The organism is Curvibacter sp. CHRR-16, from assembly GCF_018474005.1.
GTDB lineage: Bacteria > Pseudomonadota > Gammaproteobacteria > Burkholderiales > Burkholderiaceae_C > Allorhodoferax.
The window spans coordinates 287,102-336,211 of the sequence record NZ_JAHCSH010000005.1 but is presented as its reverse complement, the minus strand read 5'-3'; the positions used below and the strand labels follow the sequence as shown (position 1 = coordinate 336,211).

General features: G+C 59.5%; 42 protein-coding genes and 2 pseudogenes (1 of these 44 running past the window's edge). 18 read left to right on the top strand and 26 right to left on the bottom strand.

The genetic code is table 11. The features are described from left to right. Positions 1 to 170: pseudogene (locus tag KIK84_RS13330) on the top strand (integrase core domain-containing protein); the annotation flags it as partial. 12 nt (positions 171 to 182) lie between these two features. Here KIK84_RS13330 and KIK84_RS13325 read toward each other — a convergent pair. Then, complete coding sequence (locus KIK84_RS13325) at positions 183 to 392, bottom strand: hypothetical protein (RefSeq protein WP_214123583.1); 210 nt, start codon at positions 390 to 392, stop codon at positions 183 to 185. A gap of 284 nt (positions 393 to 676) precedes the next feature. Here KIK84_RS13325 and KIK84_RS13320 point away from each other — a divergent pair, with 284 nt between their 5' ends. Together KIK84_RS13320 and purL are read left to right on the top strand one after the other, a co-directional pair. After that, positions 677 to 2,515, top strand: a complete 1,839-nt coding sequence (locus KIK84_RS13320) for an ABC transporter ATP-binding protein (RefSeq protein ID WP_214123582.1) — start codon at positions 677 to 679, stop codon at positions 2,513 to 2,515. Positions 2,516 to 2,544: 29 nt separating this feature from the next. Further along, positions 2,545 to 6,585: a phosphoribosylformylglycinamidine synthase gene (gene purL, locus KIK84_RS13315; protein WP_214123581.1), complete on the top strand. Its 4,041-nt coding sequence runs from the start codon at positions 2,545 to 2,547 to the stop codon at positions 6,583 to 6,585. A gap of 71 nt (positions 6,586 to 6,656) precedes the next feature. Here the strand turns inward: purL and KIK84_RS17005 are convergent, their stop codons facing one another. The 6 genes and pseudogenes from KIK84_RS17005 to KIK84_RS13290 form a co-directional block, all read right to left on the bottom strand. Continuing rightward, entirely contained in the window at positions 6,657 to 7,712 is a 1,056-nt protein-coding gene (locus KIK84_RS17005) for a substrate-binding periplasmic protein (protein WP_502757561.1), read from the bottom strand. After that, a pseudogene (locus tag KIK84_RS17000) lies at positions 7,689 to 8,126 on the bottom strand (methyl-accepting chemotaxis protein); the annotation flags it as partial. The pseudogene KIK84_RS17000 and the gene KIK84_RS17005, both read right to left, overlap by 24 nt. Before the next feature lie 617 nt (positions 8,127 to 8,743). Continuing rightward, the gene (locus KIK84_RS13305) at positions 8,744 to 9,484 is read right to left on the bottom strand and encodes an amino acid ABC transporter ATP-binding protein (RefSeq protein WP_349815931.1); all 741 of its coding nucleotides are present in this window, start codon (positions 9,482 to 9,484) and stop codon (positions 8,744 to 8,746) included. Then, complete coding sequence (locus tag KIK84_RS13300) at positions 9,474 to 10,124, bottom strand: amino acid ABC transporter permease (RefSeq protein ID WP_214123579.1); 651 nt, start codon at positions 10,122 to 10,124, stop codon at positions 9,474 to 9,476. Before KIK84_RS13300 ends, KIK84_RS13305 begins: the two co-directional genes overlap by 11 nt. A gap of 2 nt (positions 10,125 to 10,126) precedes the next feature. Then, on the bottom strand, positions 10,127 to 10,807 hold the full coding sequence (locus tag KIK84_RS13295) for an amino acid ABC transporter permease (protein ID WP_214123578.1): 681 nt from the start codon (positions 10,805 to 10,807) through the stop codon (positions 10,127 to 10,129). 3 nt (positions 10,808 to 10,810) lie between these two features. Next, positions 10,811 to 11,599 carry a transporter substrate-binding domain-containing protein gene (locus KIK84_RS13290; protein ID WP_214123577.1) on the bottom strand — a complete coding sequence of 263 codons (789 nt, stop codon included), beginning with the start codon at positions 11,597 to 11,599 and terminating at the stop codon, positions 10,811 to 10,813. 334 nt (positions 11,600 to 11,933) lie between these two features. Here KIK84_RS13290 and katG point away from each other — a divergent pair, with 334 nt between their 5' ends. Beyond that, entirely contained in the window at positions 11,934 to 14,105 is a 2,172-nt protein-coding gene (gene katG / locus KIK84_RS13285) for a catalase/peroxidase HPI (RefSeq protein ID WP_214123576.1), read from the top strand. Between the two features lie 77 nt (positions 14,106 to 14,182). Here katG and KIK84_RS13280 read toward each other — a convergent pair whose 3' ends face one another. Next, positions 14,183 to 15,697 (bottom strand): Fic family protein, encoded by a 1,515-nt coding sequence (locus KIK84_RS13280; protein ID WP_214123575.1) that lies wholly within the window; start codon positions 15,695 to 15,697, stop codon positions 14,183 to 14,185. 219 nt (positions 15,698 to 15,916) lie between these two features. Here KIK84_RS13280 and KIK84_RS13275 point away from each other — a divergent pair, with 219 nt between their 5' ends. The 4 genes from KIK84_RS13275 to KIK84_RS13260 are packed head-to-tail and all read left to right on the top strand — an operon-like array spanning position 15,917 to position 21,248. Beyond that, positions 15,917 to 18,328, top strand: coding sequence for a Tex family protein (locus KIK84_RS13275; protein ID WP_214123574.1), 2,412 nt, complete (start codon positions 15,917 to 15,919; stop codon positions 18,326 to 18,328). Between the two features lie 30 nt (positions 18,329 to 18,358). Next, positions 18,359 to 19,165: an HDOD domain-containing protein gene (locus KIK84_RS13270; RefSeq protein WP_214123573.1), complete on the top strand. Its 807-nt coding sequence runs from the start codon at positions 18,359 to 18,361 to the stop codon at positions 19,163 to 19,165. A gap of 14 nt (positions 19,166 to 19,179) precedes the next feature. Beyond that, entirely contained in the window at positions 19,180 to 20,256 is a 1,077-nt protein-coding gene (locus KIK84_RS13265) for a patatin-like phospholipase domain-containing protein (RefSeq protein WP_214123572.1), read from the top strand. Between the two features lie 17 nt (positions 20,257 to 20,273). After that, on the top strand, positions 20,274 to 21,248 hold the full coding sequence (locus KIK84_RS13260) for an alpha/beta hydrolase (RefSeq protein WP_214123571.1): 975 nt from the start codon (positions 20,274 to 20,276) through the stop codon (positions 21,246 to 21,248). A gap of 19 nt (positions 21,249 to 21,267) precedes the next feature. Here KIK84_RS13260 and amaB read toward each other — a convergent pair whose 3' ends face one another. The 7 genes from amaB to KIK84_RS13225 all read right to left on the bottom strand — a co-directional run bounded on the left by amaB (position 21,268) and on the right by KIK84_RS13225 (position 28,016). Then, positions 21,268 to 22,788 (bottom strand): L-piperidine-6-carboxylate dehydrogenase, encoded by a 1,521-nt coding sequence (gene amaB, locus KIK84_RS13255; RefSeq protein WP_214123570.1) that lies wholly within the window; start codon positions 22,786 to 22,788, stop codon positions 21,268 to 21,270. A gap of 15 nt (positions 22,789 to 22,803) precedes the next feature. Beyond that, positions 22,804 to 23,898 carry a saccharopine dehydrogenase family protein gene (locus KIK84_RS13250; protein WP_214123569.1) on the bottom strand — a complete coding sequence of 365 codons (1,095 nt, stop codon included), beginning with the start codon at positions 23,896 to 23,898 and terminating at the stop codon, positions 22,804 to 22,806. A gap of 261 nt (positions 23,899 to 24,159) precedes the next feature. Beyond that, positions 24,160 to 24,924 carry a hypothetical protein gene (locus KIK84_RS13245; protein WP_214123568.1) on the bottom strand — a complete coding sequence of 255 codons (765 nt, stop codon included), beginning with the start codon at positions 24,922 to 24,924 and terminating at the stop codon, positions 24,160 to 24,162. Between the two features lie 10 nt (positions 24,925 to 24,934). After that, positions 24,935 to 26,167, bottom strand: a complete 1,233-nt coding sequence (locus tag KIK84_RS13240; RefSeq protein ID WP_214123567.1) for a hypothetical protein — start codon at positions 26,165 to 26,167, stop codon at positions 24,935 to 24,937. Next, positions 26,127 to 27,083, bottom strand: a complete 957-nt coding sequence (locus KIK84_RS13235) for a site-specific integrase (RefSeq protein ID WP_214123566.1) — start codon at positions 27,081 to 27,083, stop codon at positions 26,127 to 26,129. Before KIK84_RS13235 ends, KIK84_RS13240 begins: the two co-directional genes overlap by 41 nt. 54 nt (positions 27,084 to 27,137) lie before the next feature. After that, complete coding sequence (locus KIK84_RS13230; RefSeq protein WP_214123565.1) at positions 27,138 to 27,632, bottom strand: HAD domain-containing protein; 495 nt, start codon at positions 27,630 to 27,632, stop codon at positions 27,138 to 27,140. Positions 27,633 to 27,722: 90 nt separating this feature from the next. Continuing rightward, complete coding sequence (locus tag KIK84_RS13225; protein WP_214123564.1) at positions 27,723 to 28,016, bottom strand: helix-turn-helix domain-containing protein; 294 nt, start codon at positions 28,014 to 28,016, stop codon at positions 27,723 to 27,725. Between the two features lie 65 nt (positions 28,017 to 28,081). Between KIK84_RS13225 and KIK84_RS13220 the strand changes: the two genes are divergently transcribed. Continuing rightward, positions 28,082 to 28,537 (top strand): hypothetical protein, encoded by a 456-nt coding sequence (locus KIK84_RS13220; protein WP_214123563.1) that lies wholly within the window; start codon positions 28,082 to 28,084, stop codon positions 28,535 to 28,537. 67 nt (positions 28,538 to 28,604) lie between these two features. Then, positions 28,605 to 29,411, top strand: a complete 807-nt coding sequence (locus tag KIK84_RS13215) for a metallophosphoesterase (RefSeq protein WP_214123562.1) — start codon at positions 28,605 to 28,607, stop codon at positions 29,409 to 29,411. Here KIK84_RS13215 and KIK84_RS13210 read toward each other — a convergent pair. The 10 genes from KIK84_RS13210 to KIK84_RS13165 form a co-directional block, all read right to left on the bottom strand. Then, positions 29,408 to 32,542, bottom strand: coding sequence for an efflux RND transporter permease subunit (locus tag KIK84_RS13210; RefSeq protein ID WP_214123561.1), 3,135 nt, complete (start codon positions 32,540 to 32,542; stop codon positions 29,408 to 29,410). The genes KIK84_RS13215 and KIK84_RS13210 overlap by 4 nt on opposite strands. After that, positions 32,539 to 34,035 carry an efflux RND transporter periplasmic adaptor subunit gene (locus KIK84_RS13205; RefSeq protein WP_250207958.1) on the bottom strand — a complete coding sequence of 499 codons (1,497 nt, stop codon included), beginning with the start codon at positions 34,033 to 34,035 and terminating at the stop codon, positions 32,539 to 32,541. Before KIK84_RS13205 ends, KIK84_RS13210 begins: the two co-directional genes overlap by 4 nt. After that, the gene (locus tag KIK84_RS13200) at positions 34,032 to 35,024 is read right to left on the bottom strand and encodes a TolC family protein (protein WP_502757559.1); all 993 of its coding nucleotides are present in this window, start codon (positions 35,022 to 35,024) and stop codon (positions 34,032 to 34,034) included. The genes KIK84_RS13205 and KIK84_RS13200 overlap by 4 nt, the downstream gene beginning before the upstream one ends. 370 nt (positions 35,025 to 35,394) lie before the next feature. Beyond that, positions 35,395 to 35,763: a hypothetical protein gene (locus KIK84_RS13195; RefSeq protein WP_214123559.1), complete on the bottom strand. Its 369-nt coding sequence runs from the start codon at positions 35,761 to 35,763 to the stop codon at positions 35,395 to 35,397. A gap of 49 nt (positions 35,764 to 35,812) precedes the next feature. Then, entirely contained in the window at positions 35,813 to 38,155 is a 2,343-nt protein-coding gene (locus KIK84_RS13190; RefSeq protein ID WP_214123558.1) for a heavy metal translocating P-type ATPase, read from the bottom strand. A gap of 54 nt (positions 38,156 to 38,209) precedes the next feature. Beyond that, positions 38,210 to 38,683, bottom strand: a complete 474-nt coding sequence (locus KIK84_RS13185) for a DUF411 domain-containing protein (protein ID WP_214123557.1) — start codon at positions 38,681 to 38,683, stop codon at positions 38,210 to 38,212. A gap of 123 nt (positions 38,684 to 38,806) precedes the next feature. Further along, a complete protein-coding gene (locus KIK84_RS13180; protein WP_214123556.1) occupies positions 38,807 to 39,148 on the bottom strand; it encodes a copper-binding protein in 342 nt (113 codons plus the stop codon). A 53-nt stretch (positions 39,149 to 39,201) separates the two neighbouring features. Further along, entirely contained in the window at positions 39,202 to 39,687 is a 486-nt protein-coding gene (locus KIK84_RS13175) for a cupredoxin domain-containing protein (protein ID WP_214123555.1), read from the bottom strand. A gap of 38 nt (positions 39,688 to 39,725) precedes the next feature. Beyond that, positions 39,726 to 41,138, bottom strand: a complete 1,413-nt coding sequence (locus KIK84_RS13170) for a multicopper oxidase family protein (RefSeq protein WP_214123554.1) — start codon at positions 41,136 to 41,138, stop codon at positions 39,726 to 39,728. Between the two features lie 12 nt (positions 41,139 to 41,150). After that, the gene (locus tag KIK84_RS13165) at positions 41,151 to 42,257 is read right to left on the bottom strand and encodes a TolC family protein (RefSeq protein ID WP_214123553.1); all 1,107 of its coding nucleotides are present in this window, start codon (positions 42,255 to 42,257) and stop codon (positions 41,151 to 41,153) included. A gap of 140 nt (positions 42,258 to 42,397) precedes the next feature. Here KIK84_RS13165 and KIK84_RS13160 point away from each other — a divergent pair, with 140 nt between their 5' ends. The 3 genes from KIK84_RS13160 (at position 42,398) to KIK84_RS13150 (ending at position 44,951) form a co-directional block, all read left to right on the top strand. Continuing rightward, on the top strand, positions 42,398 to 43,084 hold the full coding sequence (locus KIK84_RS13160; protein ID WP_138517129.1) for a heavy metal response regulator transcription factor: 687 nt from the start codon (positions 42,398 to 42,400) through the stop codon (positions 43,082 to 43,084). Continuing rightward, positions 43,081 to 44,493 (top strand): heavy metal sensor histidine kinase, encoded by a 1,413-nt coding sequence (locus tag KIK84_RS13155; RefSeq protein ID WP_214123552.1) that lies wholly within the window; start codon positions 43,081 to 43,083, stop codon positions 44,491 to 44,493. The genes KIK84_RS13160 and KIK84_RS13155 overlap by 4 nt, the downstream gene beginning before the upstream one ends. 170 nt (positions 44,494 to 44,663) lie before the next feature. Beyond that, a complete protein-coding gene (locus KIK84_RS13150) occupies positions 44,664 to 44,951 on the top strand; it encodes a CopK family periplasmic copper-binding protein (RefSeq protein WP_214123551.1) in 288 nt (95 codons plus the stop codon). A 139-nt stretch (positions 44,952 to 45,090) separates the two neighbouring features. On the opposite strand, the gene KIK84_RS13145 is transcribed toward KIK84_RS13150, so the two are convergent. Further along, the gene (locus tag KIK84_RS13145; RefSeq protein WP_214123550.1) at positions 45,091 to 45,330 is read right to left on the bottom strand and encodes a hypothetical protein; all 240 of its coding nucleotides are present in this window, start codon (positions 45,328 to 45,330) and stop codon (positions 45,091 to 45,093) included. Positions 45,331 to 45,667: 337 nt separating this feature from the next. On the opposite strand from KIK84_RS13145, the gene lspA reads away from it, so the two are divergent. The 5 genes from lspA to KIK84_RS13120 all read left to right on the top strand — a co-directional run. Further along, positions 45,668 to 46,192 (top strand): signal peptidase II, encoded by a 525-nt coding sequence (lspA, locus tag KIK84_RS13140; protein ID WP_214123549.1) that lies wholly within the window; start codon positions 45,668 to 45,670, stop codon positions 46,190 to 46,192. Continuing rightward, positions 46,189 to 46,605, top strand: a complete 417-nt coding sequence (locus tag KIK84_RS13135) for a disulfide bond formation protein B (RefSeq protein WP_214123548.1) — start codon at positions 46,189 to 46,191, stop codon at positions 46,603 to 46,605. The genes lspA and KIK84_RS13135 overlap by 4 nt, the downstream gene beginning before the upstream one ends. Continuing rightward, the gene (locus KIK84_RS13130) at positions 46,602 to 47,258 is read left to right on the top strand and encodes a DsbA family protein (RefSeq protein WP_214123547.1); all 657 of its coding nucleotides are present in this window, start codon (positions 46,602 to 46,604) and stop codon (positions 47,256 to 47,258) included. The genes KIK84_RS13135 and KIK84_RS13130 overlap by 4 nt, the downstream gene beginning before the upstream one ends. A gap of 15 nt (positions 47,259 to 47,273) precedes the next feature. Then, entirely contained in the window at positions 47,274 to 47,900 is a 627-nt protein-coding gene (locus KIK84_RS13125; RefSeq protein ID WP_214123546.1) for an SCO family protein, read from the top strand. 71 nt (positions 47,901 to 47,971) lie between these two features. Next, positions 47,972 to 49,110, top strand: partial view of a L,D-transpeptidase family protein gene (locus KIK84_RS13120; RefSeq protein ID WP_349815930.1) — the 5' portion only. The gene runs 82 nt beyond the window's last position; only the first 1,139 of its 1,221 coding nucleotides appear in the window; its start codon is at positions 47,972 to 47,974; the stop codon falls past the right edge of the window.

Sequence of the window (49,110 nt, the reverse complement as noted above, 5' to 3'; positions counted from 1 at the left end):
CGAATGCCTGAACGAGCACTGGTTCACCAGCTTGCAGCATGCCCGAGTGGTCGTTGAATCCTGGCGCAGGGAATACAACGAAGAAAGGCCTAAGAGATCCCTTGGCGGTTTGACGCCGTCAGCCTACGCCAAGACGTTGATGCAAAACCAGTTAAATTAACCCCGGACTCCAAAGCCCAGTGCTACTGAAAACGGGGGGACGTCGGTGCCTCCTGGGGAAAGAAACCGCTTTCCAAAAACGATGTAGCTATCTCGTCCAGCGTCCAGCCTTGCATCACCTCAAGAATCTTGTCCTGCTTGAGAGTCTTGGAGGCGACCTTTCGCCCGAGCCGCGGGTTTGTCGGATCGAGGTACAACTCGTCTACTGACGCGTATTCAATTTTTGTGGCCATATGAGTTCTCTAAAAATACCTACCATCTCGCACGTCTAAGGAGTGGTCTTATTGTCGCGCCACATTTCGTGGCCCCAAGCTTATCAGTGCATTTGATTCACAAGATGCTAATCGCTACCACCACTTACCGCATAGCGCCCGCTTGGCGGCTGGATTCGTCAGCACAATGCAGCCCCCTAAGCCTCAAGAACGAAAAATTGGAAGACGTGCTTGACCTGTCCCAATTGCATTTCCCTCCGCATCGGCTAAGCCAATGCACCCATGCGCCATGCTAGATTGCCGGGATGTTCAAATTCTTCCAACGCCTCGTTAATCCATTCCCCGACGAACTACCAGCCAAGCCACCCACCCGGTTTTGGCCGTTTATGTGGGCTGCCACCCAAGGAGTGCGGCCCTATCTGCTGGGCATGACGCTCATGACCGCGCTCATTGGCATGTTTGAGGCATGGTTGTTTGCCATGCTGGGCAGTTTGGTCGATTGGCTGGCGCGTGTACCTGCCGATCAGTGGTGGGCGCAAGAGGGGCCGCGTTTGCTCGGCATTGCAGTACTGTTGCTGAGCAGTGTGGGGGCGGTGGCTTTGCAGACCCTGTTCAAGCACCAAAGTCTGGCGGGCAACTTTCCCATGCGCATGCGCTGGAATTTCCACCGCCTCATGCTGGGGCAAAGCCTGTCGTTTTACCAAGACGAGTTTGCTGGCCGCGTGGCCGCCAAGGTGATGCAAACTGCCTTGGCAGTGCGCGATGTGTGGATGACGCTGAGTGACATTTTGGTCTTTGTCATCATCTATTTCATCACTTTACTGGCGGTGCTGGGCAGCTTTGACCACTGGATGTTGCTGCCTTTGCTGGGGTGGTTGGGCCTGTATGTGCTGGGCATGCGTTTTTTTGTACCACGGCTGGCGCAGGTGGCCAAAAACCAGGCCGATGCGCGTTCCCTCATGACGGGGCGTATCACCGATGCGTACACCAATATCACCACCGTCAAGCTGTTTGCGCACGATGCCCGCGAAGCCGCCCACGCCAAGGGCGCTATGCACGAGTTTTTGGGCACAGTACATGCCCAAATGCGCTTGGTCAGTTGGTTTGAAATCACCATCCACGCCCTGTCTATGCTGCTGGTCATTGGCATCACTGGCGTGGCGCTGTGGCGCTGGTCGCTCAGTTTGGTGGGTGTGGGGGCCGTAGCAGCGGCCACGGCCATGGCGTTGCGGCTCAATGGGCTGTCGCACTGGATCATGTGGGAGATGGCCATGCTCTTTGAGCACGTTGGCACAGTGCAAGACGGTATGGCCACGCTGTCGCGTGAGCGCAAGGTGCTTGACGCCCCCCATGCCAAACCGCTGCAGGTGCAACGCGGCGAACTGCGGCTGGAGCAGGTGTGCTTTCGCTACGGGCCAGAGGCGCGGCGCGTGGTGGATGGGCTGGATTTGACCATTCACCCCGGTGAAAAGATCGGTTTGGTGGGGCGCTCCGGCGCGGGCAAGAGCACGGTGCTGAACCTGTTGCTGCGCTTTTATGACTTGGAGTCCGGCCGTATCCTGATTGACGGGCAAGACATTGCCACCGCCACGCAGGACAGTTTGCGCGCCCAAATTGGCATGGTGACGCAAGATACCTCGCTCTTGCACCGCTCGGTGCGTGAGAATATTTTGTATGGCCGCCCCGACGCAGGCGACGACGCCTTGCGTGCTGCAGCCGCTCGGGCCGAGGCCGATGGTTTTATCGCCCAGCTAACCGATCCGCAGGGGCGCAGTGGCTACGACGCGCAAGTGGGCGAGCGGGGTGTCAAGCTCTCTGGCGGGCAGCGCCAGCGCATTGCCATTGCCCGCGTCATGCTCAAGGACGCGCCTATTTTGCTGCTGGACGAAGCCACCAGCGCCTTGGACAGCGAGGTGGAGGTGGCCATCCAAGACAGCCTGTACAAACTGATGGAGGGCAAGACCGTGGTGGCTATTGCGCACCGTTTGTCCACCATCATGGCCATGGACAGGTTGATCGTCATGGACGAAGGCCGCATTGTGGAGCAGGGTACGCACGAACAGTTGCTGCAGGCAGGCGGTATTTACGCTCGGCTGTGGGCTCACCAAAGTGGTGGCTTTCTGGCGGATAAAATCGAGGGCTAACCCCCTTTATCCCCAACTAGGCCACCACCGTGACCCTGCACATCTCTACCCTGGAGGGCGGCAATGCCCTTAGCGCGTTCCGTAGCCAGCAACTTCTGCCCGCACTGCAAGCCATCCACCCCAAGATAGAGGCCATCAGCGCCCGTTTTGTGCACTTGGTGGCGTCTGAAACAGCCATCAGCGCCGCCCAACATGAGCAGCTGCAAGCGCTGCTGACCTATGGTGATCCGTACACCGCCAGCGTGCAAACTACCGACGCAGTGCTGGTGGTCAGCCCCCGTTTTGGCACGGTCAGTCCTTGGGCCTCTAAGGCGACCGACATTGCCCACAACTGCGGCTTGGCCGTGCGCCGTATCGAGCGTTTGGTGGAATACCGCTTGCACTTTGACAGCAGCTTTGTCGCGGGTGTGGCCAGTGCAGTACTGGGTAAGCCTGTGGGCAAACCCAGCCTGAGCCCTGAGCAACTGCAGCAAGCCGCCGCACTCTTGCACGACCGCATGACCGAGAGCGTAGTGACCGCCCGCAGCCAAGCGCTGGAGTTGTTTACCCCTCTGTCGCCAGTGCCCATGGAGCATGTGGACGTTTTGGGTGGTGGTCGCGCCGCGCTGGAAACGGCCAACACGCAGTTTGGTTTGGCGCTGGCCGATGACGAAATCGACTACTTGGTGGCCGCCTTCACCAAGCTGGGCCGCAACCCCACCGATGTGGAGTTGATGATGTTTGCGCAGGCCAACAGCGAGCACTGCCGCCACAAAATCTTCAACGCCCAGTTCACCATCGACGGCCAAGCGCAGGACAAGAGCCTGTTTGGCATGATCCGCCACACCCACCAGACCAGCCCGCAGCACACGGTGGTGGCGTACTCGGACAACGCTTCCATCATGGAAGGCCACCAGGTGCAGCGCTTCATGGCCAAGGCCGGGCTAACACCCGAAGCCTCCCCGCAGTACCAGGCTGAGAGCGCGCTGCAACACGTGCTCATGAAGGTGGAAACGCACAACCACCCCACGGCCATCAGTCCATTCCCAGGGGCGTCCACCGGTGCGGGGGGGGAGATCCGCGACGAAGGCGCGACAGGCCGTGGTTCCAAGCCCAAGGCGGGCTTGAGCGGCTTTACCGTCTCCAAGCTGTGGGGTAGCACCGTGGGCAAGCCCGAGCACATTGCCAGCCCGCTGCAAATCATGATCGAGGGCCCCTTGGGCGGCGCGGCGTTCAACAACGAGTTTGGCCGCCCCAACTTGGCGGGCTACTTCCGCGAGTACGAGCAAACCGCTGCGTCCAATGTGGACACCATCGAGCGCGGTTACCACAAGCCCATCATGATCGCGGGCGGCGTGGGCACCATCGACGCCAAGCTGACGCACAAGATTGAATTTCCCGCCGGTACGCTGCTCATTCAACTGGGCGGCCCCGGTATGCGCATCGGCATGGGCGGCGGCGCGGCCAGCTCCATGGCCACGGGTGCCAACGCCGCTGAGCTGGACTTTGACTCTGTGCAGCGCGGCAACCCCGAGATAGAGCGCCGTGCGCAAGAGGTCATCAACCACTGCTGGGCGCTGGGCGATAAAAACCCCATTTTGGCCATCCACGACGTGGGCGCTGGCGGTTTGTCCAACGCCTTCCCCGAGTTGACCAACGACGCAGGCCGTGGCGCCCGCTTTGACCTGCGCGCCGTACCGCTGGAAGAGTCCGGCTTGGCCCCCAAAGAAATCTGGTGCAACGAGAGCCAAGAGCGCTACGTCATGGCCATCGCGCCCGAGTCGCTGGAGCAGTTCAAAGCCTTCTGCGAACGCGAGCGCTGCCCCTTTGCGGTGGTGGGGGTTGCCACCGAAGAGCGTGAATTGGTGCTGGAAGACAAAGGGAACGAATCCCCCGTCCACATGCCCATGGACGTGCTGCTGGGCAAACCACCCAAAATGCACCGCAACGTGCAAACGGTGGAGCGCCAGTTCGCGCCGCTCAATCTGGAAGGCGTAGCGCTGCAGCAAGCCGTGATCGACGTGCTGGCCCACCCCACGGTGGCGAGCAAGCGTTTCCTCATCACCATCGGTGACCGTACCGTGGGTGGCCTGACCCACCGCGACCAGATGGTCGGCCCTTGGCAAGTGCCCGTGGCCGACGTGGCCGTGACCTTGGCCGACTACAGCGGCTTTGCTGGCGAAGCCATGAGCATGGGCGAGCGCACTCCGCTGGCCACCCTGGACGCACCCGCATCGGGCCGCATGGCGGTGGCCGAAGCCATTACCAACCTGTTGGCAGCGCCTATCGAGCTGCCACGGGTCAAGCTGTCGGCCAACTGGATGGCCGCTTGCGGCGAACCCGGTGAAGACGCGGCGCTGTACGCCACCGTCAAGGCCGTGGGCATGGAACTGTGCCCGGCGTTGGGCGTGTCCATCCCTGTGGGCAAGGACAGCCTGTCCATGCGCACCCAGTGGAAGGCCGAGGACGGCAGCGCGCGCAAGGTCACATCGCCCGTGTCGCTCATCGTCAGCGCCTTTGCCAGCGTGACCGACGTGCGTGGCACGCTCACGCCGCAGCTGGACGCCGCACAAGACAGCACGCTCATCCTCATCGACCTGGGCCAAGGCCAAAACCGCATGGGCGGCAGCATCTTGGCGCAGGTGCTCAGCCAAGTGGGCGACCAAGCGCCTGACTTGGACGATCCGCAACTGCTGGTCAAACTGGTCAATGCCATCAACGCGCTGCGCCGCCAAAACCTGCTGCTGGCTTACCACGACCGCGCCGACGGCGGCCTGCTGGCCTCGGTGGCTGAAATGGCCTTTGCCGGCCATGTGGGCGTGGCGCTGAATGTGGACATGCTGGTCACCGAAGGCGACGGCATCAGCGACAGCCGCATGGACACGGGCGACAGCAAAAACTGGGCAAGCCAAGTGGCCGCCCGCCGTGACGAACTGACGCTCAAGGCCTTGTTCAACGAAGAGTTGGGTGCGGTCATCCAAGTGCGTGCGGACCAGCGCGACGCCGTGCTGGCCGTGCTGCGCGAGCATGGCCTGTCTCGCCACAGCCACGTGATTGGCAAAACCCGTCCCGACCACGACACCGTGGATGCGGGCAAGGGCGAGCTGCAGGTGTGGCGCGATGCCAAGAGCATTTTCAAAGCCAGCCTGAGCGACTTGCACCAAGTGTGGGATGCCGTGAGCTGGAAGATTTGCCAGCAGCGCGACAACCCTGCCTGTGCCGATGCCGAGCACAGCGCCGCTGGTGCGCCAGCCGACCCTGGTATGCATGTTTACCTGCCTGAGAGCGTGACCGCTTTACTGCAACAAGCCCCTGCTGTGCTGAGCAGCCGCCCCAAAGTGGCGGTGCTGCGTGAGCAGGGCGTGAACTCCCACGTGGAAATGGCCTACGCCTTCACCGAAGCAGGTTTTGACGCTTACGACGTGCACATGACCGACCTGCAAACTGGCCGCGCCCAACTGCGCGACTTTGCGGGGGTGGTGGCCTGCGGTGGCTTTAGCTACGGCGACACCTTGGGCGCTGGCATTGGCTGGGCGCGTTCCATCACTTTCCACGCCGGGCTGCGCGAGCAGTTCGAGGCTTTCTTTGCCCGCCAAGATACTTTTGGTCTGGGCGTGTGCAACGGCTGCCAGATGTTTGCCGAGTTGGCCGACATCATCCCCGGCGCGCAAGACTGGCCGCGCTTTACCACCAACCAAAGCGAGCGCTTTGAGGCGCGCCTGAGCTTGGTGGAAGTGCTGGAGTCTCCCAGCATCTTCTTCAGCGGCTTGGCCGGTATGCGCTTGCCCATTGCCGTGGCGCACGGCGAGGGCTATGCCAACTTCAAGTACCGTGGCAACGCGGACAAGGCGATTGCCGCCATGCGCTACGTGGACAACAGCGGCGCGCCGACCGAGGTCTACCCGTTCAACCCCAACGGCAGCGCGGGCGGTTTGACGGCGGTGACCACGGCCAATGGCCGCTTCACCGCCATGATGCCGCACCCCGAGCGCGTGTTCCGCAACGTGCAAATGAGCTGGACTAGCCTCGATAAGAGCGAGTTCAGCCCCTGGATGCAGTTGTGGCGCAACGCCCGCAAATGGGTGGCTTAAGCCTGCCGGTGCCAGCAAAAAGAAAGGGGCCGCAAGGCCCCTTTTTCATGTGTGTCGCGAAGAGACGCTGATTACCCCGCCTGAATCGCCCCGTTGCGTACCACCCAGTTGGTTTTCCAGTGCTTGGCCCATTTTTCGGCCAGTTGGGCAAAGGTGCCGTCTTGCTTCATGGCGTCCAGCGCATCTTGCCAGCTGCGCACCACCGCAGGATCGGTGGCTTTGGACATGCCGATGAACAAGCGGGTGACGAACAGGTCGCACGCGGGTTCAAAGTCCTCCGCGCTTAAGCCCGCTTCACGGGCCATCACGGGCAAGTCAGTATCCGTCATGGTAATGGCGGTGACTTTGCCATCGAGGAGCTTACGGAAGATGGTCGGCCAGTCGTTGGAGTAGTCGAGGTTGGTGAAGTCTTTGCTGACCAAGAACTGCTCTTTGGAGTCACCACCCAATACGCCGATGCTCGGCAGTTTGCGGGCGTCGTACAGGCTCTTGATGGTGATGCCGCTGCCTTTTTTCACATACAGGATGGAGTTGCTGTTGACCAAGGGGCCGACCCACGCGAACACGTTTTCCCGTGTGGGCGTGCGGGCCATGGAGTAGAGCGCCACATTGGGGTCTTTTTTCATGGACTCGACCGTGCGCTCCCACGAGGTGATTTCCAATTCCGCCTTGTGGCCAGTGCGCTTGAGGATTTCACGCACCACATCGGGCGAGAAGCCTTTGACATCGTTGCCGCTGGCTTCGTTTTTGTTGGCCGAGTCGGTGAAGTTGAACGGCGGCTCGTGCGCGGTAACCACTTTGATCTGCACGCCAGCAGTGGAGGCTGCACTGCGGCTGCTGTGGTCGGCAATGGCGGCATGCACAATGGGTTTGGCCACCAAGGGGCGGGTGGCGCGGGCCACTGGCAGGGCAGGGAGCTGATCGGGGGAGGGCAAGCCCGCCACCTGCATGTGGGCTGCTGCTTGGCGCAGTTGCTGGGTGTATTCCTGCAACTGGGTGGCATCGTTGATGGCTTGCTGCAGCACTTGCACGTGGTTTTGGTTGACTGCATCCAAGTGGTGAATCACCTCGCGCAACTGGCCCAAACTCTGGGTTTGCGCTTCGTTGGAACTGGTAATGCCATCCATCAACTGCGTCACTTGGCGCGAACTGGCGGCGATTTCGTCCATGGAGGTGCTGACCTGATCGGCCAGTTTGGCGCTGGCGGCGATTTTTTGCACCGAGTCGGTGATGAGTGCCTTGATCTCTTTGGCGGCGCTGGCCGAGCGCTGTGCCAAGTGGCGCACTTCGCTGGCCACCACGGCAAAGCCTTTGCCTTGTTCACCAGCACGGGCGGCTTCTACGGCGGCGTTCAGAGCCAGGATGTTGGTTTGGAAGGCTATGCCATCGATCACGCCGATGATGTCATTGATCTTGCCCGAGGACTCACTGAGCGCGTCCATGGTGCGTGTCATTTCGTGCACCACGGCGGTGCCTTGCTCGGCCACGTTGGTGGAGAAGGAAATGCTCTGCTGAGCATCTTTGGCGTGCGCGGCGTGCATGCGCACTTTGTCTTGCATGTGGCCCAGTACATCGTTGCCTTGTTGCAGCAGTTCGCTTTGCTGGCCTAAGCTGTTGGCCACTTCCAGGTTATTGCTGGCCAAGCGCACGGTTTCGGTGGCCACGGTTTCCACCTGGCTGCGTATTTCGCTCGCCAAGTCGGCCAAACGGTTTTGCATGGTTTGCAGGCTGGCCATGGCTGAACCTGTGGCTACCAAACCTGGCTGTGGCGCATGCGACATTTGCCAGTGGCCTTGGGTGACCTGTTGGGCCAATGTTTGTACCGCTGCTGGCGTTGCCCCCAACGAACGTAGCCACGTTTGGCGTATAATGGTAATTGACGCTATCGTTAGCGTAGCGGTAAAAAATAAAGCCACCGTGGCATGCGTCCATGCCGACTCCAGTGCTGCCAGTGTCTCTTTTCCTGCAGGAGCGGTACTGACACTGTGCAGCTGCAGCATGGCCATGAGCAACCACAACCAGCTTACAAACAAGGCAGTGCCCCAGATGGCAGTGCTGCGCCCAGATACGTTGGTTGGAGTGGGGCTGAAATCTGGGATGGGCATTCGTGTCCTCGGTCATGAAATGTTCACTCTAACGGGGGATTGTAGGGCGTGAATTAATGCAAAGCGGCTAAGAACTGCTGTAATTCTGCAGTCTGCGGGTTGGTAAAAAGTTCGCTGGGGTGGCCCATCTCGTGGATGCGACCGGCGTGCATAAAGACCACGCGATCAGCCACTTTTTTGGCAAAGCCCATTTCGTGGGTGACCATGATGAGCGTCATGCCTTCCTCAGCCAGTTGTTCCACTACGCGCAGCACTTCGCCCACCAGTTCAGGATCCAAGGCCGAGGTGATTTCGTCACACAACACCACGCTGGGGTTCATGGCCAGTGCACGGGCAATGGCTACGCGTTGCTGCTGACCGCCCGACAGTTGGTCGGGCCATGCATCGAACTTGTCTTGCAAGCCCACGCGCGCCAGCAGTTGGCGTGCTTGTTCTTGGGCTTGCGTTTTGTCGCTGTGTTTGACCAGCGTGGGGGCCAGCATGACGTTGCGCCCGGCACTGAGGTGCGGAAAGAGGTGAAAGCCCTGAAAAATCATGCCCACCTTCTGGCGCAGTGCCAACATGGCTTTTTTGTCCTTGTGTTGCAGCGCTTGCTGGGCTACTTGCAGACTGCCACCACCGAAGGTTTCCAGTCCGTTGATGCAGCGCAGCAAGGTACTTTTGCCCGAGCCGCTTTTGCCAATGATGACCACGACTTCGCCGGGCTGCACGTCCAGATCGATGCCCTTGAGCACTTGGTTGCTGCCAAAGTGCTTGGTGAGCTGGCGGATGGAGACGATGGGTTCAGTGGGCACGGCGCAATTTCCTCTCAAGCATGCGACTGCAGGCCGACAGGGGCCAGCACAAAACAAAATAGAACAAGGCCACGCAGGCGTACACCTTGAATGGGGCAAAGGTGGCGTTGCTGATCATGGAACCCGCTTTGGTCAGCTCCACAAAGCCAATGACCGAGGCCAAGGCGGTGCCTTTGATGACCTGCACCAAAAAGCCCACGGTAGGCGCAATGGCGATGCGCAGGGCCTGCGGCCCCACCACATGGCGCAGCGTCTGCCCCATGTCCAGCGCCAAGCTTTGGGCGGCTTCCCACTGGCCACGGGGGATGGCTTGCACGCAACCGCGCCAAATGTCGGTCATGTAGGCGCTGCTGTAGAGCGTGAGCGCCAGTGCAGCAGCCGTCCAAGCAGACACATCCAGCCCCGCCAATGACAGGCCAAAGTAAGCCAAAAATAACTGCATGAGCAGGGGGGTGCCTTGGAAAAGCTGGATGTAAGCATCCAAGCCACGCTGCACCCAAGCCGCGCCGCGCAGGCGCGCCAGCAGCAGAGCCAAGCCCACCGCAGCACCGCCTACAAAGGCCAGCAGCGATAAATAAACCGTCCACTGTGCGGCTATCAGCAGGTTGCGCACTATGTCCCAGAGGGTGAATTCGACCATGCTCAAGTCCTCCGTTGGCTGGGGGCGTGGCCCAGCAAAAACCGCGGCCCTGCCCAGTTGAGCAGTTTGCGCACGGCAATGGCCAGCAGCAGGTAAATGGCCGTGACGATGAGGTAGGACTCAAACGCGCGGAAGTTGCGGCTTTGGATCAGGTTGGCCACGTAGCTCACCTCGGGGGTGGAGATTTGTCCGCACACCGCAGAGCCCAGCATGACGATGATGATTTGCCCCACCAGCGCAGGCCAGACCCGTGCCAGAGCAGGTGGCAGCACCACATGCACAAAGGTTTGCCAGCCGTTCATGGCCAGGCTGTGGGCGGCTTCTATTTGCCCTTTGGGCGTGGCTTCGATGCCAGCCCGGGTGATCTCGGCGGTGTAGGCCCCCAAGTTGATGATCATGGCCAGTACCGAGGCGATCTCGGGTGTGAGGCGCAAGCCCAGACTGGGCAAGCCGAAAAACAAAAAGAATAGCTGCACCACGAACGGCGTGTTGCGGATCAGCTCCACGTAGGTCGCCACCAGCCAAGCCAGTGGCTTGGGGCCGTTGGCGCGCGCCCATCCGGCGGCTACGCCCAACGAGCAGCCCAGGGTGGCGCTGATGCCCGTGAGCAGCAGCGTCACGCCCGCCCCACGCAATAGCTGGGGCCACTCCACCAAAACGGCGGCAAAGTCCAGTTGCACCATGGCTTATTCGGGCAGGGTGCCAGCGGGGCGGCTCAGCCACTTCTGGGCCAGCTTGTCCAATTCGCCAGCCGATTTGGCCGCGACAATGATTTCGTTGACCTTCAGGCGCAGCTTGTCTTCACCCTTGGCTACGCCAATGAAGTTGGGCGAGTCTTTGAGTGTGAATTTGTACTCAGCACCCAGTTGTGGGTTGCGCGCCATCATGTTGCCAGCCACCGAGGCACCAGTGGCCAGCACTTGCACTTGGCCCGACACAAAGGCGGCCACAGTGGCGTTGTTGTCTTCAAAGCGTTTGATGTCGGCGTTGGCCGGGGCAATCTTGGTCAACTCCAAGTCTTCGATTGCACCACGGGTCACGGCCACTGTCTTGCCGCTCAGGTCGGCTACGCCCTTGATGGCGACCGACTTGTTGGCAAACACGGCTTGAAAGAAAGGCGAGTAAGCGGCGGTGAAGTCGATGACCTTCTCACGCTCTGGGTTCTTGCCCAGGGTGGAGATGACCAAATCGGCTTTGCCGGTTTGCAGATAAGGGATGCGGTTGGCGCTGGTCACGGGCACCAGTTCAATCTTGACGCCCAGCTTGGTGGCGATCAGCTTGGCCATGTCGATGTCCAAACCTTGGGGTTGGAGATCAACACCGACAAAGCCATAGGGGGGAAAGTCGGTAGGGATGGCGATGGTGATTTGCTTTTTGCCCATCACACGGGTCAGAGCGTCATCAGCCCAAGCTGACCCACTGGCCACCAAACCCAATAAACCCAAAGAAGCGATCAGCGCGCGGCGTTGCAACATAAATACCTTTCCATTCTTTCAATTGCGAAGAAAACACGGTGCTTGCTAAGCAAGGGCTGTGCCATCTTGGTGCATGCCGCCTGGCAGACCATAGGGCAAGGCTATTGAATAGATTTAATTAATTGAGTTGAGCATATTGATAGGTCGATCAAGAATAAGCGCACCTTCACACAAGGAGCTGCCATGAAACCCTTTAGCCAGATAGATCCACACACCGACTTGCAAGAGTCCAGTGGGTGGTTCCGCTTAGCGACCATGCTGGCCTGTATGGCTTTGGCTTACTGAGCGTGTCGCGTTCTTTTTCATATTCCACAACTACCCGCAGGAGCACCCCATGGACCACAAAACCAGCACTTCCGGCCAATGCCCCGTGATGCACGGCGCCAATGCCACGGCCACCCACGCCAACCAAGCCCAAGCTTGGTGGCCGCAATCGCTCAACCTGGACATCCTCCACCAGCACGACAGCAAGACCAACCCGCTGCCCAGCTTGAACTACCGCGAGGAAGTGAAAAAACTCGACGTTGCCGCGCTCAAGAAAGACCTGACCGCCTTGATGACCGATAGCCAGCCTTGGTGGCCTGCAGACTGGGGTCACTACGGTGGCTTGATGATCCGCATGGCCTGGCACGCTGCAGGCACTTACCGCATAGCCGATGGGCGCGGTGGTGCCGGCACGGGCAACCAGCGCTTTGCCCCCCTCAATTCGTGGCCTGACAACGGCAACTTGGACAAAGCACGCCGCTTGCTCTGGCCCATTAAGAAAAAATACGGCAATCGCATCAGTTGGGCCGACCTGATCGTTCTGGCGGGCAACGTGGCCTACGAATCCATGGGCTTCAAGACCTTTGGCTTTGCTTTTGGCCGTGAAGACATTTGGCACCCCGAGAAAGACATTTACTGGGGCTCTGAAAAAGAATGGCTGGCCAAGAGCGGCGGGGAGGGCAGCCGCTACAGCGGTGAGCGCGAACTGGAGAATCCGCTCGCTGCGGTGATGATGGGCCTCATTTACGTGAACCCCGAAGGCGTGGACGGCAAGCCTGACCCACTCAAAACCGCCCAAGACATGCGCGTGACATTCGCCCGCATGGCCATGAATGACGAAGAAACCGTTGCACTGACCGCTGGCGGCCACACCGTTGGTAAAGCCCACGGCAACGGCGATGCGGGCAAACTCGGCCCAGCACCCGAAGGCGCTGACATTGCCGACCAAGGCTTTGGTTGGATGAACCACCAAGGCCGTGGCGTAGGCCGCGACACCGTGACCAGCGGTATAGAGGGCGCATGGACGACTCACCCCACGCAATGGGACAACGGTTACTTCAAGATGCTGCTCAGCCACGACTGGGAGCTGACCAAGAGCCCGGCAGGCGCATGGCAGTACAAGCCCGTGCAAATCCGCAGCGAAGACATGCCCGTGGACGTGGAAGACCCCAGCATCCGCACCATGCCCGTCATGACCGATGCCGACATGGCGCTCAAGTTCGACCCAGCGTACCGCAAGATTTCCGAGCGTTTCGCTGCCGATCAGGCTTACTTTGACGACGTGTTTGCCCGCGCTTGGTTCAAGCTGACCCACCGTGACATGGGGCCCAAAGCCCGCTACATAGGCCCCGAAGTGCCCAAGGAAGACCTTATTTGGCAAGACCCTGTGCCAGCCGGTTCACGCACCTATGACATGGCGGCTGTGAAGGCCCAGATTGCCGCTGCTGGTTTCACGGTGGCGGAACTGGTCAGTACCGCGTGGGACAGCGCCCGCACCTACCGCAGCTCGGACCACCGTGGCGGTGCCAACGGAGCGCGCATACGCCTGGCCCCGCAAAAAGACTGGGCTGGCAACGAGCCACCACGTCTGGCCAAGGTGCTGGCCGTGTACGAGCAGATTGCAGCCAGCACGGGTGCCAGCGTGGCCGATGTGATCGTGCTCGGTGGCAACGTGGGCGTGGAGCAAGCTGCCCAAGCAGCGGGTTTTTCCGTGGGCGTGCCGTTTGCCCCTGGACGCGGTGACGCCAGTCCAGCGCAGACCGATGCCGAGTCGTTTGCTGTGCTCGAACCCGTGGCCGATGGTTTCCGCAACTGGCTCAAACAGCACTACGCCGTCAAACCGGAAGAACTGCTGCTAGACCGCGCCCAGTTGATGGGGCTGACTGCGGCGGAAATGACGGTGTTGCTGGGAGGCATGCGTGTGCTGGGCACCAACCACGGCGGCAGCTTGCATGGCGTGTTCACCGACCGCCCCGGTGTGCTGAGCAACGACTTTTTCGTCAACCTGACCGACATGAACTACAGCTGGAAGCCCACCGGGCGCAACAGCTACGACATCGTCGAGCGCAGCAGCGGCAAAACCAAGTGGACGGCTACACGGGTGGATTTGGTGTTTGGCTCCAACTCGATTCTGCGTGCCTACGCCGAGGTGTATGCCCAAGACGACAACCGCGAAAAAATGGTCAAGGACTTTGTCGCCGCTTGGGTCAAGGTCATGAACGCGGATCGTTTTGATCTGTAAGCCGCGCTAGAAGCATTAGCCCTTTGTCTCTGTTGTGCCAACACAGAGCAGGGGGCTTTGATGCTTTCGCCATTCCCTCAGACTTCGTCGTCTGTCTCGGTGTCTAGTGCGCGCCCTTTCATAGCCCGTTGCACCGCTTGCTCTATGGCATCCAGTACATGGGCCTGTACCCGCTCGGCAAAGCGCTTGCGGCGGTTGTTCGACAGCGTGCCCCCGTTTTGGTGGATGGTCACAATCAGCGTGCTCAGGTCGCTGTTGCGCAGGTCGTAGCGCGCATCTATGTAGCGCTGTACCCGGTCAAACAGCGCCAAGAACTCCACTTCCTCACGCAAGTGCGTACTCAGCGAAGCCTGCGCCATCTCCAGCGTAAAGGCCACCGCCTCGGTCAAGTCCATGGTTCTGAACCAAATGGCTGCGCCGCTCGCCCACTCGTAGCTGTAGTGCTCATCCCCCGCCCACTGCACTTCGCACAGCGCACGCGCCGGTTTGCTAAATGCCGTTAGCGCCTGCAAATAGGCGCTTTCGTGCCGCTTCATGGACACCGAGATAGGCAACAAAAACTGCTGTGGCAGCAAGCCAGACTGTCCCAAGCAGTGGTGAATTAAAAAGCGCGACAAACGCCCATTGCCATCCATAAACGGGTGAATAAACACAAAAGCAAACGACACCACTGCTGCGTGAACCAGTGCATCCAGCGTTGCGGGGCGTTGATTGCCAAAACGCATCAACCCCTGCATCAGCTGCGCAGCCAAATCCGGCGCAGGTGGCACATACGTCACACCAGCAGCGCCCCGCACGTCGCGTTGCAGGCGATTTTGCTCGGTGCGGAACTGCACCGCCTTGTCAAACGGATTGGATATGGCTGCGTTTTGCAGCTCCACCAGCATCTCCTGTGTGATGGGGCGCTGATCATGTGCACGCCGCAGTAGTGCTGCAAATAAAGTGGCCTTGCTGTGGCTGGGTGCCTCGCCCTCTATGGCAAACGAGCCTTCCGTCTCACTCAGGTAGGCCCATGCCAATGCCCGCTCCAACATCGCTTGCCCTACCGACTGGGCAAACACCTGCGCCTGTTGCAGTATGTTTTGCTGCACCAGCTCCGCTATAGCAGGCGTCTTGCGCACAACTGGGCAAAAGTCCCACTCACCCAAGCCGTTGTACTCCATGCGCCAACGCGAGTCCCGCTGGGGCGACCCTACAAAATAGGCATCCGGGTCAAACAGCGGCACATAAGCTGCCGCCACCTGCAGCGCATCCAAGCCCGGTAACTTGCGCCCGTGCCAGCGCTCCCACAAATAGCCCAGCTTGCGCCCATACATGCTGTTGGGGGCGGCCAGCACCAGTGCCGACAAGTCTTGCGGCGACACCTGCTGCAGCGTGTGCAGTAGCAGCCCCAACTCAACTCCCTCGTACTTGAGGGCGAACAGTGCGTGTTGCAGCAGGGTAGGCTCAGGCTTTAGCTTGTGCGGTACCAGCAAACTGCCATCGGCAGCACGCTCGACACGGCTTATCGATGCCAACCGTGCCCGCCGCGCACCCAAAAAGTCAGGGGCTGCCAGTGCGCTCTGTATCCAAGCGTAGCCAACTTCACTCATTTCTGCACAGTCCCTTTAGCAAGAAAAAATCTTCAGGATTTTGAAATTATTATCAGAAACTGGAAATTTCAAGATTTTTTCTTTAGATTCTTGGTTGACTGTTCGATACAACATGTTATGCGATGAGCATGTCGAACTTGCAGATGGCACCAGCCTTGGCTGCAGGCTGTGGCACACTCGCGCCCTTGTTTTTTAACCACCTTTGTCAGCTCTATGGTGATGCAATCCATCGTTGCGCAGATCGCGCAAGAACTCCAGGTCCGTGTGGCCCAAGTCGAAGCCGCTGTGGCTTTGCTGGACGGCGGGGCTACCGTGCCGTTTATTGCCCGCTACCGCAAAGAAGTAACTGGCGGGCTGGACGATGTGCAGTTGCGCGAGCTGGACACGCGCTTGGGCTACCTGCGCGAGCTGACCGAGCGCAAGCAAGCGGTGCTCAAGAGCATCGAGGAGCAGGGCAAGCTCACCCCCGCGCTGGTGGCCGCAGTGGCCGCCGCCGCGACCAAGCAAGAGGTGGAAGACATTTACCTGCCCTTCAAGCCCAAGCGCCGCACCAAGGGCATGATTGCCCGCGAAGCAGGCATTGAACCACTGGCCGATGCACTGCTGGCCAACCCTGCGCTGAACCCACAAGACGCTGCCCAGCCCTATGTGCTGGCTGCCAAGACCGAAGCCGGGGACGACTTCACCACCGTGCAAGCGGTGCTGGACGGGGTGCGCGACATCCTGAGCGAGCGCTGGGCCGAAGACCCAGCGCTGGTGCAAGACCTGCGCGAATGGCTGTGGACGGAAGGCCTGCTGCAAAGCAAGCTGATGGCTGGCAAGAACGAGAACGACCCCGATGTGGCCAAGTTCCGCGACTATTTCGACTACGACGAGCCCATTGGCCGCGTACCCAGCCACCGGGCGCTGGCGGTGTTCCGGGGCAGGGCGCAAGATATTTTGGATGTGAAGCTCATCACACCTGAGGCTATTTCGGCTGCAGAGCCCGTGGGACAAGCTGTGGCAGCTACAAAAAGAATAGCAAGCCAACCCTCTTTGGCCGAAGGCCGCATCGCCCTCAAGCTGGGCTGGAGCCACCAAGGCCGCGCCGCCGACGACCTGCTGCGCAAGTGCGTGGCGTGGACATGGAAGGTGAAATTGAGCCTCTCGACCGAGCGCGACTTGTTCACCCGCCTGCGCGAGGAGGCGGAGAAGGTGGCGATTAAGGTGTTTGGCGACAACCTGCGCGACCTGCTGCTGGCGGCTCCCGCTGGCCCGCGTGTGGTGATGGGCTTGGATCCCGGCATCCGCACGGGCGTGAAGGTGGCCGTGGTCGATGCCACGGGCAAGCTGGTGGATACCGCCACCGTCTACCCCCATGAGCCCAAGCGCGACTGGGAAGGCTCCCTCTTCACGCTGGCCAAGCTGTGCGAAAAGCACGGCGTGAACCTGATCGCCATTGGCAACGGCACCGCCAGCCGCGAGACCGACAAGCTGGCTGCAGACCTCATCAAGCTAGCGGCCAAGGCCGAGCGCACCATCGAGAAAGTGGTGGTGAGCGAGGCAGGGGCGTCGGTGTACAGCGCGTCCGAGTTTGCCAGCCAAGAAATGCCCGATGTGGACGTGAGCCTGCGCGGTGCGGCCTCCATTGCCCGCCGCCTGCAAGACCCGCTGGCCGAGCTGGTGAAGATTGACCCCAAGAGCATTGGCGTGGGCCAGTACCAGCACGACGTGAACCAGAGCGAGCTGGCGCGCACGCTGGACGCGGTGGTGGAAGATTGCGTGAACTCGGTCGGCGTAGACCTGAACACGGCCAGCGTGCCGCTGCTCAGCCGCGTGTCGGGCCTGTCGGGCACTGTCGCCAAGGCGGTGGTGCGCTGGCGCGAGTCCAACGGCGCGTTTGGCAGCCGCCAGGATTTGCTCAAGGTGACGGGCCTGGGGCCCAAGACCTTTGAACAAGCGGCGGGCTTTTTGCGCATTCGCGGCGGCAGCAACCCGCTGGACATGACGGGCGTTCACCCCGAAACCTATCCGGTGGTGGAGCAAATTTTGAGCAAGACGGGGGGCAAACCCATTACCGAGGTGATGGGCCGCGCCGACATGCTCAAAACCCTGCGCCCAGAGCTGTTTGCCAACGAGCAGTTTGGCGTGATCACGGTCAAAGACATTTTGGGTGAGCTGGAAAAACCCGGCCGCGACCCGCGCCCGGACTTCAAGGTGGCGCGCTTCAACGACGGCGTGGAAGACATCGTCGACCTCAAGGAAGGCATGGTCTTGGAAGGCACCGTGAGCAACGTGGCGCAGTTTGGGGCCTTTGTGGACTTGGGCGTGCACCAAGACGGACTGGTGCACGTGAGCCAGTTGGCGCACAAGTTTGTGAACGATGCACGCGAGGTGGTCAAGACGGGCGACATCGTGAAAGTGCAGGTGCTGGAAGTGGATGTGGCGCGCAAGCGCATTTCGCTGTCCATGAAGATTGGGGCCGCCCCAGCGGGCAGCCGCGATGGTGCTGGACGCGGTGACCGTGGTGGTGACAACCGCTACCAACCCGCCAGCCGCAACGAGCGCAGCCACGGCGGTGGCAAGCAGGGGCGCGACGATGGGGCAGGCCAATCGGCCATGGCGGCTGCTTTTGCCAAGCTCAAGCGCTAAGATGGGGTGATGTCTTTCTATTGAGCGGCCATGCAACTCGACCAACTGCTGCAACAGCCTTTCACCATACCCAGCGTACCCAAGGTGGTGGCGCTGTTGCTCAACGAGTTGGGCAAGCCGCATATAGACCTCAACCGCATCAACCAACTGATCAGCACCGATCCAGCGCTGACAGCGCGCCTGCTGCGACTGGCCAATAGCGATGCCTTTGGCATGCAGGCGGAGGTGGGCAGTGTCACGCAGGCCTTGGCGCTGCTGGACTTGAGCCACGTACGCACCATGGCGCAAGAGGCGGCCAGTGCCGCCTCGCTCAAGGCGGTGCCGGGTATCGTGCTGCAAGAGTTTTGGCATTACAGCCTGCATGTGGCGCGCTTATCGCGCAGTTTGGCTGGGCTGTCGCGCCAAAACCCGCAGCACGCCTTCACCGCTGGTTTGCTGCACGCCATGGGTGAATTGGGCATGCACCTGAATATCCCTGCGGTGTGCGCAGAAATCAGTAACCACGCAGCACCTCTGGATTTGCGCCGTACCCACTACGAGCGCCACAAGCTGGGCTACTGCTTTGCGGCGGTGAGTGCTGGCTATGCCGAGCAGTGGGGATTGCCACAGGCCATCGTGGATGCACTGGAGCATCAGCCGGCGCCCTTTGACCACGGGGTTTATGAGCCGTTGGCAGGGGTCATCCATTTGGCCACCTGGCGCGCCCGTGCCGAGTTGGCGCAGTTGTCCGAAAAAGCCATTGTGGTGAGCTACCCCGATACCGTGGGTGTTGCGCTGGGTTTGAACTTGGAAACGGTGATGCGCCAAGACCCGTTTGACTGGATTGTTCACTCCTGATGTTTTGATTCCCTATGCATGCCCTGAATCTGTATGCTGGCCCCAAGGCCCTGCGCCGCTTGCAGCAAGAAGGGCTGCAGCCCCATATGGTGCGCACCGTGGCCGCTGCGGCGGGCGGCCCCAAGGGGCTGATGCTGGGGCGGCTGGATCGTTTTATTTTTGGCCATTGGTTGGCCAACAGTGCGCAACCCGTTGATTTGATAGGTGCATCCATTGGCTCATGGCGCATGGCAGCGGCCTGTATGGGTGATGTAGAGGCCGCATTTGAGCGCTTGGAGCACGACTACATCCACCAGCACTACGAACTGGAGCCGGGGCAAAAGCGCGTGCCTGCGTCCGTTGTGACACGTGACTTTGCCCAAGAATTGCACGGCTTTTTCAGCGCTGGGCAAGTGGAGCAGTTGTTGCAGCACCCGCGCTGGCGCTTGCACGTGGTCACATCGCGCGGACGGCATGTGCTGGGGCGTGAGCAGCGCTGGCGCACGCCAGCGGGCTATCTGGGGGCCTTTGTCAGCAATGCCGTACACCGCCGCGCCTTGGGCGTGTGGCTGGAGCGGGTGGTGTTTTCTGCTGGGCAATCGCCCCTGCCATTTGTGGCGAGCGACTATCCCACCCGCCACCTGGCGCTGCAGCCGCACAACTTTCACGCAGCCGTGCTGGCCAGTTGCTCCATCCCGTTTTACTTGCAGGCGGTGCACCATATACCGGGTGCGCCGACAGGGGCCTACTGGGACGGTGGCATTACCGACTACCACCTGCACCTGAACTACGCCGCGCAGTCCGATGGACTGGTGCTGTACCCGCATTTCCAGCGCCACGTGGTGCCAGGCTGGCTGGACAAAGCCCTGCGCTGGCGGCACAAGGCCACGCATTTTTTGGACACCACGCTCTTGCTGGCACCCAACCCGGCGTGGGTAGCACAGTTGCCCGGTGGCAAGCTGCCCGATCGCACCGACTTCATGCGCTTTGGCAACGATTGGCAAGGCCGCGCCAAGCTCTGGCAAGAGGCGGTGGCGGCCAGTCAGCAGTTGGCCGATGAATTCGCCCAATGGGTGCACCAGCCCGACATGGGCCGTGTGCAAGCCCTGTAAGCCGCACCGTATTTGCTATGGGACACCACCCCAATCCCCACGCTTTGCTCAGCCCTGCCATGCGCGGAGTGCTAGAGCGCTTGCACCGCGTAGAGCGCGTGCCCATGCAGGCCATGACGCCGCAGCAAGCTCGCGCCGCCTATGCCGCTGCAGCCAATGTGCTGGAGCCTGCCGTGCAAAAAATCCAGCGTGTGCAAGACATTAGCTTGCCCATGCGCGATGGCAGCCCAATTGCTGCCCGCGTGTACGCCGATGTGCCGGGTGTGCTGCCCGTGCTGGTGTACTTCCATGGCGGCGGCTTTGTGGTGGGGGGCTTGGACACGCACGATGGCTTGTGCCGCCGTTTGGCGCATTTGTCGGGCTGTGCGGTGGTGTCGGTGGACTACCGATTGGCACCGGAGCACCGCTTTCCCACCGCGTTTGAGGACGCATGGGACAGCGTGCAAGCCATTGGCCAGCTTGGCAGCCAGTGGGCGCTGGATGGGCAGCGCATGGCGGTGGGCGGCGACAGTGCAGGGGGCACGCTGGCGGCAGCCTGTGCCATTGCCGCGCGCGATGCCGGTGTGCCTCTGGCGCTGCAGTTGCTGCTCTACCCGGGGCTGATGGGGCACCAAAACAGTGCCTCGCACCACCAGTTTGCCAAGGGCTTTTTGCTCGATGCCGATTTGGTGACGTATTTTTTTGAGCAATACATCCGCAGCCCAGCCGACCGCAATGACTGGCGCTTTGCCCCACTGGATGGGGTGACAGACGATGGCTTGGAGGCCGACTTGAGCGGCGTGGCCCCGGTATGGATGGGCTTGGCCGAATGCGACCCGCTAGTGGATGAAGGAATTGCCTACGCCGACAAGCTGCGCATGGCCGGGGTGCCAGTGGAGCTGGAAATCTACCGCGGTGTGGTGCACGAGTTCATGAAAATGGGCCGTGCCATTGCCACGGCCCAGCAAGCACACCAAGAGGCTGCCAAGGCGCTGCGGCAAGCCTTGGGCTGAAGGGTGTCTCAGGGGATGTTTAAATATCGAATTTGACGCCTTGCGCCAGCGGCAATTCGCGCGAGTAGTTCACCGTGTTGGTGGTGCGGCGCATATACGCCTTCCACGCATCGGAACCCGACTCGCGGCCACCGCCGGTCTCCTTCTCGCCGCCAAAGGCCCCACCGATCTCGGCGCCCGAGGTGCCGATGTTGACGTTGGCGATGCCGCAATCCGAGCCGGACGCTGACATGAACAGTTCAGCCTCGCGCAGGTCATTGGTGAAGATTGCCGAGGACAGGCCTTGCGGCACCTCGTTTTGCAGCGCGATGGCTTCGTCCAACGACTTGTACTTCAGCGTGTACAGGATAGGCGCGAAGGTCTCGTGCTTGACGATCTCGGTCTGCGCGGGCATACGCACCAGGGCCGGCTCGGCATACCAAGCCTTCGGGTACTGGTCGACCAGTGCGCGGGCACCACCGCTGACCAGCCCGCCTTGGTCACGGGCAGCGGCCAGCGCGGCCTGCATGGCGTCGAAGGCCTGCTGGTCGATCAGCGGGCCGATCAGGTGACCAGCTTCGATGGGGCTGCCGATCTTGAGCTGGGCGCGCGCGCGGTCCAGGCGAATGGCCAGCTCATCATGGATGCTCTCGTGCGCGATCACGCGGCGCGTGGTCGTGCAGCGCTGGCCTGCCGTGCCGTAGGCGCCGAACAGGATGCCGCGCACCGCCAGGTCCAGGTCGGCGCTAGGGGTCACGATGATGGCGTTGTTGCCGCCCAGCTCCAGCAGGCAGCGGCCAAAGCGCGCCGCCACGCGCGGACCGACCGCGCGGCCCATGCGGGTCGAGCCGGTGGCCGAGACCAGTGCCACCTTGGGATCATCGACCAGGGCCTCGCCCACGGCTGCGCCGCCGTTGAGCGTTTGCGTCAGATGGGACGGGGCCGCGAAGCCCGTGGCCGTGTAGCGCGCCAGAGCCTTGTCGAACAGGGCCTGCGTGGCCAGCGCGGTCAGCGGCGTCTTCTCGCTGGGCTTCCAGACGCAGGTGTCGCCACAGACCAGGGCCAGTGCCGAGTTCCAGGCCCACACGGCGACGGGGAAGTTGAAGGCCGAGATGATGCCCACCACACCCAGCGGCAGGTACTGCTCCATCATGCGGTGGCCAGGACGCTCGCTGGCGATGGTCAGGCCATGCAGTTGACGCGACAGGCCGACCGCGAAGTCGCAGATGTCGATCATCTCTTGGACTTCACCCTCGCCCTCGCTGGCGATCTTGCCGGCCTCGATAGAAACCAGGCGCGCCAGATCGGTTTTGTGGGCGCGCAGCTCTTCGCCGAACAGGCGCACCAACTCGCCGCGTTTGGGTGCGGGCACAGCACGCCAAGCCAAGAAGGCGGTGTGCGCGCGCGTGACGGCTGCGTGCATGTCATCGGCCGTGGCCTGATGCACTGCGCCGATGGCGGAGCCGTCGATTGGCGAACGAACCTTCAGGGTGCCGCCGGTATAGGCTGCAGCGGGAACGCCACAGGCGTTCAGCAGGTTGGGGATTTGTTGAGTGTTCATGACGCAATTGTCCATTCAGCCAAGTGATTCGACCTGACGCGACTGCTGATAAGCCTTGCCGAAGCGGTTGTCCAGGAAGACTGGCAGCTCGACCTCCTCCTGGCGGATGAAGCCCGACTGTGGCAGTTTGCCCTCACGGAACAGGTCTACCGCGGCGCAAATGCCAGCAGCGGTGGTGATTTGGATGGCCGACAGCGGCGCTTTGGCATCACGCTCGGCAAAAATCTTGCGGGCGAAGACTTCCTGCAAGAGGGTGCCGTTCTTCATGCCCGAGACGGTCACAAAGACCAGCACCACGTCCTGCATGGTGGCGGGCATCGACTTGCGCATGATGTCCTTCAGCTTGTCTTGGTCGCTGGCCAGTGCCAGGTCTTCCAGCAGGAACTGCATCAGGTCGCGGTGGCCAGGGTAGCGCACGGTCTTGTAGTCCAGGTTGCGTACCTTGCCGGCCCAGGTCTCGCACAGGGTGCCTAGGCCACCCGAGGTATTGAAGGCCTCGTATTCGGTGCCGTCTAGGCTGAAGTGCTCCAGGCCTTCCAGCGGCAGGGCCGAGATGAACTCGCCACCGTGGATAGCCTCGCAGGGGTGGCAATACTCGTTGATCAGTCCGTCGACCGACCAGGTCAGGTTGTACTTGAGCTTGTTGGTCGGGAAGGCAGGCAGTGCGCCGACGCGCATCTGCACATCACGCACCTCGTCAAACTGCTTGGCTAGGTGGTGGGCCACGATGCCGATGAAGCCCGGCGCTAGTCCGCATTGCGGCATGAAGGCGGTCTTGGCGTTCTTGGCCAGATCCTTGATGGCCTTGGTAGCGGCCACGTCCTCGGTCAGGTCAAAGTAGTGACAGCCGCACTCCAATGCCAGTGTGGCAGCGGTGATGGCCAAGTGGTAGGGCAGTGCGTTGACCACCACATTTTTGCCACGCAGCTGGGCCGCCAAAGCGGCCTGGTTCTCGGTGTCGACCTTGGCGGTGGCAATGCCCTCGGCGGCTAGTACGCCCAGGTAATTGGGGTTCTTGTCGATCACGGTGACCTGGTAATCGCCCGTGGCGTGCAGCAGGCGGGCGATGGTCTGGCCAATGTGTCCAGCGCCAAGCAGTGCGACTTTCATGGGGAAGTCCTTTCAATAGTTGGAAGCTTGATTTGAGTGAAGTCTAGGCAAAGGCGCTGACGAAAGAAATTGCAAGTTCGACGTAATTTCTTTCTGAACTGACGATTCGTCGAGTAAATTTGACGAAATCAATAACACAAGGGTTTTCCATGGAGCACCGCAAGAGCACCAGCGACACGGGGTGATCTCGGTTTCGGTGCAATTTGTAGCGATTTAAGGCAAGGGTAAACCCTAATTTTGCGGATCGCTCCAAGCTGCCGCCTATGGGCCGGGCTTCAACCCATTGGCGAATGCGAAGACCCTCTCAGAGAGTATTTCGAAATCACCATCGCTCAGAACATCCAAGATCTTTGTGCATATCCCCTCGACCCCCATGAGTCGATGGTTGCGCTGCTTCAACCCGGCACTGTGTAAAACGGCGTTCAGAACATCCATCGACGTTGCCTGTCTGGTTGTCGGCGGCGAGGTTTTTCTCCACTCGTCCCAATGCCGAAAGTAATTTGAGGTCGCAACCAAAATAACCCCCACTGAATGCCCATGGATCAATGGCGCAGTGCCCTCCCAGTCGAGGCGACCTGCATTGATGTCATCTTTCAGAGCTTGGAGGAAACCCGTCAAGTTCAGCAGTATTGCGCCGGCGCAGGACTCAGAACCCAACATATTGGCGGCGATTTCCTCGGTCAACGCGAACCTACGTTTGAAAGATGTCGAGCCGGGCGGAAATGGTTTTTGACTCGGATCACGTCGGTAGTCGACACCCTGGTCCAGGCTTCTTTTCAAGTCCTGGGACCGCGAACTGACGACCATGGTCAGGTCAAAAAGTGACTTGAGCATGGGCGCGTTGAATCGCCATGCACTGACAAACCGACGCATCGCGCTGTAGTGCTCGTTGTTCAGCATCAGATCGCCGCTTTTGGTCACCGCGATATCGCCGTTTCTCAGAACTAGATCACCTGGAGACTTCAGAATCTCCACATTGAACTTGGTGACGATTTCTTCGTGGCTCGGTGCGAGTGGCAACTGCATATTGGTATGGCTACAGGTCAGAGGAGTCGGTCGGTGGCTGGGCCTGCAAATACTGTTTTTGCTTCGCAGTACCATGCTTTTTCACAAACACCGCCATGGCTTCTGACAGCGGTGTGTCGATTTCAAAATCACCGTACCGTTGCAGAAACTCTGCCCAACGCTTGGCCAAGACTCCAGTGCGACGCATGGATGGACACACCCAGATCCAACGCATCCGCCATTTCTCACCTTCATGCCAGAAGGCGCAGGCACCTATTGCCGTGCCTGGCCCATATGTGTCAGTGTGATCCGCGAACAGATAGCCGTGACTTTCCGGGCGAAGGTTCTTTTTCCTTAGGGACCCTTCCCATTGAAGGAAGTCGTACTGAAATTCGCGTTTGAACTGGAGCGCGCGTTGATGGACCTCTCGGTGCATCCATATGGGTGAATCACCGATCACCAACTCTGGATCGGCATGCTTTTCCAGTCTGGTCTGAAACGCTGCGAGTGGCCGCGGATTCATGAACCGCATTACCCGGGCATGTTCTGACCGGTGAAACAGCGCGCCTTCCGGGTCGCCCTTGGTATAGCGGCATCCACAGGTTGGACAGGTGGTGCTTACCTGGGGCGCAGGCCTTCTGTACTTGGGCCCTCTAACCGTCAATAGGTGGGGCAGTTTCCCTACCAAGGTGAATTCGATGTGGCGTCCCTGCGCGTCTTTCCAGTTGTGTGGCACCCACTCCCCATCATCGTTCTGCCCATCCGATTGGGCAAAAAACTCTTCTTTCAGGCGCCGCTTCGGGTAAGACAGCAAAGTCCATTCGCTATCCGTGATATGCGTCAGGTCCCTTTGGGCACGGAGCCCATGCTCGACCAAGCGCTCGGGATGACTGTCAAACCCCATTTCCTCCATCCGAACAAACAGGCATGCTGCGTCGGCCAGAGTGAGCGCATTGATGGCCACAGCACCGGCGGACAGGTACCGTGGACGTTTGTAAACCGTGCGCCATGGGATCTCAAGGTATTCCGTCAACCGATTCAGGTCCAGATGCGCAACCCGCGAATCTGTTGCAAGAAGCAATTCCTCCAACTCAATGTTGTAGACCCACCCGCGCGCAACGATGATGTCATCGAGAGGCGCGTATTGGGCAAAGTCACCGAAGCGGCGATTCTTTTCAGAAAGAGCGTGATAGATCTGCTGAAGCAACTTTGCAGGTATTTTTCTACTCATTCTTGGGGTTGCCCTTCTGTAGACCTTGCTCAAACCTGTTCTGCAATTCAGCGTCTGGTGTATCCAGATAGCGCATGGCCGACTTGATGTCCTGCCACCCCACGTATTCCATCAGGTCCTTGATATCCCACCCACTGGCGCGGGCCCAGCCGGCAAAGCCGCGCCGCAAAGAGTGACTGCTGTACTCCTTCACTTCCGGTACACCCGCTAGGGACAACATGGTGCGCAGCAGCGGAATCAGGCTGTTGGGATGCATGGCTTTACTCGACAGGTGGCCCCACCGATCAACACCCCTGTACACCGGTCCATGCTCAAGCTTGGCCAGTGCGACCCACTGGGCAAATGCCGTTACCGGGCACAGTCTGGACAAGGATGGGCATTTGTAGGTCTTGCCCAAGGTCTGACGGTCACCTTTGCTGCGCTCGAGGTAGCAGGTCATCCCCTCGGTAGACACGATTTGGACGTTTTCAACAGTGAGGCGGACCAACTCATCAGACCGGAATCCGCGCCAGAACCCCAACAGAATCAGACTGCGGTCACGGGTGAATCTCAGCGTCGAAGCGTTGTCACCTTGACGCTGGGACCGTTCAATGCTTTCCACCAGCCAACCGTCCACCCGCTCCAAGACCTCCAGATCCAGTGGCCGCGCCCGGTTTTCCGGGGTGTTGTGCACGGTGCGGATGCCCTTGAGAAGTTGCCGGATGGTGGTGGTCTTGGTCGGATCGGCAAAGCCTTGGTCCAGGTGCCACCGTGACAGCGCTGCCAGCCTGTGGCGCAGCGTGTTTCCTGATAGCGTGGCCGCATAGTCCGCCAGGTATCGGGCAATGGCATCGCTGCTGGCCGGCAACAGGCCTTTCCATTCCTCCTCAAAATGCCGGATCGCTGAGGCGTAGCTCAACAGCGTGTTCTGGCGTTCCGCGGCTTTGAGATAGTCGTCAACGTTGCTCATGGCATCAGTCGGTAGTGCTTCGGACAGACATTACAGTAACCGTGACAGCAATGATCAGGCCAATGCACCATGGATGCGGGCCGCAAGTTTCGCTGCAGCGCTCACATCCAGTCCCACATCTCCGTCCACAAGGAAAACATGGGGATTGAAGGGGCGGAAATTCCAGGACCGGTCATCCACGGCCAGCCACTCTCGTGTTGTGCGTCCATGTTGCTCCAACCAATTCCTGCATTCGGCCTCGCGCTCATAGCCAACCAGCACATCGGGAACATCCTCCAGCTGTGCGTATGGCGGCGTAGCGCCAACTATCCGCGCCGCCACATCGTCCGAAAACAAGGCTTTGAGTTCTTCCAAGGATCGTTTGTAGCGCCATGTGCTGGAAATCACCAGCTCAACGTGGGGGGCTGTACGCATCACCGCCTCAAAGATATCCAGGTGCACAAAGTGCTTGGATTCATGGCAAAACTCAGGGTGCATCACCCCATCAAAATCCAGAAAAATAACTTGTACGGCTGCAGTTGCCCTGTGGCTTGGGCTTGAATAGAGCATGGCGGTGCTTCCGATGGCGACTGCACTAGTCTATACAGCCTGGCTCCATGGAAAGCACCGCGCGTTTGGACTTTCCAGAATTACGAATAGCTACTTGTCGAGCTCCGAAATCTGGGTGGCGACGAGGGCCAACACCTTGTCCACCGAGGTTGCGTCCGTCTTACGGAGGTAGGACCTGGCGAGCAGGGTCAAAGGATGAACGCCCAAGACTTCCGCCAAGACATCCACCTTATTCAGCGTTGGAGATTGGATCTTTCTCTCCAGGGTACTGACATAAGTTCGGCTTGAAACCAGGCCAAAAGCCTCCTGGCTCAACCCCTTGGAGCGACGGACGGATCGTAGCGCGGTGGCGAAGTTGTTTCGTGGTTTGGTGGCATTTGACATGCTCACCGATTAATTAGCAATGACCTCTATAGGGCTACAATCTATAGTGTTCATTTTGAGTCTCTATGTTCCTCACTCGCGCCCCATTTCGCTCTCCTATTTCAGCCCTGTTTTGTGAGCCCGACGAGACTGTTTGGACGGCAACCGAGCTTGCCTTGCAACAAACCTGGTTTCTGGCCTACTTTGAGCAATCCGAAACAATGGAGGACGAAGAGTTCGCCTGCGGCCGCACCATACTGTTTGCAGAGTTCAGCGGTGTGGAGCAGCTGATTGGCTTGGGGCCTGAGAGTGGCATTCGGTTGAAATCCGTGCATATCCTCACTCCGGGCCATGTGAACGGGACCGACAACTGGAAAATGGATCAGATTGGCGCTGTCTGGTCCGGTCGTGAACCCGATACCGAACACAGCCCCATGGATGTCTTTGAAACGACAACCGGGGAGTTGTATTCCGCTTCGTTCGTTGGACACAATGCCGACGAGTTCCAGCTGGATGCGATGAAGTTCAAACTCGTCAACTGAACTGACTTTTGAGCTGCTATCCGCAACATCCGCAGGTCTGCTGCGACTGCAAGTGTCAGCCCGGTCCATGAACATTCAGCTCGCTTCCGACCTGCATTTGGACCTCTTGCACACGCGTTGGCCTGAAGAGCGGTTGATCTGTCCGGCCCAGGCCGCAGACGTTCTGGTTTTGGCAGGAGATATCCACAAAGGCACTTTGGCCATCGACACATTTGCGCAGTGGGCTGCGCAAAGCCATGTCCCCATCATCTACATAGCCGGCAACCATGAGTTTTACGGAGATTCTCTGGACGCTGTGGAACACCGGCTTCGAGAATCCGCGGCGGCGGCCGGAATCCACTATCTTCAGCAGGATGTTCTGATCCTTGGTGGCATGCGTTTTCTGGGTTGTACGATGTGGACCGACTACCGTCTGCGATCCATGTATTCACAGGCACACGTCATGGAAGACGTGCAGCAGCGCATCCAAGACCACTTCTTTATCCAAACGGGCTCGCAAGCCTTTACGCCGCAGGATGCCTTGGATCAGCATGCGGCCTCCCGACATTGGCTGACACAGGAACTAGCGAAGCCATTTGACGGGAAAACTGTGGTCATTACCCACCATGGCCCCCATCCCTTGTCTGTCCACCCTCGGTATGTGGGAGATAAGCGTAACGGGGCGTACGTGAGCGATCTGTCCGCGTTGATGCCCAACGTTGACCTGTGGCTGCATGGCCATGTGCACGACTCCTTTGACTACCAAGTTGGCCGGTGCCGTGTGGTGGCCAACCCCGCGGGGTACGTCCGCAACCGGGCCTTGGCAGCCTCCAAGGGGGACTTTCAGTTTGAGAATCCGCTCTTTGACAAAAAACTGGTGATTCCCCTGAACTAATCGCGTCTGCGTGCCGCGCGCACACGCATCATCCGGTAGGCGGCTGGGATGATGAAGAGTGACAGCAGTGGCGCCGTGATCATTCCTCCCAGCATGGGCGCCGCAATCCGGCTCATCACCTCCGAGCCAGTACCACTTCCCCAGACAATGGGAATCAGGCCCGCCAGGATCACCGCTACCGTCATGGCCTTGGGGCGCACTCGAAGCACTGCACCTTCGCGAATGGCATCCAGAACCATGACAACTCCGGGGGCTTCATCTAGGATAGTTCGCTCGGCCAAGGCTTGCTTGAGATAGAGCAGCATCACCACGCCAAACTCTGCCGCTACCCCCGCCAGCGCGATGAACCCCACGCCGGTGGCCACTGACAGGTGGTAGCCCATCAGGTACAGAAACCAGACCCCACCCGCCAGCGCAAATGGCAGCGTGGCCATGATCAGCGCAGCCTCATCCAGTCGGTTGAAGGTCAGGTACAGCAGTACGAAGATGATCAGCAAGGTGGCCGGTACCACGACCTTGAGCCGGGCATTGGCGCGCTCCAGGAACTCAAACTGGCCCGAATAGGTAATGCTGACCCCTGGTTCGAGCTTGACCTGCTGGCTCACCGCCTGACGGAGATCGTTGGCGACGGAAGCCAGATCTCGCCCACGCACGTCCACATAGACCCAGTTGGAGGGGCGCGCGTTTTCAGTTTTGAGCATGGGCGGGCCATCGGTGATCCTGACTTTGGCCACCGTACCAAGGGTGATCTGTTGCCCCATGGGTGTCAGGATGGGAAGCTGGGCCAACTTCTCGGGGGTATCTCGCCATTCCCTCGGGTAGCGCAAATTGATGGGAAAGCGCGCCAATCCTTCAATGGTCTCTGCCACGTTCTCGCCACCAATCGCGCCCGACACCAAAGCCTGCACGTCATTGATGTTCAGTCCATAGCGCCCGGCGGCCACCCGGTCGATCTGAACATCGACATAGCGGCCTCCAGTTAACCGCTCAGCCAAAGCACTGGACACCCCGGGCACGCCTTTGGCTACCTGCTCGATCTGGCTAGCCATGCGGTCGATAGTGGCCAGGTCAGTCCCGTTGACTTTGACGCCAATGGGGCTTTTGACCCCGGTGGCGAGCATGTCGATGCGATTGCGGATCGGCGGAATCCAGATGTTGGACAGGCCGGGCACCTTGACAGCCAGGTCCAGCGCTTCGATCAGTTTCTCCTGCGTCATACCGGCGCGCCACTGGTCCCGGGGTTTGAGCTGCACGGTGGTCTCGAACATCTCCATGGGCGCAGGGTCGGTGGCCGTCTCCGCCCGACCCGCTTTGCCAAACACGCGTTCCACCTCGGGCACGGTCTTGATCATGCGGTTGGTGATTTGCAGCAGCTCCGACGCTTTCTGCGCCGACAGCCCCGGCAAGGCTGAAGGCATGTAGAGCAAATCCCCTTCGTCCAAGGGAGGCAGGAATTCCCCGCCCAACTGGCTCACCGGCCACAGCGTGGTGGCAAAGACCAGAACGGCAATAGCTAAAGTGACTTTGGGCCACTGCAGCACCCACTCCAGTGCGGGGCGGTACACCGCGATCAGGGCCCGGGTGATGGGGTTGCGCTGCTCATCCGGGATGCGCCCCCGGATCCAGTACCCCATCAGGATGGGGATCAAAGTCACAGAGAGTCCGGCCGCCGCTGCCATCGCATAGGTCTTGGTGAATGCCAAGGGGCCAAATAAGCGACCCTCTTGGGCCTCCAGTGTGAACACCGGAATGAACGACAAGGTGATGATCATCAATGAGAAAAACAAAGCCGGCCCGACCTCAACGGCCGCTTCGGTGATGACGTTCCACCGTTCTTGTCCTTGCAAGACCTGATCGGGGTGGGCATGCTGCCAGGCCTCCAGCTTCTTGTGGGCGTTCTCGATCATGACCACGGCCGCGTCCACCATGGCTCCGATGGCAATGGCAATGCCGCCCAAGGACATGATGTTGGCGTTGATGCCTTGGATGTGCATCACCACAAAGGCCGCCACGATGCCCAGTGGCAACGAGATGATGGCAACCAACGCAGATCGCAGATGGCCCAGAAAAAGTACACATACCAGCGCCACCACGACGAACTCCTCCACGAGCTTGGCAGACAGGTTGTCGATGGCCCGCTCAATCAGGGCGCTGCGGTCGTAGGTGGTGACGACCTCCACTCCGGGTGGCAGGCTTTTTTGCAGTTCGGCCAGCTTGGCTTTGACAGCACGGATGGTTTCTTGGGCATTCTTGCCGGAGCGCAGTAGCACCACACCTCCCGCGACCTCTCCCTGGCCGTCGAGTTCGGCCACGCCGCGGCGCATCTCGGGTCCGACTTGCACCGTCGCCACGTCCCCAAGCCGAACTGCAATGCCGCCGCGGCTGGAAAGTGGGATGGCCCGGAAATCGTCAAGGGTCCGCAGGTAGCCATTGACCCGCACCATGTACTCGGCTTCGGCCAGTTCCAGCACCGAACCGCCCGTTTCCTGATTCCCGTTCATCAGTGCCTGGCGCACCTGCTCGTAGGTGATGCCGTAGCCATTGAGCTTGAGGGGGGCCAGCACGACCTGGTACTGCTTGACCATGCCGCCCACACTGGCCACTTCAGCGACGTTGGGCAGGGTCTTGAGTTCGAACTTCAGAAACCAGTCCTGCAATGCCCGCAGTTGGGACAGATCATGTCCACCTGTACGGTCCACCAAGGCGTACTGGTAGATCCAGCCGACACCGGTGGCATCGGGCCCCAGGGCCGACTTGGCACCTGCAGGCAGTCGTCCCTGTACCTGGTTGAGGTATTCCAGGACGCGAGAGCGCGCCCAGTACAGATCGGTGGCGTCATCGAACAGGATGTAGACGAAGGAGTCCCCAAAGAACGAGAAGCCCCGTACCGTCTTGGCTCCCGGCACGGACAGCATGGTGGTGGCCAACGGGTAGGTGACCTGGTTTTCCACAATCTGAGGCGCCTGGCCGGGGTAGCTGGTGCGGATGATGACCTGCACATCAGATAGGTCCGGCAAGGCGTCGATGGGGGTGGAACGCACGGCCCAGAGGCCCGCACCCGCCAAAAACACCGTGGCCAGCAGCACCAGAAAGCGGTTTGAGACCGACCCGCGGATGATGGCCGCAATCATGGCTTCACCCCCTTGAGCGCCACCACCTCGTATTCGTCACCGACAGCCCTGAACTGGAACTGCACGGTGTCCCCAACTTTGAAGCCAGACGACTGCAACTCCTTGGCGCGCTTGAAGCCCATGGTCATGGCCGGCCATTTGAGCGCTGGCACGGGTTCGTGGCGTAGCTTGATGTTGGAGGCATCCAGTTCCTCGATCACCCCCTGTGTTTCAAAGGCCGCAACCTTCTCCAGCCTGGGGGCAGCAGTATTCATCGGGGTGGATGACAGGCTCGATGGAGGGACGATCCCTCGCATGCTGGCTTCCGAGTCCAGCAGGAACTGCCCCGATGCCACCACTTTTTGGCCCGCACTGAGGCCTTGGCGTATGACCAACTGGCCATCACGTTCCGCACCGAGCTGTACGTCAACCGGTCTGTATTGGCCTCCGTCCTCGGCCAGATAGACCAATGCGCGCTTGCCGGTGCGGATCACGGCGTCGGAGGGCACCAGCAGGACCGACTCTGTGGGGCCGTGCAAGGTCGCTGTGGCCAACATGCCGGCACGCAGCCTCTGGCCCGGATTGGGAAGTTCGACCCTGACGCGCAAGGTTCGCGTGTCCGGGTTGGTTTCTGCGAGCACCGATGTCACTTTGCCCTTGAGGAGGGTTTCAGGTGCGGCAGAAAGACGGGCCTCCACCGCTTGCCCGATGTCGAGGGTAGATGCCTGGGCCTGCGGCACGGCCAGTTCCAGCCAGACCGTGCCCAACCCGGTAATCCGGGCCAGTGTCATACCGGGGCTCAGGCTCATGCCCTGGCGCACCATCAACTCCGAGATCACGCCCGAACCAGGCGCCGTGATGGTGGTCAACGCCATGGTGCGATTGCTGCTGTCCACGCGCTGGATCAAACTGGAGGACATGCCTAGCAGCGCCATGCGCCGGCGTGCGGCTTGGGTCAGTGTGGCGTCTCCCATGGCTTTGACGGCCAGGAACTCTTGCTGTGCACCCACCCATTCCGGATTGGTGACGTCGGCCAGAGGGCTGCCTGCGCTGATGACATCCCCAGGCGCACGGGCGTAAACGCGCTCGACAAAGCCACCGGTGCGGGCCTGGACGATGCTGACATCCCGCTCGCTGAGTTGCAGGGTTCCAGCGACCTCCACCGTGCCGGAGAGGTCCCGTTGCACGACTGTGGCAACCCGCATTCCCAAACTTTGGCTGGCACGTGTGGAGATGGTCAGTGCGGCCGTGTCCGCGCCACCTTCGTCGGCATAGCGCGGCACCAGTTGCATGTCCATGAACGGGGATGGCCCCGCTTTGTCGAACTTGGCATCCGGCTTCATGGGGTCGTACCAGTAAAGCACTTTGCGTTCAGACTTGGCAGATTCGGCAGTGGCCGGTGCCATGTTGGAGCTGCGCTTGGTCCACCAAGCACCTCCCGCAACGCCCAGGGCCAAGATCACCAAGCCAATTGCAGTGAGGGACAGATTCTTTTGCATGGGTGTGAAGCTCATTGCGCACCTCCGGTCAGTGGGGCATCGTTGGTGAAGTGAAGGCGTGCGCTGAGCACTTGGCGTTCTCCTTGGAGGGCAAACAGCCTGAGTTGGGTTTCCAGAGATTCCCGGCGTGCGTTCAGGTGCTCCACCAGACTGCCTTTGCCGGCCTGGTAGGCGGACAGCGTCAGGGCGACCTTGTCGCGCATGAGGGGTTGCAGAACAGTCTGGTTGCGTTCCACGGCCAGGTTCAGGCGCGCCAGTTCCGCCCACTCGGTGTCAAGTTCCTGCAGGTGTTCACGCCGCACAAGCTCCAGCTCTGCATCCAGGCCCATCCGCTCCAGCTGCTTGGCCGCGATGAGCGGATCCTGGCGCTTCGCTGGTGCCGTTGGAAGGTCAAAAGTTACTTTGAAGGAGACCATGTCGCCAAACTGCTCCCCGCGGCGCTGGTAGGCGAGCTCCACACCCCAGTCTGGCTTTTTAGCGGCCTGCGCTTCCTGTAGCTCGGCATCCAGCACACGGCTGGTGCTGCTGAGCAGGTTGACATCGGGATGGTCTTGAATGCGGTGGGCCAACGCCTCACGGTCCAGTGCCCAACTGGGCGGTTCGCCCTCCAGCGATTCACCGGCGGCAGCTCCAATCCAGCGTTGCAGTGCGGCAATGGCCTGTGCACGCTGAGTTCGCAGCTCGTCCAGGCGCTCGGCCAGCATGGCCGCCTCCTGCCTGGGCATCAATACGTCGGCGATGGCGCCGCGCCCACCGGCCAGTTGTGCCTGGACCGCTGATTCCAGGAGCTTGTTTTGTTGGAAGAGACCGTCGAACAGTGCGATCTGTCGTTCCAAGGCATAGCGGCGGATCCAGGCCACGGCGGTTTCTCTGCGCACGGTCAAGGTAGAGAGCTGCTGTGCAGATTCGGCTTGCTGGACCTTGGCCTGGGCCACTGCAACACGGGCTTCCCGTTTGCTGCGATTGGGGATGTCCTGCATGTAGGCGATACGCTGCATCGTCATGAAATCACCAGTCAAGCTATACCGATCTGGCCCTGCGACGGGCAGGTTCTCGACACCGACTGCGAGCTTGGGGTCTGGCAGCTCTCCAGCCGGAACGGCTGCTGCACGTGCGGTATCCACCCTGGCTTGGGATGCTGCAAGGGTGGGCGCTCCCCGGATAGCCAGGGACAAGGCCTGCTCAAAGGACAGTGGCGTGGCCCATAGCGGCACGGCCACTGTGAGCGGGAAGGCAAATGCAATCAACCTGCGGCTGACACGGTGCCCAAGGGGGTGAACGGAACAATGCATGTCCCAACTCCTGAAATATTGCGCTTGCGCGCGACGACCTGGCCGCACAAAGACGGCAAGGCACGGATTCAAGGGGTTGGGGTCAGGCTGGCGGACGCCAGATGGGGATGGGTCGAGGCTCTATGGCACGGTCGTTCAGACGGGCCAAGAGGGTGTCTTTGCTGAAAACTTCGGGGATTGCGGGGAAATGGACGGAAAGTCCCAGGCTGCCAATCTTGCAGTCTTGGCCTACCTTGCAGGTCTTGCCCGTTTTGAGCAGGGTTTCCATGTCATTGCAGCACTTGCCCATTTTGGCTACGGGTGTCTGCTCCATGTCGGCACTGAGCTGAAGTTCTGCCATGGCGGCCATTTCCATGGGGCAAGGCATCTTCGGCACGCCCAAGCCCGCATATCCCGCCAATGGGATTGCCAGGCTGAGCATCATCAACAGAATGAGACGAACGGTGCGCACGATCTGATTAAACCCGAAGTGGAAGTTCAACGCCAAACCAGGGTTCCCGCTACAGCGTTTTGCCCCGTAAACGCAGGGCATTCCCGATGACGGATGCTGAACTGAAGCTCATGGCCAAGGCGGCGACCATGGGCGATAGCAGCCAACCGGTGAATGGGTAGAGCAAGCCAGCGGCCAACGGAATCCCCAACGCGTTGTACAGAAAAGCAAACATCAGGTTTTGCTTCATATTGCCCACGGTGGCATTGGACAGTGCGAGTGCTATGGAAATCCCACGTAGATCGCCTTTGACCAAAGTGACTTGTGCGCTGTTCATGGCCACATCCGTGCCCGTTCCCATGGCAATTCCCACATCGGCCTTGGCCAGAGCCGGCGCGTCATTGATCCCGTCACCGGCCATGGCCACGATTCGGCCTTGCTTTTGCAGCTGCTCCACCAAGGCTAGTTTGTCCTGAGGTTTGACTTCGCCATGCACTTCATCAATCCCAAGCTTGGCACCCACGGCCTTGGCGGTGGTGACGCCATCACCGGTCGCCATCACGATGCGCATGCCGGAGGCTTTGAGGGAAGCCAGGGCTTCCATCGTGCTGGCCTTGATTGGATCCGACACGGCAAGCAGACCGGCTAGTTTTCCATCGATGGCAAGGTGCATCACGCTGGCACCCTCAGCACGCAAGGCTTCGGCCTGAACTTTCAGACTATCCACAGAGACATTGATCTGCTGCATCAGGGCCGTATTTCCCAGCACCGAATGGCGGCCGGCCACGTGACCCTGCACACCAATGCCTGAACCAGACTCGAAGTTCTCTGGTTTTTCCAGCACCAGCTTGCGCTCGCGCGCCGCCGCCACAATGGCCGCAGCCAACGGGTGCTCACTGCCTTGGTCCAGGCTGGCCGCCAGACGCAGAACTTCGTCAGCATCCAACCCATCACTGGGGATTGCTTTCTCGAACGTGGGGCGACCTTCGGTCAAAGTGCCAGTTTTATCAATGATGAGGGTGTCCACCTTGCGCAGGTTCTCAATGGCGGCCGCGTCACGGAACAACACGCCATTGACGGCGCCTTTGCCCGTTGCAACTATGATGGACATGGGAGTCGCAAGACCCAGGGCGCATGGGCAGGCAATGATCAACACCGCAACCGCATTGATCAGGCCATACACCCAGCTAGGTTGGTGGCCGAAGAGGCCCCAGCCGAGAAACGTCAGAACCGCAATACTCACTACGGCAACCACGAAGTAGCCCGCCACCACATCGGCCATGCGTTGCATGGGCGCTCTGGACCGCTGCGCCTGGGCCACCATCTGCACGATTTGAGAAAGGACAGTGTCCGATCCCACTTTTTCGGACTTCATGACCAGGGAACCGCTGGTGTTGAGGGTTGCACCGATGACCTTGTCGCCCACTCGTTTGGTAACTGGCAGCGGCTCACCAGTGAGCATGGATTCATCGACAGCACTGCTGCCTTCTGTGACCACCCCATCCACTGGTACTTTCTCACCAGGGCGTACACGCAGCAGATCGCCAAGATGGACGTGGCTCAGTTCAATGTCCTCTTCTGTCCCGTCGGGCTTGATGCGTCGTGCCGTCTTGGGAGCCAGGCCCAGGAGGGATTTGATAGCCGCCGAGGTTCGGGAACGGGCCTTGAGCTCCAGCATCTGACCCAACAGAGTCAATGAAATGATGACGGCCGCCGCTTCAAAGTACACGGCAACCCGACCCATCGAGACAAAGGAATCAGGAAACACGCCTGGAGTAAGGGTGGCCACTACGCTATAGAGGTATGCCGCCCCTGTACCAAGGCCAATGAGCGTCCACATATTGGGACTGCGATTGACGAAGGATTGCGCGGCCCGGACAAAAAATGGCCAACCGGCCCACACCACGATGGGCGTGGCCAGCGCGAACTCCACCCAGCTCTGTACTGCCATGTCCATCCACTGCAATCGGTGTCCAAACATGGCCAGCACAAACACAACGGCTGTCAGAGGCAGCGTCCACCAAAAACGGCGTTCAAAATCAGCCAGTTCAGGATTCTCTTCGTCGTCCAACGACGGCATGACCGGCTCCAATCCCATGCCGCATTTGGGGCAGCTTCCCGGATGGTCTTGCCGTATCTCGGGGTGCATGGGACAGGTATAGACCGTCCCCGTCGCCGCGGGCTGTGAGGCCGGCTTCTCTTGAATCCCTCCCATGTATTGCATGGGACTGACGTCGAACTTCGCCTTGCATTTGGGGCCGCAAAAAAAGAAGTCGTGCCCCATGTGCTCGGAGCGATGAGGTGACTGAACAGTGACCTTCATTCCGCACACGGGGTCTTTGAGCGGACTCTCATCGTTGGAAGACCCTGCTTGATGGTGCCCGTGGTGTCCTGCGTGTGTCGAATGGTCCATGCTTCTTTCTCCCTGTAAACCTACGAAGGCCACTATGAGCCCAGAAATTCCAAGTCAGCGATAACCCTGGTAGACGCGCGAGCTGCCATCCTTGGCTACCAGCAGGACGTCATAGGCACCTTTGCGTCCGGCGTAAACCGCCCCATCCATACCAGGTGAGCCCACTGGCATACCTGGTACAGACAAGCCGATGGCTGTGGGTTTCTCCTTCAGAAGCCGTTTGATGTCATTCGCCGGCACATGCCCCTCAATGACATAACCACCGACCACGGCCGTGTGGCAGGAACCCAATTGCCTGGGCATGCCCAAGCGCTCGCGGACCACATCGTTGCCGTTTTGGTTGACCTTCACTGTGAAGCCGGATTTCTCCAGGTGAGTCACCCAGTCCTTGCAGCATCCACAGTTAGGGTCTTTCCACACCTCGATAGAGGCTCCATGGCTGGCGGCATGTACGCAAGGCAGTGCCAGTATCAAAACAGATCCGAGCAGCATTCGGCGCTGTAGTCTGGTCTTGAATTGAGTGCCCATGGTTTGCTCCTTAGTAGTTTGACGACAAAACACCATTCCGGCTTTGACAAATAACAAGGCGCCACAACGGCGCCTCGTTATTTCCGGAAACTGCCTGCAAGCCTCACTTGCGTACAGGAAGTCTTACTTGACGGGTTGGATCTCGGTGACCACCAGCTTGCCGCCGTCGTTGATCACGGCAAACTTCACCTTGTCACCTGCTTGAATCTTGTCCAGCAGCGACTTTTCTTTGGCCACAAAAATCATGGTCATTCCAGGCATATCCAGGTTTTTGATGTCTCCATGCTTGATCGTGACCTTGCCGGCGTCTTTGTCCACCTTGCGGATCTCGCCGTCGGTCATGGAGGTCATTTGTGTCTCATTCATCTTTGCGTTGTCCATCTGCGCGTGGACAACGCCAGGCATGCTGACCAAGGCCAACAAAGCGGTGGCAGTAGCTGCGAGAGCGTGTGGGATACGTGTCATGTTGAGTACTCCTGTATGGATGGGAACGAATTTCTTAGAGGTCGCTGTACCGCTTACTTGGCACCGACCTTCACTTGACCTTTCATGCCAGCCTCATAGTGACCAGGCATCAAGCAGGCGAAGTTGACGGTTCCAGCTTTGGTGAACTGCCAGACGATTTCACCTTGTTTGCCGGAATCCAGTGTGATCTTGCTGGGCTCATCGTGTTCCATGCCGGGGAACTTCTTCATTTGTTCCAAGTGTTCCAGCAGCTCTTTCTCCGTGCCCAAGCTCAGCTCGTGCCGGACCTTACCCACGTTCTTCACTACAAAGCGGATGGTCTCACCCTTCTTGACCTGGATCTCAGAGGGGGTGTAGCGCATGCTATCGGCCATCTCCACGGTCACTGTGCGAGTGGCCTTGGCGGCAACGCCAGCTTTTCCGATGGCGGACTCTTCATCATGGCCGCCGGCGTGATTGCCGCTGGCCAGGGCTCCAGTGGAAATAGCCGCAATGCTGGCGACAACGATGATGGAAGAGACAAATTTTGCAAACTTCATGGTGGGTTCCTTGGGTTAAAAAACAGTGGTGTACGAGATCAGTGACCGGAGTGCGACGACGGTTTGCGCGCATTCAGTACGGTGGTAGGGGTTGGTTTGTCGTTCGCGGGCTTGCCCGAGGCGATCTCTGAGCGCAGCCGCGCAGGTTCAGGGAGCACACCCGTAAATTCCTGAGCCACAGTGCCCGCAGGGAATTGGTACGGGCCCGGGTCGCTGTAGTCCCCCGGCTTTTGGTCCTTGCGCACCTTGAGCACAGTGAACATGCCACCCATTTCGACGGGACCAAACTGGGCTTGACCGGTCATCATGGGGGCCGTGTTTTCGGGAATGGGCATTTCCATTTCACCCATGTCGGCCATGCCGCGCTCGCCCATGAGCATGTAATCGGGTGTGACTTTCTGGATTTTCTTGATCAATCCCCGGTGGTCCACCCCCACCATGGTGGGCACGGTGTGCCCCATAGCATTCATGGTGTGGTGACTCTTGTGGCAGTGCATGGCCCAGTCACCTTCTTCATCGGCAACGAACTCAATCTGGCGCATTTGCCCGACGGCCACATCGGTAGTGACTTCGTACCAGCGAGAGGTTGGTGGCGTTGGCCCCCCGTCCGTGCCGGTGACCAGGAACTCGTGTCCATGGACGTGGATGGGGTGGTTGGTCATCGTCAGGTTGCCCACGCGGATGCGGACCCGGTCGTTGTGGCGCACATTGAGGGTGTCGATGCCCGGGAATACGCGGCTGTTCCAAGACCAGATGTTGAAGTCGGTCATCGTGTTGATCTTGGGCGTCTTGGTCCCAGCTTCCACGTCAAAGGCGTTCAGCAGGAAGCAGAAGTCCCGATCCACATCACTGATATGGGGGTGTTTTTCCTTGGGATGCGTGACCCAGAAGCCCATCATGCCCATGGCCATTTGCACCATTTCGTCGGCGTGCGGGTGGTACATGAATGTCCCCGGCCGGCGCGCGACAAACTCGTACATATAGGTCTTGCCAACGGGAATAGCCTTTTGGTTGAGGCCACCCACACCGTCCATGCCGCTGGGCAGTCGCTGACCGTGCCAGTGGATGGTTGTGTGCTCAGGAAGCTTGTTGGTGACGAAGATTCGTACCCGGTCGCCTTCCACCACCTCGATGGTGGGACCTGGGCTTTGGCCGTTGTAGCCCCACATATTGACTTTGAAGCCGGGTGAGACTTCCCGTTCAACGGGCTCGGCGACCAAGTGAAACTCCTTGACGCCGTTGTTCATACGCCATGGCAGCGTCCAGCCATTCAGAGTCACAACAGGGTTGTAGGGACGCCCGGTCGTAGGAATGAGCGGTGGCGCTGTATTCACGGAAGTCTGAATGACCGGTTCCGGCAAGGTGGCCAGCGCAGAGCGAGCCACCGCCATACCCGCTACAGCAGTAGCAGCACCTGCAAAAAATCGGCGACGGGAATTGGTTTGATCCATGGTGTTTCCTAGTTATTTCTCAGCCGTGGCGCCAGAGCCCACGCCCACGAAGCTGGCCGGGGCTCCGCCTTGCAAAACCAGTTGCAAATCAGCTTCGGCAATCAGGAGGTCGCGCTTGGCATTGATCGCGGACACATTGGCCTGCAGCTGGGCACCGGTCTCTGCCAGGAGATCCCAGACACTGAGCAACATTCCGTTGTACCGAAGCACGGTTTCGTCGTAGACGAACTGGCGCAATGTCTGCTCTTCTTGCGACAGACGGGCAGCTGCGTAGCTGGCCTCATAGATGTCAAAAGCCTGCTTTGCCGTTGCCTGGACGCGCATGCCCTCGGCACGTGGGAGCACTGGACGAAGGGCCTTCAGCCCTTTTTGAATGGTTTCTGCGGTGATTACTGGCGTGGTTACTTCTGGCAAGGTATCTGGTAAGCCCACGCTCGATGCAGTCCCCTGCAGCCGAAGTGCCTTGAGCAAGGCAATATGGGCCTGTTTGGATTCAGCCTCTGCCTTCAGTGTTTGCAGCTTGACGCTACCCAGCCTCGACTGCGACTGGGCCTGTTCCATACGGCTCCAATTTCCAACGCGCGCCATGCGACGGGCCAGTTCGGCAGCAGCGGAAGACGCCTCTTGCATGTCGCGCTGAGACTTCAGGCTGGCTTGGGCGGCCACGGCCCCCCACCAGGCCTTGCGGGCATCCACCGCTGTGTCGAGAATCGCGTCAAATTCATCCACATGGCGACGTACGGCAGGATCAACCTCCAGCCAACGCCCTTGGGCAATGTGCTCCTGGTTGACTGCGCCCAGCTGGGATAAGGACGATCCCAGTTCGGGGCGTGCACGCCATGCTTGCCGAACAGCGGCGTCGGCCGTCTTGAGCCAAAAGTCCGGTGCTACGGCAGAAATTTCCTTGGATGCGGTGTCGTTGGCCTGCTCCCATTTGAGAACATCCGCATGTCCCCGCTTGAATTGGGAGACTGCTTCATTGGCTTTGCGCCAATCCATGGAGCCTTGCTCCACAGGCTCCTGGGTGGTCGGCTGGGCGGATGCAACACCAGCTAGTGCGCACAAAGCGAGCGTTGCCAACCGTAGCGGTTTGCGTCGCTGGTTCGGAACACGGTGCATGAGAGTCCTTTGGGGTTGTGTGAAACTGGCTGAACTCTATCGAGGCAGTCCCAACGCCAACCTGTCGTTCAGATTACAAATTTGTAATCTTCGGCGGTGACTAGGCCCGTCGGTGCACACTCGGGAAAAGGACGCCGACTGTGAAGATACTGATCATTGAAGATGAGCCCAAAACGGGCGAATACTTGCGCCAAGGCCTCAAGGAGGCCAGCTTTATCGTGGACTTGCTCCACAACGGAAACGACGGTTTGCACGCTGCCCTTGAAGGCGAACATGACCTCATCATCCTGGATGTGATGCTCCCAGGCATGGACGGCTGGGAGGTGATGCGCAATCTGCGTCGCAAAGGCAACGAGGTTCCCGTGCTGTTCCTGACCGCCAGGGACCAGGTTGAGGACCGGATCAAAGGCTTGGAGCTGGGCGCAGATGATTACCTGGTCAAACCGTTTTCGTTTGCGGAGCTGCTGGCCCGTGTTCGCACCATCTTGCGGCGGGGCAAGTCCGGCGTCGAGGCAACCTCCTTGAAAGTGGCCGACCTGGAGCTGGATCTACTGCGCCGCCGCGTGACGCGTGCGGGCAAACGCATCGATTTGACTTCCAAGGAATTCGGTTTGCTGGAACTGCTGATGCGTCGGCAAGGTGAGGTTTTGCCACGCTCCCTCATCGCCTCGCAGGTCTGGGATATGAATTTTGACAGTGATACCAACGTCATTGAAGTGGCGGTGCGGCGCTTGCGCAGCAAGATTGACGACGCGTTCGAGCCCAAGCTGCTCCAGACGGTACGTGGCATGGGCTATGTTCTGGAAAATCCGCTGACCACGCCATGACGCAGCGCTTCTCACTCACCACCCGTCTTACCCTGTTTTACACACTGGCATCAGCTACCGTTCTGCTGGGCCTGGGAGGGGTGACCTCGCTCGCGATGAATCAGCACTTCGAGGACCTAGACCGCAGCCTCTTGGAGGACAAAATCCACCTTGTCCAGGAAGTCGCAACGAAGGCAACGTCACGGAAGGATTTTCAAGATCGCCTTAACGAAGTACTGCACAGCCATGAAGGGTTGATCGTTGCCGTCCAGGTCAATGGGAAGATTCTGTATGAGACTGCCCCGCTCAAGATACCTGACAGGTACGCAAGCCAAATCGGGCGGGACCTGCGCACGCAAAGCGTATCCAACTGGCAAGACGCAGGGCATCAGTACCGCGCATTGGGCACGCTGATCGCCACAGATTTCCAACGGGATGAGCCTTTGGCAGTGTGGGTAGCCTTGGACACCAAGTCGCACGATCATTTCCAGGCGCATTTTCAGACGACGTTGGTGTTTTATGTGACTCTCGCCACGCTGTTCAGCGGATTGCTGGGGTGGCTTGCTGCAAACCGCGGATTGGCGCCACTGCGGATCATGCGAACGCGTGCCCAAGCCGTGACCTCGAACAAGTTCGAAGAGCGCATGCCGGTCGAAGCCGTCCCGGTAGAAATGGCGGACCTAGCCAGCACCTTGAACGACATGCTGGACCGCCTGCAGGAAGACTTTCGTCGTCTTTCAGAGTTTTCGTCAGACTTGGCACACGAGCTCAGAACGCCGATCAGCAATCTGCTGACGGAAACCCAAGTCACGCTATCGACAAAGAGAAGCAACGAAGACTACCAGGACGTGCTGGCATCCAATTCAGAGGAGCTGCAACGTCTAGCCAGAATGGTGTCGGACATGCTCTTCCTTGCTAAAACGGAGCACGGTCTGGCACTGCCAAGCCAAGAGACTGTTGAGGTAGAGGTCGAGGCGCAGGCCTTGTTCGACTTCTACGAAGCACTGGCAACGGACAAGGATATTCGCCTGGAGTTGACTGGCAGTGGCGCGATCAGTGGTGATCGTCTGATGCTGAGGCGCGCACTGAGCAACCTGCTTTCCAATGCGATACGTCACGCTACGCCGGACTCCACGGTCTCCATCCACATTGAATATACGCATGACTGGACGGAGGTGAGCGTCACCAATCCTGGGAACACCATCAGCCCGGATATGCAACCGCGTCTCTTTGATCGCTTTTTCCGGGTGGACAAATCTCGAACCCATCCCGAGAGTGATGGCGCGGGGTTGGGCCTGGCCATCACACGCGCCATCATGGATACGCATGGCGGTGGGATTGCGGTTTCGTCCGAGGCCGGCATGACGCGCTTCACGCTGCGGTTTCCCAAAGCCAGTGGCCTGACAGCAAATACCAACGCGCCGGTCTGATTCGGACCGACAAGACCACGGCAGTGCTTGACCAAAACATGACGTACTTGTAACGTGCAGGTCATGCTTGTGTTGGGGGCAAATTTCTACATTGGAGTCAACGGTGCAGCGATTGCATCGTACCCACGAAATACCTCGTGGGGTTTACTCACATTGAAGGAGTTTGAATTATGTCCATTCGCAAATCTGTCCTCGCCTTGGCCTTGGCCGTTCCCTTTGCCTCCGCCTTCTCCATGGATCTCGCCATCGACAAATCGATTCCGTTGAAGGACGGCTCGGTCGTTCATCAGTTCAAGAATGGCAAGATGGCAATGGAAGACAAGTACGGTCGTCCCACCCGGATGAATGCGGGTGAAACCATGACTGCGGCCGACGGGACAACGATCACGATGAACAGTGACGAAGTCGCACTGCTGTCTTCGGTGATTCGCGACCACTATGGTCGTCCGGTCAAGTGAGTTGGCGTCAGGAGTCTAAAATAAATGCTGCCGAAATGTTGACAGCAGTTTTTGGCAATTAAGTTCAGAGCCCCTCGGGGCTCTTTTTTTATTCAGACCAGGTACTCGCCGCTGCTGATCGCTATTCCTTGTGGTTCACTCAAAACTTGAAGCTACTACAATGTTGCCCATGCGCAAATGGCTTGCCGTTTTCTTGTTGCTGGTAATTCCGATGCAGTTCGCTTTGGCTGCAACGGCTGGCTATTGCCAGCACGAAATTGGCGTAGCTACCAAGCACCTGGGACACCATGGCCACCAGCATCAGGTGCAGCCAGGGGAGCTCTCCCAGTCGGACAAGTCCCCATCCAAAGGTTTTGATTTGGACTGTGGCAGTTGCCATGCGGGTTGCTCCTTGGCAGTGGCCACCGCTGTCGGTAGTTCAGTCCTTCCTGGCATTGCCGTCATTGAGCCAAGCGCCGATCGCGTCTTGGCCTCACTTCCGCTTAAGGTTCCAGATCGCCCTCAGTGGCTCTCCCGGTCTTAACCGGGGGTTAGCTTTCGCTTGGGTGGTTGGTCAGTCGCTTTTTGGCACTGGCTAGCCATCCTCGCAAAGCGCATTCAATACCCCGCCACGGTGCGTTCTCGCACTGCTGGTTGGCGTACTTCAATCCAGGCACGCCGAATGCATTGGCCCAGCCCACAAGGCTGGGAATACCAACATTCCTGGAACTGTTCCTATGCCTTCAATCGGGCTATTCCGATACCCGCGCCTGGTTTGGCTCTTGTTTGTCGCGCTACTGGTAGCGGCAGATCAACTCGCCAAGACCTACTTTGCCAACACCATTGCACTGGGATCTGGGATTGAAGTCACCAGCTGGTTCAACCTCGTCCACGTCCTCAACACCGGTGCTGCCTTCTCCATCCTGGCAGATGCCGGTGGCTGGCAGCGGTACTTCTTCATCGCCATTGGGGTCGTTGTAGTCATCGGAGTCACATTTGCTTCGCTGATGCGCAGAACAGACCCCTTTGAGCGCAAGGTAGGGGCGCTTGTCGTTGCCGGCGGGGGTGGAAATCTCATCGATCGCATTCAGTCGGGCGCAGTGGTGGACTATCTGGATTTGCATTGGCGAGGGCTGCATTGGCCGGCCTTCAACCTTGCCGACATCTTTGTCGTCGCAGCTGTATTGGCCTGGCTGATCCTGAGCCTCAAGTTGCAGCTTCAATCCACATCCAAGAGCCAGTTGCCGGAGACTGGGGCATGAAGGCGCCATGGCGTGTACTGCTACTGGCCTGGATCGTGTCCGTCCTTGCAACCCTAGGTGCACTGTTCATTGGCGAGGTCATGTTGATGACGCCGTGCACCCTGTGCTGGTACCAGCGGATTTGCATGTTTCCCATGGCCATCATCCTGGGCATAGGGTGTTTCAACGATGACCGCCGTAGTGCGGTCTATGCAATGCCATTTGCCATCGTCGGCAGCGGCTTTGCGGCATACCACTGCCTGCTCGTTGCGGACTTGATACCCAAGATCTGGGTTCCTTGTAGTGCGGGCGTCTCGTGCGCCGACCAGGAACTGGCAATCCTCGGGGGACTGCAGATCCCCTGGCTCTCAGTTGCAGCTTTTCTGACCATCTTGGTCTTGCTTACTCACTATCTCAAGAAAACATCCAAATGAACTCCAAAAAAATCACCGTCGCCGTCTTGGTGGCCGTTGTACTGAGCTTTTTCGCCTTTGGCATGTATTCCTATCAACAGCGGGTGAAGAATTCGCAGCAAGACAAGGTCAGCCAGGCAGAGGCGCGCTTGGTCCGCATGCATTCCCCGGTCCTGGGGCCGGTCAATGCGCCGGTCACTATCGTCGAATTCTTTGACCCGGCTTGCGAGACCTGCCGCGAGTTCTATCCCATCGTCAAAGAACTGCTGAAAAAGTACCCCAACGACGTACGGTTGGTGGTGCGCTACGCGCCGTTTCATAGGAATTCAGACCTCGTGGTCAAGATGCTGGAGGCATCCAAGGTCCAGGGGAAATACTGGGAAGTCCTGGATGCCGTTTTGGCCGACCAACCTCTATGGGCATCCCATGGGGAACCCAATTTGTACGTTGCATACCAGTCGGCTGTTCGGGTCGGCGTAGACCTCAATAAGGCCTTGTTTGATGCCCAATCCCCTGCGGTGGCCGCAGCGCTTAAACAGGATGTTGAAGACTTGACCGCGCTGGAGGTGACCAAGACGCCTACGTTTTTTGTGAACGGCAGAAGCTTGCCCAGCTTTGGTGCTGCTCAGTTGGAGTCTTTGGTGGCAGAAGAAGTCGCCAAGATCAAGAAGTAAGCGGAGCTCTGCGCCATGGACACCCACACTCCACACTTCAACCCCATTCGCCGTAGCTTTTGCGCTACTGCGGCCTTGGGTATCGCAACTGGATTCGCTTTGAACGGATGCTCACCCCAGCCACCCAAGTTCGAGAGCACCGACATCACCGGTGCGGACTATGCCAAGGACTTTCGTCTCATGGACCACGGCGGAAACATAAGGAGTCTGGCTGACTTCCGCGACAAGATCGTAGTGATCTTCTTTGGTTTCACCCAATGCCCGGACGTCTGTCCGACCTCCATGAGCACGATGTCTGGCGTCAAAGAACTTCTGGGAGATCTTGGCAATCGGCTGCAGGTGCTGTTTATCACCGTGGACCCCGAGCGGGACACGCCGCGCTTGCTCAGCGAGTACATGCGGAACTTTGACCCGACATTTCTGGCCCTGCGGCCTGAACCAGCTCAACTCCAAGGACTGGCTGACTCCTTCAAGGTGTACTACCGCAAGGTCCCTGGCAAAACGCCCACCTCGTACACCATGGACCATTCGGCCGGTAAGTACATCTTCGACACCACGGGCAAGGTGCGCCTTTTTTCCAGCTACGGCACGGAAGCCAAAGTCATTGCCAGTGATATCAAGAAGCTTCTTGCTTACAAGTAATGCCGGAGACGTGAATGGATTCGAAAGAACGACCTTGGGCTAGGCCCTTGCGCCGAACCCGGCTACTGCATGTGTCTGCAGCCTTTTGTCTGGTGATGGGCATCAGCACCGAGGCGCTTGGAACAACTGACAAGAAGGTAAAACCCAAGCCAAAACCTGCCGCGCGAGCTGAGCAGCCCCGCGATGGTCTGGCCGAAGCCCGGCTGATTGAGGTGTATCGCCAGATTGGAAATGCCAATACGCAGGATGCGTTGAAGCTGGCCTCCTCTTTGGTGGCCGACTATCCCCATTTCCAGCTGGCGCAGTTGGTGCTGGGCGATCTGCTCTCTGCACGGTCACGCCCAATCCAAGGCATAGGGGATGTGCCTGCTGATCTTGCCCAAGCCGGCGCAAAGAATCTGCAGGCACTCCGAGCGGAGTCTCAACTCCGCATTGCGGCCATCAAGGAGCCACCTCCCGCCGATCGGATTCCGGCGCAGTTCGTTGCATTGGCAAAGCGCAACAAGCACGCCATCGCGGTGGACACGGCAAAAGCGCGTCTCTATCTGTTCGAAAACACCGAAGCTGGCCCCCGGCTACTGGCCAACTACTACATATCCGTGGGCAAGGCCGGTGTTGGGAAGAACGTGGAAGGTGATCAGCGGACGCCCTTAGGAGCCTACTTCATCACCAGCAACCTGGACCCCACGAGCTTGAAGGACCTGTATGGGTCTGGAGCGCTTCCGGTGAACTACCCCAACATACTGGATCTGCGCCGTGGGAAGACTGGGGGTGGTATTTGGCTGCATGGCACCCCGTCCACCCAGTTCACCCGCGCGCCCCAGGCGACGGATGGTTGTGTGGCCGTGGCCAATCCCGATCTTCTGCGGATCATCAACACCGTCGAGATCCGTACCACGCCCGTGTTGATCGGCAGCAACTTTCGCTGGGTCCAACCATCTCACCTGGGCGCAGAGAAGAAGTCCTTCACAGAAACGCTCCAGTCCTGGGCCCAGTCCAAAAGACCGGGCCGCGAGGCAGACATGATGCGGTTTTATGCCAATGACTTCAATGCCGAGGGCAAGGACTTGGTCCACTTCAGTTCCTCGCTGCGCTCGGAGATTGCTCAACGGGGTGATCGCCCCGTGGAACTCAAAGACGTTTCACTGATTCGCTGGACGGACGATGCCGACACCATGATCGCAACCTTTGACGAACTGGCGGCTGGAGA

Excerpts from the sequence above, each read along its gene's own strand:
- KIK84_RS13200 (WP_502757559.1), bottom strand. The coding sequence starts at position 35,024 with ATGACGATGCAGCGTATCGCCTACATGCAGGACATCCCCAATCGCAGC.
- KIK84_RS13275 (WP_214123574.1), top strand. The coding sequence starts at position 15,917 with ATGCAATCCATCGTTGCGCAGATCGCGCAAGAACTCCAGGTCCGTGTG.
- KIK84_RS13235 (WP_214123566.1), bottom strand. The coding sequence starts at position 27,083 with ATGAGCAACGTTGACGACTATCTCAAAGCCGCGGAACGCCAGAACACG.
- KIK84_RS13260 (WP_214123571.1), top strand. The coding sequence starts at position 20,274 with ATGGGACACCACCCCAATCCCCACGCTTTGCTCAGCCCTGCCATGCGC.
- KIK84_RS13300 (WP_214123579.1), bottom strand. The coding sequence starts at position 10,124 with ATGGTCGAATTCACCCTCTGGGACATAGTGCGCAACCTGCTGATAGCC.
- KIK84_RS13280 (WP_214123575.1), bottom strand. The coding sequence starts at position 15,697 with ATGAGTGAAGTTGGCTACGCTTGGATACAGAGCGCACTGGCAGCCCCT.
- KIK84_RS13205 (WP_250207958.1), bottom strand. The coding sequence starts at position 34,035 with ATGAGCTTCACACCCATGCAAAAGAATCTGTCCCTCACTGCAATTGGC.
- KIK84_RS13175 (WP_214123555.1), bottom strand. The coding sequence starts at position 39,687 with ATGAAGTTTGCAAAATTTGTCTCTTCCATCATCGTTGTCGCCAGCATT.
- amaB (WP_214123570.1), bottom strand. The coding sequence starts at position 22,788 with ATGAACACTCAACAAATCCCCAACCTGCTGAACGCCTGTGGCGTTCCC.
- KIK84_RS13295 (WP_214123578.1), bottom strand. The coding sequence starts at position 10,807 with ATGGTGCAACTGGACTTTGCCGCCGTTTTGGTGGAGTGGCCCCAGCTA.
- KIK84_RS13185 (WP_214123557.1), bottom strand. The coding sequence starts at position 38,683 with ATGGGCACTCAATTCAAGACCAGACTACAGCGCCGAATGCTGCTCGGA.
- KIK84_RS13180 (WP_214123556.1), bottom strand. The coding sequence starts at position 39,148 with ATGACACGTATCCCACACGCTCTCGCAGCTACTGCCACCGCTTTGTTG.
- KIK84_RS13230 (WP_214123565.1), bottom strand. The coding sequence starts at position 27,632 with ATGCTCTATTCAAGCCCAAGCCACAGGGCAACTGCAGCCGTACAAGTT.
- KIK84_RS13170 (WP_214123554.1), bottom strand. The coding sequence starts at position 41,138 with ATGGATCAAACCAATTCCCGTCGCCGATTTTTTGCAGGTGCTGCTACT.
- KIK84_RS13145 (WP_214123550.1), bottom strand. The coding sequence starts at position 45,330 with ATGGCAACTGCCACAGTCCAAATCAAAACCTTTGGATGGGGACTTGTC.
- KIK84_RS13215 (WP_214123562.1), top strand. The coding sequence starts at position 28,605 with ATGAACATTCAGCTCGCTTCCGACCTGCATTTGGACCTCTTGCACACG.
- KIK84_RS13150 (WP_214123551.1), top strand. The coding sequence starts at position 44,664 with ATGTCCATTCGCAAATCTGTCCTCGCCTTGGCCTTGGCCGTTCCCTTT.
- KIK84_RS13225 (WP_214123564.1), bottom strand. The coding sequence starts at position 28,016 with ATGTCAAATGCCACCAAACCACGAAACAACTTCGCCACCGCGCTACGA.
- KIK84_RS13245 (WP_214123568.1), bottom strand. The coding sequence starts at position 24,924 with ATGCAGTTGCCACTCGCACCGAGCCACGAAGAAATCGTCACCAAGTTC.
- KIK84_RS13125 (WP_214123546.1), top strand. The coding sequence starts at position 47,274 with ATGGACACCCACACTCCACACTTCAACCCCATTCGCCGTAGCTTTTGC.
- KIK84_RS13220 (WP_214123563.1), top strand. The coding sequence starts at position 28,082 with ATGTTCCTCACTCGCGCCCCATTTCGCTCTCCTATTTCAGCCCTGTTT.
- lspA (WP_214123549.1), top strand. The coding sequence starts at position 45,668 with ATGCCTTCAATCGGGCTATTCCGATACCCGCGCCTGGTTTGGCTCTTG.
- KIK84_RS13320 (WP_214123582.1), top strand. The coding sequence starts at position 677 with ATGTTCAAATTCTTCCAACGCCTCGTTAATCCATTCCCCGACGAACTA.
- KIK84_RS13325 (WP_214123583.1), bottom strand. The coding sequence starts at position 392 with ATGGCCACAAAAATTGAATACGCGTCAGTAGACGAGTTGTACCTCGAT.
- KIK84_RS13290 (WP_214123577.1), bottom strand. The coding sequence starts at position 11,599 with ATGTTGCAACGCCGCGCGCTGATCGCTTCTTTGGGTTTATTGGGTTTG.
- KIK84_RS13250 (WP_214123569.1), bottom strand. The coding sequence starts at position 23,898 with ATGAAAGTCGCACTGCTTGGCGCTGGACACATTGGCCAGACCATCGCC.
- KIK84_RS13155 (WP_214123552.1), top strand. The coding sequence starts at position 43,081 with ATGACGCAGCGCTTCTCACTCACCACCCGTCTTACCCTGTTTTACACA.
- KIK84_RS13165 (WP_214123553.1), bottom strand. The coding sequence starts at position 42,257 with ATGCACCGTGTTCCGAACCAGCGACGCAAACCGCTACGGTTGGCAACG.
- KIK84_RS17005 (WP_502757561.1), bottom strand. The coding sequence starts at position 7,712 with ATGGATGGCATTACCAGTTCCAACGAAGCGCAAACCCAGAGTTTGGGC.
- KIK84_RS13190 (WP_214123558.1), bottom strand. The coding sequence starts at position 38,155 with ATGGACCATTCGACACACGCAGGACACCACGGGCACCATCAAGCAGGG.
- KIK84_RS13130 (WP_214123547.1), top strand. The coding sequence starts at position 46,602 with ATGAACTCCAAAAAAATCACCGTCGCCGTCTTGGTGGCCGTTGTACTG.
- katG (WP_214123576.1), top strand. The coding sequence starts at position 11,934 with ATGGACCACAAAACCAGCACTTCCGGCCAATGCCCCGTGATGCACGGC.
- KIK84_RS13270 (WP_214123573.1), top strand. The coding sequence starts at position 18,359 with ATGCAACTCGACCAACTGCTGCAACAGCCTTTCACCATACCCAGCGTA.
- KIK84_RS13265 (WP_214123572.1), top strand. The coding sequence starts at position 19,180 with ATGCATGCCCTGAATCTGTATGCTGGCCCCAAGGCCCTGCGCCGCTTG.
- KIK84_RS13210 (WP_214123561.1), bottom strand. The coding sequence starts at position 32,542 with ATGATTGCGGCCATCATCCGCGGGTCGGTCTCAAACCGCTTTCTGGTG.
- KIK84_RS13135 (WP_214123548.1), top strand. The coding sequence starts at position 46,189 with ATGAAGGCGCCATGGCGTGTACTGCTACTGGCCTGGATCGTGTCCGTC.